57 protein-coding genes, 3 tRNA genes and 1 pseudogene (1 of these 61 running past the window's edge) are annotated in these 55198 nt (G+C 70.8%); 31 read left to right on the forward strand and 30 right to left on the reverse strand.

Annotated elements, in window-relative coordinates; genetic code table 11:
• The 8 genes from AB0G79_RS00555 to AB0G79_RS00590 form a co-directional block, all read right to left on the reverse strand.
• Positions 1–443, reverse strand: the 5' end (the start) of a protein-coding gene (locus AB0G79_RS00555; RefSeq protein ID WP_360798013.1) for a glycosyltransferase family 39 protein. It extends 1726 nt beyond the left edge of the window; the window shows 443 of its 2169 coding nt (coding positions 1–443); it begins with the start codon at positions 441–443; its stop codon lies beyond the left edge, outside the window.
• Complete coding sequence (locus AB0G79_RS00560) at positions 440–1813, reverse strand: bifunctional glycosyltransferase family 2/GtrA family protein (protein WP_360799116.1); 1374 nt, start codon at positions 1811–1813, stop codon at positions 440–442. Before AB0G79_RS00560 ends, AB0G79_RS00555 begins: the two co-directional genes overlap by 4 nt.
• 41 nt (positions 1814–1854) lie before the next feature.
• A complete protein-coding gene (locus AB0G79_RS00565; RefSeq protein WP_360799119.1) occupies positions 1855–3408 on the reverse strand; it encodes a HAMP domain-containing sensor histidine kinase in 1554 nt (517 codons plus the stop codon).
• An 11-nt stretch (positions 3409–3419) separates the two neighbouring features.
• Positions 3420–4163 carry a response regulator transcription factor gene (locus AB0G79_RS00570; protein ID WP_360798015.1) on the reverse strand — a complete coding sequence of 248 codons (744 nt, stop codon included), beginning with the start codon at positions 4161–4163 and terminating at the stop codon, positions 3420–3422.
• Between the two features lie 105 nt (positions 4164–4268).
• Complete coding sequence (locus AB0G79_RS00575; protein ID WP_360798017.1) at positions 4269–5162, reverse strand: amidohydrolase family protein; 894 nt, start codon at positions 5160–5162, stop codon at positions 4269–4271.
• The gene (locus tag AB0G79_RS00580; protein ID WP_360798019.1) at positions 5149–5484 is read right to left on the reverse strand and encodes an antibiotic biosynthesis monooxygenase; all 336 of its coding nucleotides are present in this window, start codon (positions 5482–5484) and stop codon (positions 5149–5151) included. Before AB0G79_RS00580 ends, AB0G79_RS00575 begins: the two co-directional genes overlap by 14 nt.
• Positions 5485–5558: 74 nt before the next feature.
• Positions 5559–6437 (reverse strand): DUF2797 domain-containing protein, encoded by an 879-nt coding sequence (locus AB0G79_RS00585; protein WP_360798021.1) that lies wholly within the window; start codon positions 6435–6437, stop codon positions 5559–5561.
• A 221-nt stretch (positions 6438–6658) separates the two neighbouring features.
• The gene (locus tag AB0G79_RS00590; RefSeq protein WP_360798023.1) at positions 6659–7546 is read right to left on the reverse strand and encodes a BRO family protein; all 888 of its coding nucleotides are present in this window, start codon (positions 7544–7546) and stop codon (positions 6659–6661) included.
• Between the two features lie 148 nt (positions 7547–7694).
• Between AB0G79_RS00590 and AB0G79_RS00595 the strand changes: the two genes are divergently transcribed.
• A complete protein-coding gene (locus AB0G79_RS00595; protein ID WP_360798025.1) occupies positions 7695–8639 on the forward strand; it encodes an RNA polymerase sigma-70 factor in 945 nt (314 codons plus the stop codon).
• Positions 8640–8754: 115 nt separating this feature from the next.
• Positions 8755–9957, forward strand: a complete 1203-nt coding sequence (locus AB0G79_RS00600; RefSeq protein WP_360798027.1) for an FAD-dependent oxidoreductase — start codon at positions 8755–8757, stop codon at positions 9955–9957.
• Positions 9958–10007: 50 nt separating this feature from the next.
• On the opposite strand, the gene AB0G79_RS00605 is transcribed toward AB0G79_RS00600, so the two are convergent.
• The 3 genes from AB0G79_RS00605 to AB0G79_RS00615 form a co-directional block, all read right to left on the reverse strand.
• Positions 10008–10412, reverse strand: coding sequence for a DUF6578 domain-containing protein (locus AB0G79_RS00605; RefSeq protein WP_360798029.1), 405 nt, complete (start codon positions 10410–10412; stop codon positions 10008–10010).
• A gap of 729 nt (positions 10413–11141) precedes the next feature.
• Complete coding sequence (locus AB0G79_RS00610; protein ID WP_360798031.1) at positions 11142–12086, reverse strand: restriction endonuclease; 945 nt, start codon at positions 12084–12086, stop codon at positions 11142–11144.
• Between the two features lie 300 nt (positions 12087–12386).
• The gene (locus tag AB0G79_RS00615; RefSeq protein ID WP_360798033.1) at positions 12387–14315 is read right to left on the reverse strand and encodes a hypothetical protein; all 1929 of its coding nucleotides are present in this window, start codon (positions 14313–14315) and stop codon (positions 12387–12389) included.
• A 303-nt stretch (positions 14316–14618) separates the two neighbouring features.
• Between AB0G79_RS00615 and AB0G79_RS00620 the strand changes: the two genes are divergently transcribed.
• Positions 14619–15152 carry an NUDIX hydrolase gene (locus AB0G79_RS00620; RefSeq protein ID WP_360798035.1) on the forward strand — a complete coding sequence of 178 codons (534 nt, stop codon included), beginning with the start codon at positions 14619–14621 and terminating at the stop codon, positions 15150–15152.
• Here AB0G79_RS00620 and AB0G79_RS00625 read toward each other — a convergent pair.
• Entirely contained in the window at positions 15130–16476 is a 1347-nt protein-coding gene (locus AB0G79_RS00625; protein ID WP_360798037.1) for a hypothetical protein, read from the reverse strand. The two genes, AB0G79_RS00620 and AB0G79_RS00625, sit on opposite strands and share 23 nt — an antisense overlap.
• A 123-nt stretch (positions 16477–16599) precedes the next feature.
• Here AB0G79_RS00625 and AB0G79_RS00630 point away from each other — a divergent pair, with 123 nt between their 5' ends.
• The 5 genes from AB0G79_RS00630 to AB0G79_RS00650 all read left to right on the forward strand — a co-directional run bounded on the left by AB0G79_RS00630 (position 16600) and on the right by AB0G79_RS00650 (position 19563).
• Positions 16600–16800 carry a hypothetical protein gene (locus tag AB0G79_RS00630; RefSeq protein ID WP_360798039.1) on the forward strand — a complete coding sequence of 67 codons (201 nt, stop codon included), beginning with the start codon at positions 16600–16602 and terminating at the stop codon, positions 16798–16800.
• Positions 16800–17129, forward strand: coding sequence for a hypothetical protein (locus AB0G79_RS00635; RefSeq protein WP_360798041.1), 330 nt, complete (start codon positions 16800–16802; stop codon positions 17127–17129). Before AB0G79_RS00630 ends, AB0G79_RS00635 begins: the two co-directional genes overlap by 1 nt.
• Before the next feature lie 193 nt (positions 17130–17322).
• Complete coding sequence (locus AB0G79_RS00640; RefSeq protein ID WP_360798043.1) at positions 17323–18447, forward strand: radical SAM protein; 1125 nt, start codon at positions 17323–17325, stop codon at positions 18445–18447.
• Positions 18444–18608 (forward strand): hypothetical protein, encoded by a 165-nt coding sequence (locus AB0G79_RS00645; RefSeq protein WP_164494953.1) that lies wholly within the window; start codon positions 18444–18446, stop codon positions 18606–18608. Before AB0G79_RS00640 ends, AB0G79_RS00645 begins: the two co-directional genes overlap by 4 nt.
• A gap of 88 nt (positions 18609–18696) precedes the next feature.
• Positions 18697–19563 carry a GNAT family N-acetyltransferase gene (locus AB0G79_RS00650; RefSeq protein ID WP_360798045.1) on the forward strand — a complete coding sequence of 289 codons (867 nt, stop codon included), beginning with the start codon at positions 18697–18699 and terminating at the stop codon, positions 19561–19563.
• A 1369-nt stretch (positions 19564–20932) separates the two neighbouring features.
• Here the strand turns inward: AB0G79_RS00650 and AB0G79_RS00655 are convergent.
• Positions 20933–21538 carry a GntR family transcriptional regulator gene (locus AB0G79_RS00655; protein ID WP_360798047.1) on the reverse strand — a complete coding sequence of 202 codons (606 nt, stop codon included), beginning with the start codon at positions 21536–21538 and terminating at the stop codon, positions 20933–20935.
• Between the two features lie 165 nt (positions 21539–21703).
• Between AB0G79_RS00655 and AB0G79_RS00660 the strand changes: the two genes are divergently transcribed.
• From AB0G79_RS00660 to AB0G79_RS00690, 7 genes are all read left to right on the forward strand, one after another.
• Complete coding sequence (locus tag AB0G79_RS00660) at positions 21704–22111, forward strand: hypothetical protein (RefSeq protein WP_360798049.1); 408 nt, start codon at positions 21704–21706, stop codon at positions 22109–22111.
• The gene (locus tag AB0G79_RS00665; RefSeq protein ID WP_360798051.1) at positions 22111–22356 is read left to right on the forward strand and encodes a hypothetical protein; all 246 of its coding nucleotides are present in this window, start codon (positions 22111–22113) and stop codon (positions 22354–22356) included. The genes AB0G79_RS00660 and AB0G79_RS00665 overlap by 1 nt, the downstream gene beginning before the upstream one ends.
• The gene (locus tag AB0G79_RS00670) at positions 22353–23759 is read left to right on the forward strand and encodes an FtsK/SpoIIIE domain-containing protein (RefSeq protein WP_360798053.1); all 1407 of its coding nucleotides are present in this window, start codon (positions 22353–22355) and stop codon (positions 23757–23759) included. The genes AB0G79_RS00665 and AB0G79_RS00670 overlap by 4 nt, the downstream gene beginning before the upstream one ends.
• Positions 23760–23810: 51 nt before the next feature.
• On the forward strand, positions 23811–24572 hold the full coding sequence (locus AB0G79_RS00675) for a DUF2637 domain-containing protein (RefSeq protein ID WP_360798055.1): 762 nt from the start codon (positions 23811–23813) through the stop codon (positions 24570–24572).
• Positions 24573–24709: 137 nt separating this feature from the next.
• Positions 24710–26167 carry a replication initiator gene (locus AB0G79_RS00680; RefSeq protein ID WP_360798057.1) on the forward strand — a complete coding sequence of 486 codons (1458 nt, stop codon included), beginning with the start codon at positions 24710–24712 and terminating at the stop codon, positions 26165–26167.
• Positions 26164–26346, forward strand: a complete 183-nt coding sequence (locus tag AB0G79_RS00685) for a helix-turn-helix domain-containing protein (RefSeq protein WP_360798059.1) — start codon at positions 26164–26166, stop codon at positions 26344–26346. Before AB0G79_RS00680 ends, AB0G79_RS00685 begins: the two co-directional genes overlap by 4 nt.
• Positions 26346–27605 (forward strand): tyrosine-type recombinase/integrase, encoded by a 1260-nt coding sequence (locus AB0G79_RS00690; RefSeq protein WP_360798061.1) that lies wholly within the window; start codon positions 26346–26348, stop codon positions 27603–27605. The genes AB0G79_RS00685 and AB0G79_RS00690 overlap by 1 nt, the downstream gene beginning before the upstream one ends.
• Before the next feature lie 67 nt (positions 27606–27672).
• Here AB0G79_RS00690 and AB0G79_RS00695 read toward each other — a convergent pair whose 3' ends face one another.
• The 4 genes from AB0G79_RS00695 to AB0G79_RS00710 form a co-directional block, all read right to left on the reverse strand.
• Positions 27673–27858 (reverse strand): hypothetical protein, encoded by a 186-nt coding sequence (locus AB0G79_RS00695; protein WP_360798063.1) that lies wholly within the window; start codon positions 27856–27858, stop codon positions 27673–27675.
• Entirely contained in the window at positions 27855–28196 is a 342-nt protein-coding gene (locus AB0G79_RS00700; RefSeq protein WP_360798065.1) for a DUF2188 domain-containing protein, read from the reverse strand. Before AB0G79_RS00700 ends, AB0G79_RS00695 begins: the two co-directional genes overlap by 4 nt.
• Before the next feature lie 415 nt (positions 28197–28611).
• Positions 28612–28684: transfer RNA gene (locus AB0G79_RS00705), tRNA-Arg, on the reverse strand.
• Positions 28685–28978: 294 nt separating this feature from the next.
• Positions 28979–29069 (reverse strand) — tRNA-Ser (locus AB0G79_RS00710).
• Between the two features lie 235 nt (positions 29070–29304).
• Here AB0G79_RS00710 and AB0G79_RS00715 point away from each other — a divergent pair.
• Together AB0G79_RS00715 and AB0G79_RS00720 are read left to right on the forward strand one after the other, a co-directional pair.
• Positions 29305–29757, forward strand: a complete 453-nt coding sequence (locus AB0G79_RS00715) for an SSI family serine proteinase inhibitor (RefSeq protein WP_360798066.1) — start codon at positions 29305–29307, stop codon at positions 29755–29757.
• Positions 29758–29885: 128 nt separating this feature from the next.
• A complete protein-coding gene (locus tag AB0G79_RS00720; protein ID WP_360798068.1) occupies positions 29886–33662 on the forward strand; it encodes a PAS domain-containing protein in 3777 nt (1258 codons plus the stop codon).
• A gap of 51 nt (positions 33663–33713) precedes the next feature.
• Here the strand turns inward: AB0G79_RS00720 and AB0G79_RS00725 are convergent, their stop codons facing one another.
• The 13 genes and pseudogenes from AB0G79_RS00725 to AB0G79_RS00785 form a co-directional block, all read right to left on the reverse strand.
• Positions 33714–35366 (reverse strand): long-chain fatty acid--CoA ligase, encoded by a 1653-nt coding sequence (locus tag AB0G79_RS00725; protein ID WP_360798070.1) that lies wholly within the window; start codon positions 35364–35366, stop codon positions 33714–33716.
• Between the two features lie 153 nt (positions 35367–35519).
• Positions 35520–36089 carry a SigE family RNA polymerase sigma factor gene (locus AB0G79_RS00730; protein ID WP_360798072.1) on the reverse strand — a complete coding sequence of 190 codons (570 nt, stop codon included), beginning with the start codon at positions 36087–36089 and terminating at the stop codon, positions 35520–35522.
• Between the two features lie 152 nt (positions 36090–36241).
• Positions 36242–37222 carry a DUF1906 domain-containing protein gene (locus tag AB0G79_RS00735; RefSeq protein WP_360798074.1) on the reverse strand — a complete coding sequence of 327 codons (981 nt, stop codon included), beginning with the start codon at positions 37220–37222 and terminating at the stop codon, positions 36242–36244.
• A gap of 52 nt (positions 37223–37274) precedes the next feature.
• The gene (locus tag AB0G79_RS00740) at positions 37275–38441 is read right to left on the reverse strand and encodes a lipid-transfer protein (RefSeq protein ID WP_360798076.1); all 1167 of its coding nucleotides are present in this window, start codon (positions 38439–38441) and stop codon (positions 37275–37277) included.
• On the reverse strand, positions 38438–38827 hold the full coding sequence (locus AB0G79_RS00745) for a MaoC family dehydratase (protein WP_360798078.1): 390 nt from the start codon (positions 38825–38827) through the stop codon (positions 38438–38440). The genes AB0G79_RS00740 and AB0G79_RS00745 overlap by 4 nt, the downstream gene beginning before the upstream one ends.
• Complete coding sequence (locus AB0G79_RS00750; RefSeq protein WP_360798080.1) at positions 38824–39852, reverse strand: acyl-CoA dehydrogenase family protein; 1029 nt, start codon at positions 39850–39852, stop codon at positions 38824–38826. Before AB0G79_RS00750 ends, AB0G79_RS00745 begins: the two co-directional genes overlap by 4 nt.
• A 7-nt stretch (positions 39853–39859) precedes the next feature.
• Positions 39860–40777 (reverse strand): bifunctional MaoC family dehydratase N-terminal/OB-fold nucleic acid binding domain-containing protein, encoded by a 918-nt coding sequence (locus AB0G79_RS00755; RefSeq protein WP_360798082.1) that lies wholly within the window; start codon positions 40775–40777, stop codon positions 39860–39862.
• The gene (locus tag AB0G79_RS00760; RefSeq protein WP_360798084.1) at positions 40774–41940 is read right to left on the reverse strand and encodes an acyl-CoA dehydrogenase family protein; all 1167 of its coding nucleotides are present in this window, start codon (positions 41938–41940) and stop codon (positions 40774–40776) included. Before AB0G79_RS00760 ends, AB0G79_RS00755 begins: the two co-directional genes overlap by 4 nt.
• A gap of 236 nt (positions 41941–42176) precedes the next feature.
• A complete protein-coding gene (locus AB0G79_RS00765) occupies positions 42177–42488 on the reverse strand; it encodes a hypothetical protein (RefSeq protein WP_360798086.1) in 312 nt (103 codons plus the stop codon).
• A 456-nt stretch (positions 42489–42944) separates the two neighbouring features.
• Positions 42945–43445, reverse strand: a pseudogene (locus AB0G79_RS00770) (O-acetyl-ADP-ribose deacetylase); the annotation flags it as partial.
• A 101-nt stretch (positions 43446–43546) separates the two neighbouring features.
• Positions 43547–43643, reverse strand: a tRNA-OTHER gene (locus tag AB0G79_RS00775).
• Between the two features lie 54 nt (positions 43644–43697).
• A complete protein-coding gene (locus tag AB0G79_RS00780; protein WP_360798088.1) occupies positions 43698–44522 on the reverse strand; it encodes a hypothetical protein in 825 nt (274 codons plus the stop codon).
• 2 nt (positions 44523–44524) lie between these two features.
• A complete protein-coding gene (locus AB0G79_RS00785; protein ID WP_360798089.1) occupies positions 44525–45370 on the reverse strand; it encodes a sigma factor-like helix-turn-helix DNA-binding protein in 846 nt (281 codons plus the stop codon).
• Between the two features lie 634 nt (positions 45371–46004).
• Here AB0G79_RS00785 and AB0G79_RS00790 point away from each other — a divergent pair.
• From AB0G79_RS00790 to AB0G79_RS00855, 14 genes are all read left to right on the forward strand, one after another.
• Positions 46005–46280, forward strand: a complete 276-nt coding sequence (locus tag AB0G79_RS00790; protein ID WP_360798091.1) for a DUF6284 family protein — start codon at positions 46005–46007, stop codon at positions 46278–46280.
• Positions 46277–46567, forward strand: a complete 291-nt coding sequence (locus AB0G79_RS00795; RefSeq protein WP_360798093.1) for a hypothetical protein — start codon at positions 46277–46279, stop codon at positions 46565–46567. The genes AB0G79_RS00790 and AB0G79_RS00795 overlap by 4 nt, the downstream gene beginning before the upstream one ends.
• Entirely contained in the window at positions 46564–47697 is a 1134-nt protein-coding gene (locus tag AB0G79_RS00800; protein WP_360798095.1) for a conjugal transfer protein, read from the forward strand. Before AB0G79_RS00795 ends, AB0G79_RS00800 begins: the two co-directional genes overlap by 4 nt.
• On the forward strand, positions 47694–48032 hold the full coding sequence (locus tag AB0G79_RS00805) for an RRQRL motif-containing zinc-binding protein (protein WP_360798097.1): 339 nt from the start codon (positions 47694–47696) through the stop codon (positions 48030–48032). The genes AB0G79_RS00800 and AB0G79_RS00805 overlap by 4 nt, the downstream gene beginning before the upstream one ends.
• Positions 48033–48054: 22 nt before the next feature.
• The gene (locus AB0G79_RS00810) at positions 48055–48297 is read left to right on the forward strand and encodes a hypothetical protein (protein ID WP_360798099.1); all 243 of its coding nucleotides are present in this window, start codon (positions 48055–48057) and stop codon (positions 48295–48297) included.
• 13 nt (positions 48298–48310) lie between these two features.
• Positions 48311–48703 (forward strand): DUF6251 family protein, encoded by a 393-nt coding sequence (locus AB0G79_RS00815; RefSeq protein ID WP_360798101.1) that lies wholly within the window; start codon positions 48311–48313, stop codon positions 48701–48703.
• Positions 48700–48897, forward strand: coding sequence for a hypothetical protein (locus AB0G79_RS00820; RefSeq protein ID WP_360798103.1), 198 nt, complete (start codon positions 48700–48702; stop codon positions 48895–48897). The genes AB0G79_RS00815 and AB0G79_RS00820 overlap by 4 nt, the downstream gene beginning before the upstream one ends.
• A 21-nt stretch (positions 48898–48918) precedes the next feature.
• Entirely contained in the window at positions 48919–49119 is a 201-nt protein-coding gene (locus tag AB0G79_RS00825) for a hypothetical protein (RefSeq protein WP_360798105.1), read from the forward strand.
• A gap of 80 nt (positions 49120–49199) precedes the next feature.
• The gene (locus AB0G79_RS00830) at positions 49200–49454 is read left to right on the forward strand and encodes a DUF6257 family protein (RefSeq protein WP_360798107.1); all 255 of its coding nucleotides are present in this window, start codon (positions 49200–49202) and stop codon (positions 49452–49454) included.
• A gap of 90 nt (positions 49455–49544) precedes the next feature.
• Positions 49545–51662 carry an ATP-binding protein gene (locus AB0G79_RS00835; RefSeq protein ID WP_360798109.1) on the forward strand — a complete coding sequence of 706 codons (2118 nt, stop codon included), beginning with the start codon at positions 49545–49547 and terminating at the stop codon, positions 51660–51662.
• 457 nt (positions 51663–52119) lie between these two features.
• Positions 52120–52308, forward strand: coding sequence for a hypothetical protein (locus AB0G79_RS00840; RefSeq protein WP_360798111.1), 189 nt, complete (start codon positions 52120–52122; stop codon positions 52306–52308).
• Positions 52308–52652, forward strand: coding sequence for a hypothetical protein (locus tag AB0G79_RS00845; protein WP_360798113.1), 345 nt, complete (start codon positions 52308–52310; stop codon positions 52650–52652). Before AB0G79_RS00840 ends, AB0G79_RS00845 begins: the two co-directional genes overlap by 1 nt.
• Before the next feature lie 147 nt (positions 52653–52799).
• Positions 52800–53633 (forward strand): DNA primase, encoded by an 834-nt coding sequence (locus AB0G79_RS00850; RefSeq protein WP_360798115.1) that lies wholly within the window; start codon positions 52800–52802, stop codon positions 53631–53633.
• A 2-nt stretch (positions 53634–53635) separates the two neighbouring features.
• Positions 53636–55111 carry an ATP-binding protein gene (locus tag AB0G79_RS00855; protein ID WP_360798117.1) on the forward strand — a complete coding sequence of 492 codons (1476 nt, stop codon included), beginning with the start codon at positions 53636–53638 and terminating at the stop codon, positions 55109–55111.
• Positions 55112–55198: the final 87 nt, after the last annotated feature.

The raw sequence follows: 55198 nt of genomic DNA on the forward strand, positions 1-55198 counted from the left end.
AGCGCGAGGACCGCGCCCGCGATCAGGCCCGCGCCCGCGCTGAACCGGCGCCGGACGGCCGCGTAGAGCACGGCGACCGTGCCGACGCCCATGAGGACCTCGGGCACGAGGATCTGCCAGGAGCCGAGGCCGAAGAGGCGGACGGAGAGCGCCATCGGCCAGAGGGCGGCCGGGGGCTTGTCCACGGTGATCGCGTTGGACGCATCGAGGGAGCCGAAGAAGAAGGCCTTCCAGCTCTCGCCGCCCGCCTGTACGGCGGCGGAGTAGAAGGAGTTGGCGTAGCCGGACGCGCTCAGGTTCCAGAGGTAGAGCGCGGTGGTCACGACGAGCAGGCCGAGGAAGGCGGGCCGGACCCAGGGGGCGTCCTCGGCGCGCCCGCGCCAGAACCGGGCGAGCCGGCCGGTACGCGGAGCCGCGGGGACGGCGGTGGACAGGGTGGTCATCGTTCGTTCCTTGCTGCCGGGGAGGCTGAAGCGCGGTTGTCGCCCTGGTCGCGGTCGTTGCCGCGGTCGCGGTCGTTGCCGCGGTCGTTGCCGCGGTCGCGGTCCGGGAAGACCCAGAGGCGGAAGAGGAGGAAGCGCAGGACGGTCGCCGCGAGGTTGGCGACGATCAGGACGGCGAGCTCGGTGGAGTGCGCCGGGTCGCCGGTCGCCGCGCCGAGGGCGGCGAGCGAGCCGCTCGTCAGGGCGAGGCCGATGGCGAAGACCACGAGCCCCTGCGCCTGGTGACGGACGGCCCGGTCCCTGCCCCGTACGCCGAAGGTGAGGCGCCGGTTCGCCGCCGTGTTGGCGACGGCCGAGACGAGGAGGGCGCCCGCGTTGGCGAGCTGCGGGCCCACGCCGAGCCGGAAGGCCGAGTACAGCGCGAGGTAGAAGAGCGTGGACAGCGCGCCGACCACGCAGAAGCCGACGAGCTGGCGCGCGAGCCCGCCCGGCACACCGCTGAGGTCGCGGTCGCGGGGGTCGTCGCCGAAGGGCCTGGCCAGCCGGTCGAGGGGCAGCGAGCCGGTCGCGAGGGCCCGGCCGACCCGCCAGACGCCCTTGAGGTCGTCGGTGGCGGTCCTGACGATGTGGACGGTCGTGTCGGGGTCGTCGACCCAGTCGACCGGCACCTCGTGGATGCGCAGCCCGGCCCGCTCGGCGAGGACCAGCATCTCCGTGTCGAAGAACCAGCCGGTGTCCTCGACCATCGGGAGCAGCAGTTCGGCGACGTCACGGCGTATGGCCTTGAAGCCGCACTGCGCGTCGGAGAACCGGGCGGCGAGCGAGCCGCGCAGGATCAGGTTGTACGCCCGCGAGATGAACTCCCGCTTCGGGCCCCGGACCACCCGCGAGGAGCGGGCGAGCCGGGAGCCGATCGCCAGGTCGGAGTGGCCGGAGATGAGCGGTGCGACCAGCGGGAGCAGCGCGTTCAGGTCGGTGGAGAGGTCGACGTCCATGTACGCGAGGACGGGGGCGTCCGAGCCGGACCAGACCGTCCGCAGCGCCCGGCCGCGGCCCTTCTCCTCAAGCCGTACGGAGCGCACCTCGGGCACCTCGGCGGCGAGGGCCGCGGCGACGGCGGGGGTCGTGTCGGTGGAGGCGTTGTCGGCGACCGTGATCCGGAAGCCGTACGGGAAGGTCCGGACGAGGTGGTCGTGGAGCCGGCGGACGCACGGCTCCAGGTCCTTCTCCTCGTTGTAGACGGGGATGACCACGTCCAGGACGGGCGTTCCCGGCGTTCCGGCGACGGCGACACTCACCGGCAGGTGTTCCCGGACGGGGAGGGCGCCGGGAGGCCTGGACGCGGGGCCCGTGACCGTGGGGGTTCGCATCGTGGGGGTTCGCATACCCACGACACTCGCGAGCCCCGCTGTCACGGCTGTGTGCTGAGCCTGTGCCCTGCCTGTGAGTCCCGCCGGGCGCCCGCGTCGAGGGGCAGGCGCACGGTGAACACCGTCCGGCCCGGGGCGCTTTCGACGCCGACGTCGCCGCCGTGGGCGTGGACGACCGCGCGCACGATGGCGAGCCCGAGGCCGGTGGACCCGGCGTTGCGGGAGCGGGACGCGTCCCCGCGCGCGAAGCGTTCGAAGACGGACGGCAGGAGCTCCGGCGGGATGCCGGGCCCGTCGTCCTGGACGTCGACGAGCGCGTCCGTACCCTCGGTGCGGACCCGCGCGGTGATCGTCGTCCCGGGCGGTGTGTGCGTACGGGCGTTGGCGAGGAGATTGACCAGCACCTGCTGGAGCCGGGCGCCGTCGGCCCGCACCACGGCGGGTTCCTCCGGCAGTGCGAGGCTCCACCGGTGCTCCGCCCCGGCGACGCGGGCGTCGCTCACCGCGTCCACGACGAGCGGGACGAGATCCGTCTCCTCGTAGTCGAGCGGGCGCCCGGCGTCGAGCCGGGCGAGCAGCAGCAGGTCCTCGACCAGCCCGGTCATCCGGGTGGCCTCGGACTCGATCCGGCCGAGGGCGTGCCGGGTGTCGGGCCCGCACTCCTCACGGCCCCGCCGGGTCAGCTCCGCGTACCCCCGGATCGAGGCGAGCGGGGTGCGGAGCTCGTGGCTGGCGTCCGCGACGAACTGGCGGACACGGGTCTCGCTCTGCTGCCGGGCGTCGAGGGCCGAGTGGACGTGGTCGAGCATCCGGTTGAGTGCCGCGCCGACCTGGCCGACCTCGGTGCGCGGGTCGGCCTCCGCCTCCGGAACGCGCTGACGGAGCGCCACCTCGCCGCTGTGCAGCGGAAGCCGGGCGACCTGACGGGCGGTGACGGCGACCCGCTGGAGCGGACGCAGCGCGACCCGGACCAGCACCGTTCCGGCGAGCGAGGCCGCGACGAGGCCGGCGGCGGTGACGCTCAGCTCGACGAGGACGAGGGTGGAGAGCGCGTCCTCGACCTCGGTGAGCGGGATGCCGACCAGATAGGCGCCTTCGCTTCCCTGGGCGTACTCGACCCGGTAGGAGCCGAGGCCGGGGAGGTCGACCGTGTGCGGCTCGCCGTCCAGGGGGACGGTGTCGAGCGCGGTCCGCTGGGCTGCCGTGAGCTCTTCCGTCGTGTAGGGCCGCACGCTCTCGCTGTTCGCGTCCGCCTCCGTCGAGTAGCCGGCGGCGGTGACGCCGGCGGCGGTGACGACGGCTCCCAGGGACCCGATCGGGGCGCCGGGGCCGACGAGGAAGTCGAGCGGAGGCCGCTGCCGGGTCGGGTCGAGCTTGCCCAGGGAGACCGGAGGCCCCGCCGCCCGGCTCGCCAGGACGTGGACCTGGTCGTCGGCCTGGTCGTAGAGGTACGAGCGGAACGCGATCGTCGTGACCGTGCCGATGACGGCCGCGACGACCGCGATGAGCGCGACGGCGGAGACGACGAGCCGGGTCCGCAGCGTCCAGGGCCGCCGGCTCCGGGGCCGCCCTCTCCAGGGCCGGCGGCCTCGTATGCGCACGGGGACTACTCCCCCGGCTTGATGAGGTACCCGGCCCCGCGACGGGTGTGGATCATGGGTGTCCGCCCCGCGTCGATCTTCCGGCGCAGGTACGAGATGTACAGCTCGACGACGTTGGCCTGACCGCCGAAGTCGTACGACCAGACGCGGTCCAGGATCTGCGCCTTGCTGAGCACCCTGCGCGGGTTGCGCATGAGGTAGCGGAGCAGCTCGAACTCGGTCGCGGTGAGGTGGATCGAATCGCCGCCCCGGGTGACCTCGTGGCTGTCCTCGTCGAGGGTCAGGTCGCCCACGACGAGCATCGACTCGCTGCGCGCCTGGGCCGCCCCCGACCGCCGGATGAGACCGCGCAGCCGGGCCACGACCTCCTCCAGACTGAACGGCTTGGTGACGTAGTCGTCGCCGCCCGCCGTGAGCCCCGCGATCCGGTCCTCGACGGCGTCCTTCGCCGTCAGGAAGAGGACGGGCACGTCGGGCTGCTCGCGCCGGATCCGGCCGAGCAGGCTGAGCCCGTCGACGTCCGGAAGCATGATGTCGAGGAGTACGGCATCGGGCCGGAACTCGCGGACGGCACGCAGGGCGGCGGCGCCGTCACCGGCGCTCTTCACCTGCCAGCCCTCGTAGCGGAGGGCCATGGAGAGCAGCTCGGCGAGCGAGTCCTCGTCGTCGACGACGAGGACTCGGACGGCGGTCCCGTCGGCACGGAGCATGTCGGCGCGGGTGCCGGGGCGGTGTGTGGTGACGGTCATGGAACCCAAGCTGGCCGTCGCCGCTGAGATCCCCCTTGCCCTTTCCTGTGAATTCCCTGAGAAACGGCTGAGGCGGAGGAGTGATGTTTCACGTGAAACAGCTCGTCAGGCGGCATGTTTCACGTGAAACAGCGCCGCTCCGTTCTCGTACAGGACCCGCCGGAGCCAGTCGTCGCCGAGCCCGAGGCGTTCGAGGGCGTGGAGCTGATGGCCGTACGGGTACGGGATGTTCGGGAAGTCGGAGCCGAGGAGGATCCGGTCGCGCAGCTCCACGAGTCGCCCGTACTCCCCGGCCGGGAAGGGGGCGAGACGCTCACTGAAGTCGGTGAACGACATGGTGGTGTCGAGGCGGACCTCGTCGTACCGCTCGGCGAGGTCCAGGAAGTCGCCGTACTCGGGCATCCCCATGTGCGCGACGATCACCCGCAGCCGTGGGTGACGGGCGAGCAGCCGCCCCATGGGCTCGGGACCGGTGTACTTACCCGGCGCGGGCCCTGAGCCGCAGTGGACGACGACCGGGGTGCCGCTGTCGGCGAGGGCGCCCCAGGCCGTGTCGAGCAGCGGGTCCGTCGGGTCGAATCCGCCGACCTGGAGGTGCACCTTGAAGACGCGGGCCCCGGCGTCGAGCGCCTGGCGGACGTACGCGTCGACGCCCGGCTCGGGGAAGAGGGTCGCGGTGTGCAGACAGTCGGGAGTGCGGGCGGCGAAGTCGGCCGCCCAGGCGTTCAGCCAGGCGGCCATGCCGGGCTTGTGCGGGTAGAGCATCGCCGTGAAGGCGACGGCCCCGAAGCCGCGCAGGATCTGGAGCCGGCGATCCTCCTCCTCGCGGTAGGTGATGGGCCACTCCAGTCCGGTCAGCGGCCCGGCGGAGTCGAAGTAGGCCCAGACCTTGTCGAGGACGTTCTGTGGCATGAAGTGCGTGTGGACGTCGACGACACCGGGGATGCGGAGCCGGTCGAGGAGCGCGCGGACCTCCTCGTCGGTCTCAGTGCCGGGCAAAGCCGTAGCTCCGTTCGACCTTGCCGATGTGGACGCTGTAGCTCTCGTACCAGTGCTCCCGGCCCTGCGCCTTCGCGGCCAGGTGCTCGGTGTCGAGCCGCCAGGAGTCGAGGGCATCGAGGTCGCGGAAGTAGGCGACGGTGATGGAGATGCCGCCGGGCGTGCGGGCGGCCTCGTAGCCGAGGAAGCCGGGGATCCCCTTGACCCGCTCCTCCATACGGGCGGCGGTCTCGGCGTAGCCCTCGGGCGCGTCAGGGCGGAGGGAGGTGAAGACAGCGGTGTAGTACGGCGGTTCCAGGCCCGCCACGAGCTTCTGGGTCATGTGATCACCCTCGCCGGGCCCGACGGGGACTGTCCACGGCACCAGGGCAAAGGGATCCAAGACTTTACGAACGGTCAGAAGAGCTCGCCCTGCGCGCTGCCGGCCTCCTCGGCGGCCGCGACCGGCGTCACCGGCACGGAGAACCCGGCGGCCTCCCCGCCCTCCGGCTTCCGCAGCGCCCAGCCCCCCATGAGCCGGGTGTCGAGGGCGAGACAGCGGCCGTCCGGCGAGAGAAGGTGCAGGTCGGGACCGGCGGCGGCGAGCAGCCGGCCCGTGACGACCCCGCCGTCGACGAGCTCGGTGACCGTCCCGGCGAGCGGCGGAAGGCCGTCGAGGTGGAAGGCCACGGCGTGGTCGCGCGGGGCGAACTCCAGCGGCTCCAGGGTCTCCGTCCACCCGCCGACGGCCCTGGCCTTCCGGTACAGCTCCTCGACCTCGCGGACACGGTCCCCGGCGGGCGGCAGGGCGTGCCGCACGGCGCGCTTCCGCTCGTACGCGATCCGGTCGGGCACGCCGAGGGCCTGCCGCAGGACCTCCTCGGTCCGGCGCGCGGCCATGAGCGGTCCCCGCCCGAGCCAGCTGAACGCGACGGCCCCCTGCTCCAGGAGCCGGGCCTCGCCCCGGGCCTCGCCGGTGATCCCGACCTTGGTCATGCCGGGCCCGAACCAGGCGAGGTAGACGCGGTACGGCCGCGGGTCGTCGAGGAGGGTGTCGGCGGCGACGGAGTGCGCCCGGTCGAGCCGCGCGCACTCGGCACACCGCCCGCCGGTGGCCCGCCCCGACACGACGGCCTCCAGGGGGCAGGGGTTGCCCCGGGCCCCGGGGCACCGCCGGTCACCGACGGCCCGGAAGGCGAGCACCTGCCCGTACGCGAGCGAACTGACCCGCCCGCCCCGCCACCGCAGCCCGGGCACCCCTCCGTCCCATCCGAGCCCCCGACTCGACCACTCCACGCGCTTCTCTCCCCGTTCCCGACCGTTCCGGACCGCCGGCCGCGTCCGCCCCCGGTGCCGTCCAGTCTCCCGCGCCGGAAGCCCCGGGGCCTCAACCCCGGGGAGGCAGACCGAGGGCCGGACCGAGGCGACGGCCCGACGCGACGGCCGGGTGCGGCAGACCGAGGCGACGGCCCGACGCGACGGCCGGGTGCGGCGGGCCGGGGCGACGAACCACGGACTCACGGCAGGACGTAGATGCGGGCTCCGTCCGGGTCCGGCTCTCCCACTTCCCGCATGCAGCCGCGCTCCAGGAGGATCCGTACGCAGTCCCGCACCCGCTCGCCCGAGAGGCCCGTGCGGCGGGTGACGTCCTGGGGCCGGTAGCGGACCCCGCCGCGGACGAGCGCGGGAGCGAGGCAGGAGGCGACCGTGCGGGTGTCACCGGTGATGGCCCAGGACTCGACGAGCTCCTGAGGGCTCAGCGTGACGACGGCGGACCCGGTCCTGACCCCGGCCTCCGCCTCGACCCCGGCCTCCGCCCCGGCCCCGGAGCGCTGGCGCGGCACCGCGAGGCGCGCAAGGGAGTCGGCGGCCCTTGCGAGGCTCTCGCGGGTCTCGCGGAGCAGCTCCGCACGGTCCGCGTACTCCTCGCACGCGGCGGCGTACACCGCGGCGTGCTCGTCGAACTGCCCCTCCAGCCGTACGAGCACGTCGACGAGCTCCGGCGGCAGGAGGTACCCGGGGCGGACCGGCGAGAGGTCGAGCCCGTACCCGCCCTCGCGCTGGACGGCCGTCACGACCTGGGCGACCCAGGCCTTGAAGGGCCCGGCCTCCGGCCTGCGGCAGGCTCCCACGAGCTGGACGAGCCCCGGGACGCCCACCATCCGCGCCGTGGCGCGGACGCCGGCGCGGGCGAGTATCGCGGCGCTCCCGGCGAGCTCACCCGCCCTAGCGAGGCTGCCGGCGGGCAGGTCCACGGTCCGCAGCGCCTCGCGCGCCCCGGCGTACCCCAGCCGCTTCGCCACGTCCACGACGGGGAACCAGTGGGTCCCGTCCGGGGCGGTGAGCCGCCGCAGGCGGGCCCCGGTGGCGGCGTACACCATGTCATCGATGTCGATCGCGTCCATCGATCATCACCTCCACGTCGCAAGCTAGGCCGAGGGCATATTCAACTGACATGCAAATCAGACAGGTTCACCCAAAAGAGGTGCGGGGCCGTCGATCGGTGAGCGCGCGGACATCGCCGCCGAACGGCCCCGAGACTAGGATCTGGTCATGGCCCTGACCATGATCGACGTCGACCGTTTCGAAGCCTCCCGGCCCCGCCTGGAGGCCATCGCCTACCGCATGCTCGGCTCCGCGAGCGAGGCCGAGGACGCCGTGCAGGAGACCTTCCTGCGCTGGCAGGCGGCGGACGTGGAGCGCGTCGAGGTCCCCGAGGCCTGGCTGACGAAGGTCCTCACCAACCTCTGCCTCAACCTGCTCACCTCCGCGCGCGCCCGGCGCGAGACGTACGTGGGCCAGTGGCTGCCCGAGCCGCTGCTCGCCGGCGACCCGATGCTGGGCCCCGCGGACACCGCCGAGCAGCGCGAATCCGTGTCGTACGCCGTCCTCACCCTCCTGGAGCGGCTCTCGCCGAACGAGCGCGCGGTGTACGTGCTGCGCGAGGCGTTCGCGTACACGCACCGGGAGATCGCGGAGATCCTCGACATCACCGAGACGTCGAGCCAGCAGATCTTCCACCGCGCGAAGAAGCACGTCACGGACGGCAGGGCCCGCACGGAGATCGACGAGGCCACGGCCCAGCGGATCGTCGAGGAGTTCCTCGCCGCGGCGACCAGCGGGCAGACCGACCTGCTCGTGCGGATGCTGACCGAGGACGCGATCTCGGTCGGCGACGGCGGCGGCAAGGTCCCGGCGCGCGCGAAGGCGTTCGAGGGCGCGAAGGCGGTCGCGACGTTCATGCGCGGCCTGTTCAAGCCGGGCAAGGCGAAGCGGGCCATCACCGGCGGCACGGCGGAGATCCACACCACGGACGTCAACGGTGCCCCCGGCGTCGTGGCGGTCGTCGACGGACGGGTCATCGGCGTCATCGCCCTGGAGATCGGAGCGGACGGGATCGTCGCGTTCCGCAACCAGGTGAACCCCGACAAGCTGGAGCGCGCGACCCGCCGGTGGGCGGCGGCGGACCACGGAAAGCCCCTCTTCGAGGCCTTCTGACACCCCTCCTCAGTGTGTGACGCAGGTCACATGTCACTCCTGTCAGGAACGGCCGGGCTGCCCGGTTCAAGAGGCGAGCCAAGAGGCGAACCCGCCGCACGACAGGAGTACGGACATGCAGCACCGCATCGTTGTCCTCGGAGCCGGCTACACCGGAGCCACCGCCGCCGGGCGCCTCGCCAAGCGGCTGCACAGCGAGGACGTCGCCATCACCCTCGTCAACGCCGACACCGACTTCGTCGAGCGCGTCCGGCTGCACCAGCTGGCGGCGGGTCAGGACCTCACGCCCCGGCCGCTCGCGGAGATGCTCGCGGGGACGGACGTGGCGCTGAAGCAGGCGAAGGTCACGGCGGTGGACGTGGACGCCAAGACGGTCACGGTCACGGCGCCGGGGACGGGCACCGAGGAACTCGCGTACGACAGCCTCGTCTACGCCCTCGGCAGCGGCTGGAACACCCAGGGCGTCCCCGGCACCGCCGAACACGCCCACGAGATCGCGAGCCGCCCCGGCGCGCTGCGGCTGCGCGAGCGGCTCGCGGGCATGACCGCCGGCGACTCCGTCGTCGTGGTCGGCGGCGGTCTGACGGGCCTGGAAGCGGCGACCGAGATCGCGGAGGCGCGTCCGGAGCTGTCCGTCGCCCTCGCGGTACGGGGCGAGCTGGGCGACTGGCTGTCGCCGAAGGGCCGGGCGTACCTGCGGAAGGCGGTGGACCGCCTGGGCATCGCGGTGCACGAGAACGCGTCCGTCGCCACGGTGGAGGCCGACCGCGTCACCACGGCCGCCGGCGACTCCCTCCCCGCCGCGGCCACGGTGTGGACGACCGGCTTCGCGGTCCACCCGATCGCGCGGGCGACGGCCCTGGAGGTCACGGAGACCGGCCAGATCGTGGTGGACGAGACGATGCGCTCGGTCTCGCACCCGGACGTGTACGCGGTCGGCGACGCGGCCATGGCGATGGGCCCGGGCGACAAGCCGCTCCGGATGTCCTGCGCCTCGGGCACCCCGATGGCCTGGCTGGCCGCCGACTCGCTGGCGGCCCGCCTGACGGGCGGCAAGCTGCCGAAGAACACGATCCACTACCTGAACCAGTGCATCTCGCTGGGCCGCAAGGACGGCCTGATCCAGTTCGTGACGGCCGACGACCGCGCGAAGGACAGCGCCCTGACGGGCCGCTTCGCCGCCCGCTACAAGGAACTGATCTGCAAGGCCGCGGCCTGGGGCGTCGCCAACCCGACCCTCGGCGTCCCGACCCGCCGCCACCGCACCCTCACCCGGCCGGCCCAGCCGGTCCGGACCGAGGCCGGGGCAACCGCCTGAACCCACCGCCCCACGAGCCCCCGGACCCCCCTCCCGTCCGGGGGCGCCCCCTACCCCTCCGACGGCGCCACGAGACCCCGCGCGGTCACGAGCCACCCCACGAACCGACTGCCCGGCCGCTCCTCCACCCACCGTTCCGCCCGACGGACCGGCACCAACACGTGCGAACCCCGGACGGGCTCGTACGTGCGGCCGCCACCGGGGCGGGGCGCGTACGCGCAGTGAGCCTCGACGATCGCCACGACCTCGACCGAGACGGCCTCACCCTCCTCGTGCCCGAGATGGTGCTCCTCGCGGAAACCGATCCCCCGGGCGGCCTCGGCACCGACGACATCCGCGTAGTCCTCCGGATCGGCCCGAAGCAGCGTCCAGGAGACGACACCCCCCACGGCGAAGGACTCCCCGCAGCACTCCATCTGCCAGCCGTCGACCCAGACCGTCAGCATCTCCGTCATGCCCGCATTGTCGAACAACCCAACGCAAGAGGCCCGGACTTTCGTCCGGGCCTCTTGTCTGTGTGCACTCGGCAGGATTCGAACCTGCAACCTTCTGATCCGTAGGATCGGGCAGTGTACAAGGAGAGGCCCCAAGAGCCTCCAGCCTTGGCTGCTCGCGGTAGTGGTCACCCGCGGCCGTGTGCCGTCGTTGCCGTCACCGCTGCCGTCACGCCGCACACCCCCAAATACATGACTCGCCGTTGCGAAGCGCAGGTTGGCGCTAGAGTGCTAACTGCCGGGCGGCAGCCCGGTGGCAGTGGGCACCCGCAAGGGTGTTGGAGGTGGGGCCCCAGTTGGGCCCACTCTGAGTTGTCCGGTGACGGCTCAGGAGTTTGCCGCGCCTCTTCTGTGGGAGAGCACCCACGGGCCTGTGAATCCACGTGTAAGGGAAGACCCCGGTTCTGCATCCGGGTGCACCACCCTGAGTCGCTGCGCCGGCGTGATCTCAGTTCGTCACCTGTTGGTGGCCGGACTGAGCACGCCTGTTCCGTCCGGCCTTTGTTAGAAGGACGAGACGTTGAACGAGCTCACTCTCGGAACCCTGGCGGTGTTTGGCCTGCTCAGCTTGGCCCTCGGCTTCGGCACAAAGCTCGGCCGCGAGGTAGACGAACTCTTCGATGCGTGGCGAAGGCCGGCCGCCCGCATCCGCCGATGGTGGCGTAACCGCCGAGATCGCCAGCGCCGCCCCTAGTCACCATCCGAGAAGATCTTTGAGACGGGAAGGAAGCAATGCCCCGTCTCACTCGCATGCCGCTTCTTCCGGCGAATCAGGTCATCCAGACGGATGCGCTGCTCTAGCACTGCCATGAAGTCGCTCCCGTCCATCGTGATGAACGGGGTGCCGAAGCTGTACACAGCCAGCGCGTCCGCGGTGAATCCGCTCATGCTGACGTACATACCAAGCGTGTTCTTGCCCTTGCGCTCGATGTTGGCCTTGAATACGTCCAACTCTCTGCGCCCAATGGCCTCTTTCCACCACTTTGCCTCAAGCACGTAGTGGTCGGTGTCGAAGAGGAACGCGCCGTCGATCTGCTCGTAGGCCAGGGTGTACGACGCCCGCGGCTCAAAATCGTACAGCCCGAACAGATCGTTTATGAAGCCCTCGAATTCTGTCCCTCTCCTGTGCGGATCTGAGGCTCCATGCATCGCAAAGAAGCGGCGCTTAAGAGCTTCATGGTCCTCGTTGAACAGCCTCGCCTGCTGCGACTTCTTGACGTCCTCCGCGATGGCAGCCTCATGCTCCTCTCGCTCCCGGATCGCCTCTCGCTGCCTCTCCGTCCACTCGCGCAGAACAGACACGGCGGCTTCGGCTCTCGGCACCATCTCGTCCCTGTCCACCTGCTGCTCCAGGTTGGGAAAACGCTTCATCTCGGCGATGTCCAACATGATGTGGACGGCCAGGTCGCGGTACCGGGCTTCGTTGGCACGCAACAGATCAACCAAGAGGCCGGAGGTCTCACGCTTGGTCGCACCGAAGTCCAATCGAGCCAGCAGCTCACTGTGATTTGTGAGCATGCCCCGCACATAGCGCTCGAAGGGTGGCTTGTTCCAAAAGATGACTGTCAAAGCGTCAGCCAGTGCGTTGTATGCGCTCGGGTTGATGGCCTTACTGCGGGCGCTGGGCTGCGGCACCGTCCCCTCCTCCATGCACACCGTCACCGAACCATCACGGTACCGCCGGTCAACTGTGAACGAGAGGGCCTGATCGAGTCTAGGGGTGCACCACTCCCCGAGGCCCCCGCGTCGACACGCGCCAGGCGATCCTCCGAGGAAGGGAGCCGGCCGACTCGAGCCAACCACCAGGCCACCTGGCTCGCACCGCTCGGCCACGCACCCCCGCCCAACAACTTCTCCTAGAACATCGCCCTGTTCACACCCTCAAGACAAGGGATAGCCGAAAAGTTCAGATAGGAAGCATCCGATACAAATGCCCTATTTGCGCAGTTCGCTGCGTGCAGCCCGCACCGCATTCGCCAACCGCAACAACCAAGACCGAGGCAATCCCCCCTGATGCGGATTGCCAAGTACTGCCTTAACTGCCGAGCTGTCACGTTTCACCGAATCCTCCGAGGCGATAAGCACCAAGAGGCTGCATGCGCGCAGCGCGAGGGCAGCAGTCTCGCGGCTCACGTCATCCATGAATCCATGAGCGACGAAATTTCGAACGTTCATCCCGTCCCCCAGAAGGAACGTCTTGAGGAACCTTGTCCAATCTGGGTCAAATCCAGCTTCAATCAAAGGGTCGAGCAGGGCACCGAGCCCCGGGAACTGGCCTTTACTATCACCGACTGACACCCGGTATACAGGTTCATTCAGCTCCAGAAGGAGAGCCCGAACGGCCGCCTCTACTTTCGGAACCGCCAGATGGACACATGCCTCATACTCGCCCACCCAGTAGAGCAAGAAGGATTTCGCAAGAGCTCGAGCCAGTATCGGATGGGGCCCGAACTCCCCCAAGGAATTAGAAAGATCCTCATGAGAGGGGATCCCAAATCTGAGCTTGATCAGATCTAGCGCATCGGCAAGAATCAATCCATGAAGATGGATACCCATCGTCTCCACGCGAACAAGCTCATTCTGAAACGCTTCGTCGTCATCACCAGACTGCACACTTCTTGGCAAGTCGCCGCGCCCAAAGAAAATGGTTGTAGCCAACCTGCTAACGACCGACTGGTTCAAAATATCGCGCGCCGTGGCCTCGTTCGTCGCACTACTCCCGGTGGGAGAGTCCATCTGGAACCAGAACCCTAGAGCCTGATCCCATGTGTCCGCCGTTTCGAACGGGCGAGAATAGCTCCGAAATAGGGAGTTGGGAATCCTCACCTCAGATTTTATGGTTTTCCACTCAACAGCCGGCGCTGATTGGAGTCGGGAGACTGCATCCTTTTCAAGATCCGGCAAGTTCAACTGACGTGCCCTCGATGCAGCATCGTTCAGATGCGCTCTAATTACGATGGAGTCGACTGCCTTCTCTGCATCGTTTAGGTGGGCCTTCACTTCGATCTCACTGGCACGCCGGATACGCTCCTCATCACCGACCGCCCTGCGCCTAACCAGCACAGCTATCTGGCTAACGATGTGCGTTTGAGAGTAGACCAAAAGTGCACGATCGAGGAGATCGTCCACCTTTGGATCCACCTGCAAAGCGTTCTTCCTGCGCTGGGGAGCCGTAAGCGCATCCAGTAGGGAAACTACGACATAAGGGTCTTCGCCGCGAGTCAAAGCGACCTCAATCAGCCCCAACATGGCTGACGAAATCTCTTGCACGAGTGCAGAAAGCCCCACAGAGCGAGCAAGCTCCCAAGCCCTGAGCAAACAGTCACTCTGCTCGCTCGACCTCAGGTCTCCGCCAACCAATTCCATGTAGCTTCGAACTGCCCGCTCTGCCGCATTCCGAGGATTCGCCAGTTTAAGCAAGAAGATAATGTCTGCGCAGCGCGCCTTCACCAAAGCATGGGTGGCCTCTGCCTCAAGATCAAGCCACAAGGCACGTACTTCTTCATCCGCGTCACGTAGCGCTCTCGGATAAGAAGGGCCCTCCAGTGGGCCAAGTTGAGCGCCAGGCTGCGCCGATCCGAATTGATTCGCAGACAGATGATAGGAGAAGGTTATAGTCAACTCGCGCACTGCCGCCAAATCAATTGGCGCATCAGGCTCCTGTGCGAGTTGTTTTACTCGAAGGCTGGCTTCGTAGTAGCTTTCAGCCTGATCGCATGCCCAATCCGCAACCTGCGCCAACGCCTGAATATTGGAAGAATCATGCCGGTATGGAGCGATTTTCGAGGAAGTGCCCTCATCGGCAGCAGGCGAGTTCCCTCCATTCGCCTCGCTTCCCCCAGAAACTTGATCCAATCGCTCCACGGCGGCCCTCCATATTCTGTCGTCTTCATTCGAAACCTGCGGGGCGCGGCCAGCAGTAACCCCAAATTCACTGCGATATGAAAGTATGAGCCCCTGGCCTTTTCGCGGCGGCCATGTTCGTCACGGGCCGTCTCAAGGCTACGCCGTAATGTCGTAGTTATCCGGAGATTCTCACGAACTCTAGGGGCCCCCTCTGGCACCAGGTCGGCAACGGACCTGTGCGAGGCCAGAGACCCAAGCAATGGCTGCTCAACGGCACCCACACTCTGCGATGCTGGAGGCCGATCGAGAGGGGCCGCAGCGATGCAGTGGAAGATCCACGGTGAACGTCCGATCTACGAGAACAGCTGGGTGAACCTGTGGCTCACCGACGTCGAGACGCCGGATGGGCACCGCTGGGAGCACCACGTCGTCAAGCTCCGGCACCTGGCTGTGGCCGCCGTGGTCAACGAGCGGCGCGAGGTACTGATGATGTGGCGGCACCGCTTCATCACGGACGCCTGGGCGTGGGAGCTGCCCATGGGCCTGGTGGAGGAGGGCGAGAGCCCGGCTGAAGCGGCGGCCCGTGAGGTGCTGGAGGAGACCGGCTGGCGTCCCGGCGCGATCAAGCCGCTGATCTATGCCGAGCCGGCGAACGGCATCACCGACTCGCAGCACCACGTCTTCCGGGCCGATGGGGCGACGTACGAGGGTCCGCCGACCGAGAAGAACGAGTCGGACCGGATCGAGTGGATCCCGCTGGCCGATGTGCGGGGCATGATCGACCGCCGTGAAATCGTCAGCAGTGGCTCCCTGGTCGGGCTGCTCTACGTCCTCATGGACGAGGCGATCCGCTGATCTGGCGGGGCAGCGCTTCCCGGAGCCGGGACTCGAACGCCACCGCGGCCGGTTCGCGGCGGAAGGGCTCAAGCTGTTCGTAGAACTCCCGGAGGTGGCCGGCGACTCGTTGCGAGCTGACGGCCGCTGCCGGGGCAAGGGCGTCCATGGCCGTATGGCATGCCTCGTCGAGTTTGCCGCGTTGGAGCTGCGTGCGGGCGAGCCAGAAGGCGTGGAAGGCCCGGCCTCGGTGGTTCGATGCGTGCTCGCGGCGTAGCGCGTCCGCGATGAGGGGTTCGGCGAGGGCGGCTTCGCCCAGGCGGCCGTGCGCAATCCCAGTGTCCACGATGAGCTTCGGCTCGTCGAAGTAGGCGACCCAGGCCGGGTCTGGATCGCCGGTGCTGATCCGGCCGAACTGGGTGTGGGCTTCCGAGATCGCGGTGTGAGTCGCGCCGTGGTTGCCGAGGGTGGCGTGGGCGAAGGCTTCGCGCATCGCAAGCATGGCCAGCACGCGCGGCGTCGTCCCCGCGGCCGTTCGGGCCTGGTCCTGGGCGGCCGTGACGAGTGCGAGAGCGTCGCCAGGCTTGTCCTGGTAGGTGGCCTGGAGGCTCATGCAGGCGAGCACGTTGGCCATGAACTGGCGGTCGTCGATGGCCTTGGCCAGACCGAGGGATTCGGTGAAGTAGGCGCGCGCCTGGTTGTACTGGCGGGCATCGAAGTAGGTCCATCCGGTGAGCCGGGCCAGCTCGGCCGCGATGCTGTGCAGGCCGTCCCGAAGAGGAGCGGGGCGCTGCTCCTTGAGGAGATCGACGACGTAGCGGAGCTGTCCGACGACCGCCGGCCGTAAGGTCTCGCCGCCGTGCTCGTCGTCCCGGCGCCAGTAGTCCGCGATCGACGAATGCAGCGCGTCTAGCGTCGACGCGCTGAGGTCCCGCTCGGCAGCAAGGGCAAGGATGCTGTCGACGTCCGCCCCCGGCAGTCCGGCGACAATCGGTTCGACAGCTGAGGTCGGCACCTCGACCGGTCGGCGGGGCGTGACCGTCAGGCTGGGCGGCGTCTCCCAGGAGCGTCGGGCAAGGCCGAGCATGTGCCCTGGGATGCGTAGGCCGTCCGAGATCCGTTCGATCACGTCCATGTGCAGCAGCTGCCGCCGTCCGGCGATCACTTCGCCCACTCGGCTCGGGGTCAGGTCGCAGCGGCGCGCGATCATCGACGGATAGATGCCTGCTCGTGCCTTGACCAGCTGAAAGATGCGGCCGAAGTCTCTGGCCTGGCATGCCTCGATCATCACTGGATCCGTGAGCAGGCTGACCGGGAGTTCCTTCGAGCGAGATGGCTCGGGCATCGGGCACGCTCCGGCATGAGGACTACGGATCGCTGCACTTGGTCAACCGAGGGTGATGTTACCCAAGTTGGGTAATCCGCTTGGCCTTTCTGGCCGGGCCCGCGGATCGCGATGCTCCTGGCCATGGCGAACGGACAGGACAACGTACGGATGACGTTGCGGGTCTCCCGCGACTCCGGCCAGACGTGGGGGCCTCGCGCAGAGGTCCGCGTGGGCGAGGACCCGGTGGTCCCGGAGAACCCGGGCCGCTACCCGCCGTGCGTCTGCCCCCGGTGCTCGCAGCAGGCCCGGAACGCCGTCGCATCCTTCCGGATGGTGTCGTGATGCGGTGCGCGCACTGGCGCCGGGTGCCCCTCGACCTGGCACGAGAAGCACGGGAGAAGTCGACCGCCCCGTACATCGACAGGGCAGTGCAGTGCCAACTGTCCGCACACGACGGAGATGAGCACTTCGGTCTCCTCACCGACGCCGGCGCGTACGGGACCGCACTGTGGCTCCGCTGGCGCGGGCCGGACGAGACGGAACTCGTCGTGCTGCCGGACTGCCCGGTGGCCGCCCCGGGTCCTGACGGCGAGGGCTGCTGTCTGTTCGCCGACCACGCCAAGCAGCACACCTGGGAAGACGCCCTGGAGGAGGTCTCGTGCACCAGTTGATCGCGAGCCCGCACAAGGCCCGGCGCCCTCGCTCGCTTCGCAACGAACAGTGCGGGGACTGCGGTGGCAGCGGCGCCAACTCGTCCGGCAAGACCTGCGGAACCTGCAACGGCCTTGGCGAGATCCACTGCCGCGCCGGCCGCCAGGGGCCCCGTGCGCTGTCCCGCTCCGTGATCCGGAAGGAGGGCCACCGATGGCCCACGCTCTGATCGCCTCCCCGTTCCTCGACGGGCACCTTCTCCTCAAACCGGGAGCACGGGCCGGCGCCCGCGTCTCCGCCGACCACTTCGAGGATCTGCGCCAGGCCGCCATCGACGGTGCGCCGCTTCCCGCCTGGGCGGTGCAGACCGCCTCCGACCTGTGGGGTCTGGACCTGGGTGGCCAGACTTCGCAGGGCACCGTGCTGGTGCGCGAGCCGTCTCCGTACGGCTACTGCCGGGCCTCGTGGGAGATCAACCTCGGCTGCAACTTCGGCTGCAAGCACTGCTACCTCGGCGAGCGGCCGTTCTCCGGCCTCGGCTGGGAGGACAAGGTGCGACTGCTCGACATCATGCGCGAGGCCGGTGTCCTCTGGCTGCAAATCACCGGCGGCGAGCCCACCATGGATCCTCACTTCCAGGGCGCCTACCGGTACGCCTGGCTGGCCGGGATGATGCTCACCATCTCCACCAACGGCTCGCTGCTCTGGCGTCCGGACCTCCTGAAGCTCTTCCGCGACTGCCCGCCCTACCGGCTGGTGGTCAGCATGTACGGGGCGAGCGAGGAGTCCTTCGACACGCTCACCCAGCGCCGTGGGGCGTGGAAGGCGTTCCGGCGCGGTATGGACGCGGCGCGAGAGGCGGGGCTTCCTCTGCGCATCAACGTCGTGGTGACCGAGGACAACGCCTCCGAGGCCGACGAGATGGCCGCCCTCGCCGACGAGTGGAACGTCGAGAACCACGCGTACACGAACATGACGCCCACGATCTACGGCGGCGGAGAGCCGCTGCTCGCCCAGTCCGCCGCCCACCTGCGGCAGCGCAAGCCGTTCGCCGGCTGCAACGCGGGACACACCTTCTTCCACGCCGACCCGCACGCCAAGGTCTCGATCTGCAAGGTCGGGCGCGACGAGCAGATCGACCTGATGGCCGAAGGCATCGACGGCCTCACCCGGCTCGGCGCCATCGCCGACCGCCTCATGCTTCGCACCGGAGGGTGCGAGGGCTGCGCCCTGTCCGGCACCTGCCGGGTCTGCCGCCCCCTGGCCAAGCATTACCAGGAGGCGAAGGCGCCGCTGCACAGCTACTGCCAGCACGGAGACAAGGAGAACGCCTCATGACCCCGCCCGTACCGGTGACCATCCTCCCCGGCCCGCCGACCTCGGCCCGCCGCGCGGCCCCGCCCGTCGCGACCGCGTCGATCACCGCCGTCCAGGACCTCGACGTGATCGTGGAGAGCGCGGAGTGCTCCTGCGACGCCGGTGACGACAACCCCCACTGACCGACACGATCCGGTCAACTCCGTTCAGGCCCCGGCGTACTCGCGTCGGGGCCTGAGCCCTGACCGGCTCACCGCTAGGGTGCCGGTCATGTTCTTCCGCTGGGACTGGCTCCGGCCCGTACTGACCGCGCCGATCGTGCCGACTCTCGGTCCCGTCCATCCCGACGCCCTGACCGTCGGCATGTTCGAGGACACCCTGCGAGCGGCCGATACCGGAGACTTCCTTCCGTACGACAAGGACCGGCGCTGGGGCGGCAAGAAGGACGAGAGAGTCCTATGCAGCGACGTGGTCCACCAACCTGAGCACACCCTCATCCCCACCCTGACCCAACGTGGACGCGGCACCGTGAAGGTCTTCGCCTACGGGCTTCGCGACAGCGTCACGGATGAGGCCGCCGAGCTGGCCGCCAAGCTCGCCGCCGCGCACGACGTGGCGGGCGCCCGGGTCGTACGCCCCCTCGATCCCGAGACCGCACACCCGCGCGGCACCCGCATCCAGCTGAAGGACTTCACCGCCGGCCCCTGCCCCGACCCGGGCGGTCCGGTCCGGTCCGTCACCGCCTGGCCGGCCGCCGTGCAGGAGACCTTCGCCCCGTTTGCCGAGGCCATGGCGGGCGATGGCCTGGCCTTCCTCCACACCCAGATGCAGGCAGGCCGGTGCGGCCCGGTGCTCGCCACAGTCGTCGAGGACCGCATCGTGGGCGCGATCGGCCCCATGGAGGTGCTCCCCGATGCCATCGGACGCCCCCAACTCATGCCCCAGTACTTCGCCGTCCTGCCCGAGGCCCGAGGCCAGGGCCTGGGACGCATCCTGTGGCGGGCGGCGATGCGCTGGGGCCAGTCCCACGGCGCCGCCTACCAGCTCCTCCAGACCGAGGTCGGTGGCCCCTCTGACCGGCTGTGCCAGGCCGAAGGACTGGCCTCCCTGGGCTTCACCCACACCACGTCCGCGTAGCTCCGGACCGCGCTGCCTTCTCTGATCAGCTGACCCGTGCCGTTGACGACCTCAGCCACAGAAAGTCAGCCACGACGGCGGGTGCGCCGACCGAGCACCCGCCACGTGTGTCTCCAGCAACCACCCACCGGCCCCGGCCACGCTTCCCGATTCCGTCACGGCCTTAGCCACGTTGCAGCCTGAGTGCTGTCGCCAGCCTCGCCTGACGAATGGGCAGGAGGTCGGCTGCCCGGGTTACGGCGAGTTGAATGGCAATCCGCGGTGACCGGTGCGGACTTGGCATGCGCCCCGCTCCTGCTGGCCGTGCTCGCCGTGGGGCGACTGTCGGGGTTCTCCACGGGTCCGGCTGCCCGCTTCTCGGGCTCTTGCGGCGCGAGCGGACGGGGGCCGTCGCGGGCGGTGGCGGAGACATGGAGCCAGCGGCGGCCTGGGGCCGCCGCGCCGCGCGGCCCGCGCCAGCGGGCCGCCTTGATCCAGTAAAGAAACTTTGGACAGCTCACCCCTTCGGCGGCTTCGGCTGGTAGGGAGTGGACCCTTTGTCATGTTTCACCCCGCTCACCTCGTGATCAGCCTGTTCTATACCGGTCTGTGCGCGAGATCGCCGGAAGATATCCACAGGCTGACCGTTGCATCGTTACGGCCTACGGAAAAGTCGACGGCTCGCTGGAGAAGCGAGACGCAGGTCACAAGCTGCGGTGTCACACCAGGGGGTCTTTCCGTACCCGCAGCAAGTGCAGGGGGATTCGTCGTGGCGGAGGTGTCCGCTTTCGGCGACCCGCTGGCGCGCACACCGGAGGGCCCGGAGGCGCCAGATATGGAAGGGGCGGGAAGTGATCGGCATCACATCTGGCCGGGGTAACACGCGACCCGAAAAACCGACCTCTACGGGCGATCCCTAAAAGCGGGGCGGCGAAACATAGCCGACGATCGCCGGTTACCCAAACCGGCGTTTCTCCAGACCCTTGATGCACTGCCCGGACGACTGGAAGGACGAGCGGCATGAGCGCACAGAAGAGGCGCAGGCCCCTACGGCGGGACGCGAAGGAAGGTTTCTGCCCGCCCGGCGGGAGCGCTGGGCCATGGCTCTCGTACCTGTCCGGTCCGGCCGGTAGACCCGACTCAACAACCGCGATGACGGCTTGCCGCACGACACGGGCAAGCCCTGATCCGCCGGTGGATCACCGCTGGGCAAGCCTTCGGGCAAGCCCCCGGCGGTTGGCTGATCTCGACACGCAACAAAGGCGCGACAACGAACGGGTGGAAATGAACGAGCGGGAACAGCAGGTACTGGCCGGATGCCTGGCTCAGTTGGGCGAGCGGGTAGAACGTTTGGCTCAGTTGGCGGAAGACGTGGCGAGCCTGCTGGGCACTATGACGGGTCCGGCTTCTGCAGTGCCTCAAGAACCTGCTGAAACAGCTGCTCAAGCTGGCCGACCTGCCGCGTGAGAACTTCCACCTGGCGGGCCAGGGCGTTGAACTCCGGGCTGGCGTCCGGCCGGGTCAGCGTTCCCGGCTCGCCAGTGGCAAGAGGTTCCCCACGGCCCTGCGTGGTCGATTCGGCCTCGCCGGAGGTCTGCGACCCTGAGTTCGGCTCGCGCCTGAATAGGTCGCGCAGTGAGGGCGGATTTCCGGGGCCGCCCCACACTTCTGTGCGGCCGATCTGCGTCGTGTACCAGGCGGGCGGGACGTAGTCGGGGGTCGGGTCGCCGGTGTGCTCGCCGCCGCCGGCGCCTTCGCCCTCGGGTGGGAGGACGTAGCTGCCCCGGCCCTGCACGGTGTGGATCAGCCCCTCGTCGCGCAGGACGCGCAGTGCGCTGCGGGCGGTCATGTTGGCGACCTCGAAGCGTTCTTGCAGCTCGCGATGCGAGGGGAGCTGCTGGCCGGGCTTCAGGTCACCCCGCAGGATCTCGTCGCGTAGCACGTCCGCCACCCGCCGATAGGGCGGTCGCGTATCGCTGGAGGGCCGTTTCGTCATGGTCCCAGGGTAGCGGCCCCTAGCCCAGCTATCCCGAGTTCAGCCAACCCACCTAGCCCGACATAGCTAAGTCACTCAATCCTTCTCTGTTGACCTAGCTAGCTGGGCGAGGTAGTTTCTTTCCTGTCGGGCCCACCAGGGGCCCCGAATCGCAGGAGTGAACGCATGGCTCGTATCCCGGTCCTCGTCAAGCCGACCGACACCTACATCACCGGCACCGGCGCGGCTCCGAAGATCAAGAACCCGGAGACGGGGGAGATCGCGACCGACCGCGACACGGGGGAATCCCTCTACACGGTCACGGTGATGCAGATGTCGGACGGCCGCGCCGAGATCCTCAAGATGACCGTGCCGGAGTCCGGTGTCCCGGCGGGTCTGGTGCCGGGCGTCATGGTCCGTCCGGTGGAGCTGATCGCCACCCCGTGGGCCCGCATCTTCAACGGCAGCCTCTCGGACGGCGTCGCCTACCGGGTCTCGCGCCTGGAGATGGTCCAGGCCCCGGCCATGGCCGCACCTGCCGCTCCGGCCGAGTCGGCCACCGAGCCGACCGCTGCGGTCAAGAAGGCCGCGTAATGGGTGCGACTGCCGGGCGGGGTTCTGTCACTCCGCCCGGCGGCGGCAAGTGGGCCTCGTCTCTGTCGGATGACGTGCTGGCCGTCTTCGCCGCCCATGGGATCGAGCTGGACTGGATCGCCCGGATGCACGTATCGCGCGCTGTTCATGAGGCCCGGATGTCGGTCTACGGCTACGGACCCTGCGCGGAAGTCAGGGTGTCCGTCGAGGACGTGAAGAAGAAGGGGATGGGGAGGGTTCGATGAACGTGGAACAGGTCTTCGGCTGGCTGCCGGTGGTGCTGGTCGCCTGCGCCGTGCTGCTGACGGCGTGGGCGGTGGTCAAGACGGTCCGCTACATGCAGGCGGACAAGGAGATGCGCCGGAGCATCCGGCAGGCCCTGAAGATCCGGATGACGTGGACGCGGCTGGCAAAGATGGCCGGGTTGTCGGTCACCGACCGCACCCCGCCCTGGCTGTCCTCCCTCAACACGGGCAAGGACGCCCCGGAGCCCAAGCCGCGCGAACTGGTCCCGGTGATCAAGACGCAGCCGGACCGGTACGGGGTGATCGTCCACGTCAAGCTGTTGCCGAAGGTCGGGATCAAGGAACTCCAGGACAAGGCCCGATTCCTGGCTGATGCCTGGGGCTGCGTCCGGGTCGCCGTCGAGGCGGGCAAGCCGGGCCTCGCGACCTTGCGGGCGATCCGTCGCGACCCGTTGGCAGGCCACATCCAGTACGTGCCGACCGGTGAGCCGCCCGCCGACCTGACGGTGTGGCCGGTCGGTCAGGACGAGTACGGCGCCCCGGTTCACATCGAGATCAAGAACAAGTCGGGGGTGGTGGTCGCGGGTGGTGTCGGCGGCGGCAAGTCCAACCTGCTCTCCGCACTGGTCTCCTACTTCGGGCCGTCCCCGGCCGTGCAGTTCGCGGTGATCGACGGCAAGGTGTCCGACGCCGCCCACGGTGACTACGCAGACGTGCTGCCCCGTGTGTTCGCGCACGCCGGTCATGACCTGCGGGAGGCCAACGCGCTGCTGCGGCGGCTGGTCAAGCTGCTGCACGACCGCGCCACGATGGCCCGGACGGTGCTGGGCACGTCGAACATGTGGAACGTCGGCCCCAGCGAACAGTGGCCGCTGGTGTTCGCCGTCATCGACGAGTCGCACACCTTCTTCCACGACCACAAGGGCAGCGACAAGGAGACCCGCGCGCTAGCCGCCCTCGCGGCGGAGAACGTCCGTCTGACGGGTCTGCTCGTCAAGGGCGGCCGGTCGGTCGGGATCTACACGGTGCCGGCCACCCAGAAGGCGACCGGCGACGCCATCCCCACCTCGATCCGGGACGTGTGCAGCGCCGCCCTGTCCTTCTACCAGCGCACCACCGAAGCATCCGTCGCCGCGCTCGGGGACGACATCCGCAACTGGCCGGACATGGACCCCATCAACCTCCAGGGCTCCCAGTACGTGGGGGTCGCCTCCATGGCCGCCGAGGGACGCCCCGGCTTCGTCCGCGTCCGCACCCCCTACCTCGAACCCGCCCATGCCGCCGCCGTCGCCAAGCTCACCGCCCACCTCACCCAGGACCCGACCGAACTGCTGGCGAACCTGACCCCGCCCAGCCTGCGCAAGGACGAGCCTCCGGAGGACGACGCCCCCGCCGCGGCCTGAACCCAGGGCTCCCAGTCGTTCCCAACTCACTCTGGAAGGAGGTGAATTACGTTGACGGAAGACCGGACGACGCAGCGCACCATCACCGTTGTGATGGTCCTGATCGCCGCCCTGGCGTTCGTGTTCTCCTTCGGGAACGTGTGGGCCCTGGCCCTGCGCCTGGGAGTCCCGGCCGAGATCGCTCCGCTGATCGCGCCCATGGTGGACCTGTCGGTGGTCGGGCTTCTGGTCGCACTGCGCTCCCTGTCCCTGCACGGAGTCCCGGCCGGCGAGCTGCGCTCGGCGACTCGCCTCATGCACCTGTCCGGCCTGCTGACCCTCGCCCTCAACACCGCGCACCCGATCCTGGCCGGACACTACGGACGGGCCGCCCTCGACAGCGTGGCCCCGCTTCTCCTGCTCGGCTGGGGCGCGGTGGGCCCCACCCTGCTCCGGCACTTCCACGCCGTCATCCCCGCCGCCCCGAGTCCCGCGCCGGTCCCGGTGTCCGATGCGGTCACGGCACCGGCCCCTGAGCCGGACGTCCAACCGGCCCCGGCCGAGGCGGAACCCGTCGTGGAACCCGTCGCCGAACCCCCGGCCCCCGTCGCCGCCCCGGCCCCGGTCGCCGCCGCTGCCTCACCGGCCCCCGTGGTGAAACCCGCACCGGCCCAGGCCCCTGCGGTACCGGAGCCGCTGATGAACGCGGCCCGCACCATCGCCGCATCCCACCTGGCCGCACACGGCGAGCCCATCACCGCGGTCCAGCTCCGCACCCGGCTCGGCATCGCCCTGCCGCTCGCCACCGCCGCGCACGCGGCCCTGTCGGCCTGACCCTCCCGCCGGCCTCCCGGCACCTTCCCCACCCCTGGCCCAATGGGCCTGACTCGTCATGCCCTCGGGCAGCACCACCGCCCCTCACCGGGTGCTGCCCGAGGGCCCTTCCACCAGCGGAAAGGATCCTCCTGCCAATGCCCCACGACCTCGACCTGCGGCACGTGATCAGCCCCGCTGTCCGGGACCTGATCGAACTGGCCAACCTCGGCGACTTCGACCGCACCCGCGAGCAGATCACCCGGCTGCGCGGCTGCGCCCGACCGATCAACCTCGTCGGCCACACCACCACCCGCGACCACACCACCGGCGAAACGATCCGCTCGTACTCCACCAGCGACGAGCCCACCGGACGGCTCCTGACCACCTGCGGCAACCGCCGCGCCTCCCGCTGCCCCGCCTGCTCCCGCACCTACGCCGCCGACACCTACCACCTCGTCCGCGCCGGACTCTGCGGCGGCAAGAACGTCCCCGAAACCGTCCGCACGCACCCCCGCGTGTTCCTCACCCTCACCGCCCCCTCCTTCGGCCCCATCCACAACCGCCCCACCAACAAGGACGGCAAGCCCCGCGCCTGCCGCTGCGGCGACCACCACCCCGAGGACGCTCCCGAACTCGGCACGCCCCTGGCCCCCGAGACGTACGACTACACCGGCGCCGTGCTGTGGAACGCCCACGCCGGAGCCCTGTGGGCACGCTTCACCCTCAACCTCCGCCGCGCCCTGGCCGCCCACTTCAACATCACCCAGAAGGACATGAAGCAGCTCCTGCGCGTGTCCTTCGCCAAGGTCGCCGAGTACCAGAAGCGCGGCCTGGTCCACTTCCATGCCGTCGTCCGCCTCGACGGCCCCGACGGCCACACCAGCGCCCCGCCGGCCTGGGCAGGCGTGGACGGCCTCACCTACGCCATCCGCGCCGCCGTCCGCCGCACCGCCCTGACCGCCCCCTCCGACACCGTCGGAGACCAGCAGATCCGCTGGGGCGCGATGCTCGACGTGCGGGAGATCACCGCACTCGGCGACGGCGAACTCACCGACGCCGCCGTAGCTGGATACGTTGCCAAGTACGCCACCAAGAGCGCCGAGGACTCCGGCACAGTCGACCGCTCGCTGGTCTGCGTGGCCTGCTCCGGCCGTGGCCACGTTCCCGGTGACGTCCTCGCAGAATGCCCCGACTGCGAGGGGACCGGCCACGCTGAGCCCTTCGAAGACCTCCGCGTGCAAGCACACGTCCGGCAGATGATCCGCACCGCCTGGACCCTCGGCGGCCTGCCTGAATTCGCGGACCTCAAGCTCTGCAAGTGGGCCCACATGCTCGGCTTCCGCGGCCACTTCTCCACCAAGTCCCGCGCCTACTCCACCACGCTCGGCGCCCTTCGCGACGTCCGCCGCGCCTGGCGCCTCGCCCAGGCCGACGCCGCACGCACCCGTGCCGGCCATCCTGTACCCGCCCCGGACAGCGCGCTCGTCACCGAGTCCTCCTGGGCCTACCTCGCCTCCGGCTACCGCCCCGGCGAAGAACTCCTCGCCGCTCAGGTCCGCCACGACATAGCCCACGCCGCACGCCTCAAGCACGAAGGGCTGATGCCTGAATGACGGCTGCCGTGCTCACCGTGGACCAGGTCGCCGAGCGTCTCGGCATCAGCCGCTGGAAGGTCCACGACCTGATCCGCTCGCGCGAACTCGCCTCTTTCAAGATCGGCCGCTGCCGCCGCATCAGCGAAGCCGCGCTGGACGCCTACGTATCCCTCCGCACCGAACAGGAAGCCGCCTGATGGCCAAGCCGAAGAAGAACGCCAACAACGAGGGCACCATCTACCAGCGCAAGGACGGCCGCTGGGAGGGCAGCGCGTACGTCCTGACGACGGACGGCACCTACAAGCGGCGCAGCGTCTACGGCAAGAGCTGGGACGAGGCGCACGAGAAGCTGACCAAGCTCAAGGCCGACTCGCTCAGCGGCCTTCCGGTGGCCACCAACAAGATGACGATCGCCGAGTACCTGGCGTACTGGCTGGCGAGCGTCGCCAAGACCAAGGTCCGCCCGACGACCTACGTCAACTACGAATCCCTCATCCGGAACTACGTCACCCCGGAGTTCGGCAAGAAGAAGCTGGTCCGGCTCGCCGCCCGTGACATCCGCGCCTTCCTCATGAAGACGGCGGCCACCTGCCAGTGCTGCGCGCAGGGGAAGGACAAGAAGCGGCCGGAGCACAAGCGACGCTGCTGCGCCCTCGGCAAGTGCTGCAAGAAGCTCCCCTCGGACCGGACCGTCCGCTTCCTGCTGGTGATCCTGCGCGCCGCTCTCCAGCACGCCGTACGGGAGGACGAGCTGCCCCGCAACGTGGCACGGAACGTGGAGCTGAGCATGGGTACCAAGCGCGAGATCGAACCGCTCACCGCTGCGGAAGGGCGTCGGCTCCTGACGGCAGCCCGGGAAAACCGGCTCTGGGCCGCGTACGAGCTGGCGGTCCGCATCGGGCTCCGGCGGGGCGAGCTGCTGGGGCTGCGCTGGTCGGACGTGGATCTCCACGAGGGGGTTCTGAGCGTCCGACAGGCTCTTCAGCGTGTGGGCGGCGAGCTGCTGATCGTCGCGCCGAAGACTCAGCGCTCGGCCCGGCGCGTAGCACTGCCGGCCGAATGCGTGACCGCACTCCGTGCCCAGCGCGCCCAGCAGATCGCCGACCACAAGGCCGCGGGCGCCAACTGGAAGGGGACGGGGCAGGGCCTCGTCTTCACGACGAAGAACGGGACACCCATAGAGCCCCGCAACCTGAACCGGTCCTTTGAGGCCCTGTCCGCCCGCGCCGGCGTCCGCAAGGTCCGCTTTCACGACCTGCGCCACACGTGCGCGTCCCTGCTCCACGAACAGGGTGCCGACGCCCGCATGATCATGGAGGTTCTGGGCCACAGCTCTATCCGCGTGACCATGGACATCTACACCTTCGTGCGGCTGGACTCCCAGCGCTCCGCCTTCGACCGCGTCGGGGACGCGCTGAGAGGTGACAACAATCAGGCTGACGACGACAGCCGATGACCTTCTCAGTAACAAGAACGGGCCCCACCAAGTCGGTGAGGGCCCGCTCTCTTGCTGTAGTAGTGGATCAACTGGCGAGCTGCTCGACCGTCTCCACTCTCGCGGCCCGGATCCGAAGTGTCACGATCTTGTCGCCCCTACCATCGATCCCGTAGAAGTCGATGTAGTCGCCGACGGTGGCGAACCCGGTCGCCTCGACTTCACGCTCGCTGTCGAAGCCTTTGTTGATCACGTACTTGTGCGTCGAGGTCATCCCTTCGACCGCCTCGGGTCGTGCCCCGGGGCGACGGTGTTCTGCTCCCGCACCTGGCCGTTCTTGCCGCGAACGCGAAGCTCTCCGCCGCCGTCGTTGGCAAGGATCTCTTTGGCACGAGCGACTGCCTCTGCCTGAGTCGGCAGGACCGCACTGGCTCTCTCGGCCCCGGGCTTCGTCACCGCCCAGCCATCGTCGCGCTTGGACACATCCCGGGTGTTAGGCCGGTCTGCCATGGCACATCCGTTTCCGGAGTCGGACGCGCAGGGCTGCCCATCTTGGAGGAACCAAGAGAGGGCGATAAGGTCCCAAGGCGCGACCAACGCATCAGGCCCCATTGCCGTGCGCCCAACCCCAAGTTGGGCCCCGGATGGGGCCTGTTTTGGTTTGGCGGATCAAGTGAAGCACCCCGGATGACCCGTCAGCAAGCAGGAAACCCCAACATGCACCATGGGGCGCGTCGACACACCACAACATCTTGTGTTTCTGGCAGAGTCCAACACCAGAGTACCGACGCCCACCGACAACCCGGATGGCTCAGCAGGGCCAGCCCAGACCCAACGATGCCGAGGGTCTCGCCGGGCAAGGTCGCCGTGGACGAGAGGGGCGATCCCCACCTGACGCCGGCGAGGTGAATCGCTCTTCGACTCCGCGAGGGAGACCGACGCGATCGGAGCGGTTGCCGTCAACCACCGCCGTCACGACATACGACAGAGGCCCTCAGGATCTCTCCTGAGGGCCTCTGGCCTGCTGTGCACTCGGCAGGATTCGAACCTGCAACCTTCTGATCCGTAGTCAGATGCTCTATCCGTTAAGCTACGAGTGCTTGTTTTTTGTTTTTCTGCCTTCGCTCCCCGGCCTTTCGGCCCGCTCGCGGCGACAGGAAGAACATTACATGACTGCCGCCGTCATGTGAAATCCATTAGCCGCACCCCTTCTGACCTGCGAAAACGTCGTACGCGTGGCGCGTCGGGGGGTGGGGGTGGAGAGGGGGTGCGGGGGGCTCGTGAGGGGAAAACGGAGGGAAAGAGACCGGGGTCACATGCGGGGAGGGCGGGGGTGTGGCGGTCGGGGAAAACGGCCGAAGCCCCGGCCTGTGGGGCCGGGGCTTCGGATGGGGCGGAGGCGGAGGGATTTGAACCCTCGATGGGCTTTAAGACCCAAACCGCATTAGCAGTGCGGCGCCATAGACCGGACTAGGCGACGCCTCCATGCACCTCACGCCTGCGCGAGTGGTGCGTGCAGATGATGACACAGGCGAACCGGGTGTCACCAATCGATTCTCACCGTACTAGTCCCACGGGGTCCAGGGCAAAGGCCCACGGCGCGCGGCGTCGCCGCCCGCCCGGCGCACCCCCGGTTGCGCAACGCCCCGGCGCCCGGAGCGTTAGAGGGGCATACGTGCCCGGTACGCGCCCCGCGTCCACGCGCCCCTGGAGAGTCCCGATGTTCCTGCGTCTTGCCGCCGTCAGTCTTGCCACCGTCGCCGCCGGGACCACCGTGCTCGCCGGTGCCGCCGGGGCCGCCGGTCTCGGGCCGCTCCCCCCGCTGCCGCTGCTCTCCGGTCCCGACACGCTGACCGTCAAGGTCGCCGACAGCGGCTACCCCGACGCCGACGGCACCTTCGAGCTCACCTGCGACGACCAGGCCGGCGGGAACCACCCGGCCCGGGACGACGCCTGCGCCCGGCTCGCGGAGCTCGCGAAGCAGGGCGTGAATCCGTTCAAGGCCGTTCCTGAGGGCGCCTCCTGCACCCAGGTGTACGGCGGCCCCGCCGTCGCCGACGTCACCGGCACCTGGCAGGGGCGGAAGATCGACGCCCACTTCTCTCGTGCGAACGGCTGCGAGATCGACCGGTGGCAGAACCTGGAGCCGCTGCTTCCCATCGTCCGGGGTTAGGAGCCGCCCCCGGGCCGCCCGGCGGCTCCCTTAGACTCCCTCAGTGACAGGCCGCGGCCCGAGGGGCAAGATGGGGCCCGCCTGCCGACAGGCATGCACGTGCAGTGGGTCAGGGAGGAACCGTCGTCGTGAGCAGCAGGCCATCCCGAGGCGCTGCTCGCCTCGCAGCCATACTCGACGCCCTCCCCGACGGCCTCGTGCTCGTCAATTGCAACGGCACGGTCGTCAACGCCAACACCATCGCCCTCGGCATGTTCGAGACCCCCGGCACCGCGCTGGTCGGGCGCGGGCTGCTCGACCTGCTGCCCACCTTCGACTCGCGCCTCATCCCGGGCTCCATGCGCCTGCCCGAGGGCGCCGACGAGCGGGGCCGTACCAAGCCCGCCCGCATGGTCGCGCGACGCACCGACGGCAGTGAGTTCCCCGTCGAGGTCACCAGCGCCAGCCTGGAGGACGGCCGGGAGGCCTACGACTCCTACAGCGGTTACACCGGCGACGAGCTCCTCATGCTCGTCGTCCGCGACCTCACCGGCACCCTCGACACCGAGGCCGAACTCGCCCGCTCGCAGCGCCAGACCGAGATGATCCTGCGCGCCGCCGCCGAGGGCGTCGTCGGCACGGACACGGACGGCCGGGTCGTCCTCGTGAACCCCGCCGCCGCGCAGATCCTCGGCTACCGCGCCGGCGAGCTCGGCGGCCAGGAGCTGCACCCCCTCGTCCTCGCCACCCGCGCCGACGGCGAGCCCTTCCCGTACGAGGAGTCCCCCCTCGCCGACACCCTCAAGTCCGGGCGCAAGCACCGGGTACGGGGGCAGGTGCTCTGGTCGAAGAAGGGCGAGCGCGTACCGGTCGACCTCACCACCGCGCCGGTCCGGGACGGGGACCAGCTCGTCGGCGCCGTGATGACCTTCACCGACCGCAGGCCGTACGAGGAGCTCGTCGAGCGCCACGCCGCCGAGCTCGCGGACCTGGCCGAGCGGCACGCCGCCGAGCGCGAGGCGCGCGCGGAGGAGTTCTCCTCGCTGGCCGCCCGCCACGAGCAGCTGACCGCCGTGCTCGCCGAGTCGCTGCGCGGGCCCCTCGAAGAGCTCCGTTCGCAGCTCGGCGCGCTCGCCGCCGACGACGCCGGCCAGCTCTGGCCCGAGGCCAACCAGGTCCTCCACCACCTCACCGCCGGCTACGCCCGGATGACCGCCCTCGTCGACAACGTCCTCGGCTACCAGCGGCTGGACGCGGGCCGAGAGGAGCTCGAGCGGGGGGTCGTGCTGCTCGACGGGGTCGTGACCGCCGGGATCGACGGGGCCGTCGAGCTCATCGGGCCGGGGCGCGCCCAGTTCGCCGTCCACGCCCCGCCGATCGAGGCCGAGGTCGACCCCGCACGCCTCGCCACCGCCCTCGCCCACCTCGTCGCGGACGTCGCCGGTGTCGACGCCACCGGCCGCAACCGCGCCGCCGCCCAGGGCGCGGGGCCCGTCGACTCCACCATCGTCGTCGCCGCCGCCCAGCGCGGTGACGTCGTCCGCATCGAGGTCCGCGGACCGTACGCGGGCGGCGACCCCGTCCACGGGCCCGTCGTCCGCGGCATCGTGGCCGCGCACGGCGGTGTCGTGCAGACCCACGAGGTGCCCGGGACGACCGGCGGCGCGTACGTCCTCGAAGTCCCGCTCGGCGCCGGCCGCGGGACCGTCCCCTCCTCCACCCCGGTCGTGGCCGCCGCGCCCGGGCGGGAGATGCCCGCGCTGCCCGCGCAGGCCACCGGCACCGACGGCGAGACCTCCGGCGGCGGGCGCCGCCGTGCCCGGCGGGCCTCCACCGACGCCTTCCTCGGCGAGGTGCCCGAGAGCGGTGGCGAGGCCGGTGGGCGGCGTCGGGCCGCCCGCGCGGGGGAGACCTCCTCCGGGGTCGGCGAGCTCATCCCCGCCCAGCAGAGCGGCGACCACGGTGACGTCGCCGGGGCCGTCGGTGCGGCCGGTGTTTCCGGGTCCGTGGGTGTGGCCGGTGTTTCCGGCGCCGTCGGTGTGGCCGGGGCCGTGGGTGTGGCCGGGACAGCCGGTGTCGTCGGGACAGCCGGTGTCGTCGAGCCCACCGGGCGGCGCCGTGGGCGGCCCGCCGAGGGAGCCGTCGTGACCGCGGCCGAGAGCGCGCAGGGCCGGGCCGCCCTGGGGGCCGCCGTGCCTCCGCAGGGAGTCGGCGCCGCCCCCGTCGACGCCCTGTCCTCCGTGCCCGTGCCCGTGTCCGCGCCGGTGCCCGCCGCGCTTCCCGAGGCCAAGCCCAGCGGGCGGCGCCGCCGGGCGCTCGCCGCCGCGCAGGAGCGCGCCGCGGCCGCCGAGGCCGGGCCGAGGACGCCGTTCGCGCTGGGGCCCGCCGAGGCCGACCGGCCGGAGGGCGAGTCCGAGGCCGTGCCCGTGCCCGCCGCAGGGCCCACGGCCGTACCCGCGGCCGTACCCATCGCCGTACCCGTGCCGTCCGACGAAGGGCAGCACGAGGCCGTACGAGGGGTGCCCGGCGGCGGTCACACGCCTCCGCCGCCCCACCCGCAGCCCATGCCCATGCCTCCCGCGACGCCGATGCCGTCGCCGCAGCCCGCGGTCGCGACGGCTCCTGCGACGGTGCCCGCCGCGGCGCCCTTGACGGCCACTCCCGCCGCCGGTACGAGCACGGGGAGCGGCACCGGTTCCGTACCGCTGCCTCCCGAGCTGCCCATGCCGGCGGTCGTGTCGAAGGACGCCTCGCAGGGGCGGGCCTTCAGCGTGCGGACGCTGGGGCAGGGCGTGCCCTTCGTGCCCCCGTCCGCGGTCGCCACCGCGGCACCCGCGCCCGTCCCCGCACCCGCGCCCGCACCCGTCCCCGCGCCCGCCAACGGCTCCGGGCGGCGGCGGAAGCTCGCCACCCCGCCCGCCGCGGACCCCGTCGCACCGGCCACCGTCGCGCCGAACCCCGTCGCTCCGGCCGGCGTCGCTCCGGCCGGCGCCGCCGCGGTCGCCGCCACCCCCGTCGTCGAGCCCGAGCCCGAGGCCAAGCCGCATCCGCAGGCCGCGTCCGACGTCATCCCCGTCGGTCGCGCGTACGCCATAGGGGCGCCCGCCGAGGGCTCCGCCGAAGGGCCCGAGCCGCTCGACGGCCCCGGTGGCGCCGTCGAGGTCGCCAACCGGCCCGTGCCGCTGCCCGTCGACGACGAGCTGCCCCCCGAGCCGCTCGACAACCCGCGCCGACTGCTCGTCTGGCCCGCCCCCGACGTCTCCACCCAGCAGGCGCTGAGCGACCGCGGCTACCGGCCGGTGATCGTGCACTCCCGCGAGGAGGTCGACGCGCAGATCGCCGCCTTCCCGGCCGCGCTCTTCGTCGACCCGCTGACCGGGCCCATCACCCGTACCGCGCTCCAGTCGCTCCGTCAGGCCGCCGTCGCCGCCGAGGTGCCGGTGCTCCTCGCGGCCGGGCTCGGGCAGGCGACCCGCGAGGCCGCGTACGGCGCCGACCCGGCCGTCCTCCTGAAGGCTCTCGCACCCCGCGACAGCGAGCAGCACCCCTCCCGGGTCCTGCTGATCGAGGAGCACGAGGCCATCGCGGGGGCGCTCGCCGCCACCCTGGAGCGGCGCGGGATGCAGGTCGTGCGGGCCGCCACGGACACCGAGGCGGTCGCCCTGGCCACCGAGACCCGGCCGAACCTCGTGGTGATGGACCTGATGCAGGTGCGCCGCCGCCGGGCCGGGATCATCGACTGGCTGCGCGCGAACGGGCAGTTGAACCGGACCCCGCTCGTCGTCTACACCTCGGCCGACATCCCCGAGGAGGAGCTGCCGAGGCTGTCGGCCGGCGAGACCGTCCTCTTCCTCGCCGAGCGCTCGAACAGCGCCGAGGTCCAGGCGCGGATCGTCGACCTGCTCGCGAAGATCGGCACCAACTAGCCGTACGGGGAAGGGGAGGGCCGTCGCGGCCCTCCCCTTCCCCACGCGCTCCTACAGCTCCGTCACGTCGAGCCCGCCCTCCGCGTACTGCCTGCGGATGACCTTCTTGTCGAACTTGCCGACGCTCGTCTTCGGCACCGCCGGCACGATCGCCCAGCGCTCCGGCAGCTGCCACTTCGCGATGCCGCCCTCGCCGCCGAGGAAGGCCCGCAGCTCCTCGTAGCCGGCCGTCGCCCCCTCCTTGAGGACGACGGTCGCGAGCGGCCGCTCGCCCCACTTCTCGTCGGGTACGGCGACGACGGCGGCCTCCGCGACCGCCGGGTGGCCCATGAGCGCGTTCTCCAGGTCGACGCTGGAGATCCACTCGCCGCCGGACTTGATGACGTCCTTCGCGCGGTCGGTGAGGGTGAGGTAGCCGTCGGGGCTGATCACGCCGACGTCACCGGTCTTCAGCCAGCCGTCCTCGCTGAACTTGTCGGCCGGGCGGAGCTCCTCGGCGCCGACGCCGCCGAAGTACGAGCCGGCGATCCAGGTGCCGCGCACCTCCAGCTCGCCGGCCGACTCGCCGTCCCAGGGGAGGTGGTCGCCGTTCGGCCCGACGAGCCGCGCCTCGACGCCGGCGGGGAAACGTCCCTGCGTGACGCGGTACGGCCACTCCTCCTCGGCGCTCAGGCCGGCCGGCGGGTGGGCCATCGTGCCCAGCGGGGAGGTCTCGGTCATGCCCCAGGCGTGGCAGAGCCGGACGCCGAGCCGGTCGTACGCCTCCATCAGCGAGGGCGGACAGGCCGCGCCGCCGATGGTGACCTGGGCCATCGAGGAGAGGTCCCGGGGGTTCGCGGTGACCTCGGCGAGCAGGCCCTGCCAGATGGTGGGGACGGCGGCGGCGTGCGTCGGGCGCTCGCGCTCGATCATGTCGGCGAGCGGGGCCGGCTGGAGGAAACGGTCCGGCATCAGCATGTTGATGCCGGTCATGAAGGTGGCGTGCGGGAGCCCCCACGCGTTGACGTGGAACTGGGGGACCACGACCAGGGTCGTGTCCTGGTCCGTCAGGGCCATCGACTCGGCCATGTTCACCTGCATCGAGTGCAGGTAGATCGAACGGTGCGAGTAGACGACGCCCTTCGGGTCGCCCGTGGTGCCGGAGGTGTAGCACATGGCGGCGGCCGAACGCTCGTCCAGCTCGGGCCAGTCGTACGTGGTCGGGCGTCCGGCGATCAGTTCCTCGTACTCGTGGACGCGCGGCGCGGCGCCGTCGAGGAGGGAGCGGTCGCCCGGTCCCGCGACCACGACGTGCTCGACCGTCGGAAGGTGCGGGAGCAGCGGCGCGAGGAGCGGCAGCAGGGAGCCGTTGACGAGGACGACCCGGTCGGCGGCGTGGTTGACGATCCAGACGAGCTGCTCGGGGGGAAGGCGGAGGTTGAGGGTGTGGAGGACCGCGCCCATGGAGGGGATCGCGAAGTACGCCTCGACGTGTTCGGCGTTGTTCCACATCAGCGTCGCCACGCGCTGGTCGCCGACGACACCGAGTTCGTCGCGCAGGGCGTTGGCCAGCTGGTGGGCGCGGGCGCCGGCCTCCGCGAAGCTGCGGCGGTGCGGCTCGGGCTCGCCCGTCCAGGTGGTGATGGTGGACTTTCCGTGGATGGTCATCCCGTGCTTGAGGATGCGGCTCACGGTCAGCTGTACGTCCTGCATGGTGCTGTACACGGGGCGTCCTCCCGGTGGGCGCTACGTGGCAGTAGGGGTGGGGAGATTCTGCGCACGTACCGCTCGGTATGTCACTACCCGGGAGTACGGAAATTGCCAGTGATCACTGGCAGACAGCCAGGAGGGTCCGCCGCGGGGGCTCACCGTGCGGGCTCACCGTACGGGGGTCAGCTCCGGGTCTTCCCTGAGTTTGCCGAGCGCCCGGGACACCGCGCTCTTCACCGTGCCGACGGAGACCCCGAGGACCTCGGCCGTCTGGACCTCGCTGAGGTCCTCGTAGTACCGCAGCACCACCATCTGCCGCTGCCGCTCGGGCAGTTTGAGGATCGCCCGCCACATCGCGTCGTGGAGCACCTGCCGGTCGGCCGGGTCGGGCTCCGGGAGGCCCGCCGGCTCCGGCAGCTCCTCGCACGAGAACTCGTCGACCTTGCGCTTGCGCCACTGGGACGTCCGCGTGTTGAGGAGCGCCCGGCGGACGTAGCCGTCCAGCGCGCGGTGGTCCTCGATTCGCTCCCAGGCCACGAAGGTCTTGGCCAGCGCCGTCTGGAGGAGGTCCTCGGCATCGCAGTGGTTGGACGTCAGGGAGCGTGCCGCACGGAGCAGCACGGGGCCGCGCGCCCGTACGTACGAGGAGAAGGACGGGTACGAGGCGTACGGCGCGGGACCGTGGACGGCGGCCGTCGAGGCGCGGGCGCAGACGGGGCCAGAAGGCGGCGGAGTCATGACTCCACGCTAGGAGCGGTCCCGGCGTCGGGGATCGGCCCCAGGTCCCGAACCGGGGTCCCCCTCAGGGTGGACCCCGGGGCCCGGACGCACCTCCTTGGGGTGGAGTCGGCGGGCACGCCGTCTCAGGGTCGGGGGCGCCGGGGGCTCCCCTACGGGGCCGTGACCCGGGCCACGGGGGCGTCCACCGCGTTGCGGTCGACCGACATCCGCCGCCCGCCGTACGACTCGGAGACGTTGCCCGCGTACTGGTGGATCCGGGCGTGCGGCATCCAGGCGTCCGGGTGCAGGACCGTCTCCGCGTACAGCGCGGGACTGCCGCGCCAGCGCGCGAACCACAGCACCGACGGGAGGTCCTCGGTGCCCGCCTTCCGGGCCGCCTCGATGTGCCGGATCCCGGTCTCGGCGCTGCTGTAGTAACCGGGTACGTAGCCGAGGCGACGGACCTCGCGGTTCCAGGCGCGGACGAAGGAGAGCGTGGTCGCCGCGCAGCGGGTGTCCGCCAGGGTGAACGCCTCGATGTCCAGGTAGAGGGGGCTCGCGGCCCCGATCCGCAGCGCCCGCGCCGCCCGGACCGCGTCGCCGGCCTCCCGGGTGCCCTGGGCCCAGGGCTCGGACCCGATCGCGTACCGCCGCTTCGCGGCCGCGTGGACGCACGGCGCCTGCGAGCCCACGAAGAGCGGCAGCAGCCGCCAGCCCAGGGCGTCGACGGAGGAGACCCAGGCGGGGGTGAGCTCCTTCTGCTCGGGGCAGCCACGCCCCCGGCCGCCGAAGTAGACCCCGACGGCGCGGTACGGGGACGAGGCCCGCCACGCCTTCATGACGGCGAGGGACGGGGCTTCGCAGGTGTCGAAGGCCTTGCCGGAGAAGCGGGGGGCGACGGGGGCGTCGGGGGCGGCAGAGGTCTGGGGAGCGGCGGGGCTTCCGGGTGCCGCCCCGGCGGGGGCCTCGGGAGCCGCGACGGTCGCCGGGGCCGTACGGGCCTCCGGGGTCGCCGGGGCCGTACGGGCCTCCGCGGCCGTCGCCGTCGTACGGGCCTCCGCGGCCGCCGGGCCCTGGAGGAGGGCGGCGGCCGCGAGTGCCGCCGTCAGGGCCGCGGCCGCCGACCGGGCGAGGGTGTGATGAGTGCTCATGGCGCGAGTGAAGAGCCGCTCGCCCCGCCCGGCCACCCGTGGAGCCGCAGGGTCAGCCGTCCGCGCCCAGGATCAACCCGGACGTGGGAACCCCCGTCCCCGCCGTGACCAACGTGCGGGCCGCGCCCGCTATCTGATTGACCGAGGTGCCGCGCACCTGCCGCACCGCCTCCGCGATGCCGTTCATGCCGTGCAGGTACGCCTCCCCGAGCTGCCCGCCGTGCGTGTTCAGCGGAAGGACCTCCTCCGCGACGAAGTCCGCCGCCTCCCCCGGCCCGCAGAAGCCGAACTCCTCCAGCTGCATGAGCACGAACGGGGTGAAGTGGTCGTAGACGATGCCGACGTCGATGTCCTCCGGCGCGAGCCCGGAGGTCCGCCAGAGCTGCCGGGCCACCACGCCCATCTCCGGAAGGCCCGTCAGGTCGTCCCGGTAGAAGCTCGTCATCGCCTCCTGCTTCCGGCCGGCGCCCTGCGCCGCAGCCAGGATCACGGCCGGCGGGTGCGGCAGGTCGCGGGCGCGTTCGACGGAGGTGACCACGATCGCCTGCCCGCCGTCGGTCTCCTGGCAGCAGTCGAGGAGCCGGAGCGGTTCGACGATCCAGCGCGAGGCCGCGTGGTCGGCGAGGGTGATCGGTTTCCCGTGAAACCATGCGGCCGGGTTGGTGGCCGCGTACTTCCGGTCGGTGACGGCGACGTGCCCGAAGGCGTCGGGGGTGAGCCCGTACGCGTGCAGGTACCGCTGCGCGGCCATCGCGACCCAGGAGGCCGGGGTCAGGAGACCGAAGGGCAGCTGCCAGCCGAGCGCGGTGCCCTCGGCCGAGGGCTCGCGCTGCTGGACGCCGGAGCCGAAGCGGCGGCCGGAGCGCTCGTTGAACGCCCGGTAGCAGACGACGACTTCCGCGACCCCGCTCGCGACGGCGAGCGCGGCCTGCTGGACGGTGGCGCAGGCGGCCCCGCCCCCGTAGTGGATCCGCGAGAAGAACGAGAGCTCGCCGATCCCGGCCGCCTGGGCGACGGTGATCTCGGGGTTGGTGTCCATCGTGAAGGTGACCATGCCGTCGACGTCGGCGGGGGTGAGTCCGGCGTCGTCGAGGGCCGCGCGGACCGCCTCGGCGGCGAGCGCGAGTTCGCTGCGGCCCGAGTCCTTGGAGAACTCCGTCGCCCCGATGCCGACCACGGCGGCGCGTCCGCCGAGGCTGTCCCTGGTGCGGACGCTCATGGGGTCGCCTCCACGGTGACCGTCACGCTGCCCGTGACGTGGTGCCCCAGGCCGTTGGCGCCGACGACCCGGACGGTCGCCGTGTTCCCCTCGACCTCGGTGACCTGCCCGGTCAGGGTCATGGTGTCCCCGGGGTAGTTGGGCGCGCCGAGTCGGATGGCGACCCTGCGGAGGACGGCCGTGGGGCCGAAGTGGTCGGTGACGTACCGTCCGACCAGCCCGTTCGTCGTCAGGATGTTCATGAAGATGTCCGGTGAGCCCTTCGCGCGGGCGAGTTCGGCGTCGTGGTGCACGTCCTGGTAGTCGCGGGAGGCCACGGCCCCGGCGACGATCAGGGTGCGGGTGATCGGGATCGCGAGCGGCGGCAGCGCCTCTCCTGGCGTCACGACACGTCTCCCTTCGCGAGCAGGTCGCCGAGTTCGGCGAGGAGTTCCGTCCCGGCGCCGAGGTACGCGTCGAGCTGCCGTCCCCACAGGAAGTGCCGGTGGACGGGGTGGTCGAGGTCGGCGCCCATGCCGCCGTGCAGGTGCTGGCCGGTGTGCACGACCCGCTTGCCCGCCTCGGACGCCCACCAGGCGGCCGTCAGCGCCGCCTCCCGCGCGTCGAGGCCCTCGTCGAGCCGCCAGGCCGCCTCGTACGCCGTGACACGGATCGCCTCCGTGTCCATGTACGCGTCGGCCGCCCGCAGCTGCACCGCCTGGCGGGTCGAGAGCGGGCGCCCGAACTGCTCCCGCACCGAGGTGTACTCGACGGCCCTGGCCAGCGAACCGGCGCACACGCCCGCCTGGAGTCCGGCGAAGGCCGTACGGGCGGCGGCGAGGACCGCTTCGTACGCCCCCGGTCCCCCGAGCCGCTCCCCCGGCGCCCCGTCGAGCACGAGCCGTCCGGCCGACCAGGGCGCGGTCAGCTCCACGGCCTCGACCGGTGCGGCGTCCTCGGTGCGGACCAGCCAGAGCCCGCGCGCCCCGTCCGGCACGAGGACGTGGGTGGCGTCGCGCAGCCACGGAACCCACTCCACGATCCCGCTGAGCCGCTCCCCTTCGGACACGACGGAACCACCCGCCGGGAAGGCGCCCGTCACCACCGTCGTGCCGTCGCGCAGGCCGGGCAGCAGCCGGGCGCGCTGCTCGTCCGTACCGTGCCGGACGACGGCGAGGATCCCGTACACACAGCTCGCCGCGAGCGGGACCTGTGCGGTCACCCGCCCCTGCTCCTCCAGGAGCAGGACGAGCCCGAGCAGGCCGGTCTCCTCGACGGCGCCGGGCAGCCCGGCCGCGCAGAGCGCCTTCCACAGCTCGGCGTCGCCGCCGGTGCCGGCCGCCGCGAGCCGCTCGTGGGTCGCGAGGTCGCCGAAGATCCGGGCGGCGAGCTCCCGGACGGCCTCCTGCTCCTCCGTGGGCGTGAAGTCCATGTGCTGCTCAGCCCTCCTCTTCGGCGCGGAAGACGGGGAGCTCCAGCTCGTCGTCGACCCGCAGGAACTCAAGGCGTACCGGCATCCCGATCCGGACCTTGTCGTACGGCACTCCCACCACGTTGCTGACGATCCGCACGCCCTCGGCGAGTTCGACGAGCCCGACCGCGTACGGAGGGTCGAAGGCGGGGAAGTGCGGGTGGTGCATCACGACGTACGAGAAGACGGTCCCGGTCCCGCCCGCCTCGACGGCCTCCCAGTCGGGCGAGCCGCAGTCGGCGCAGCCGGGGAGCCAGGGGAAGCGGGGGGTCGCGCAGGCGCGGCAGCGCTGGAAGAGCAGGCGGTGCCCGGCGACGCCCTCCCAGAACCCGGCGTTGTCGCGGTTGACGACGGGCCGGGGGCGGAGCGCGGCCCTCTTCGCCGGTTTCCCGGCCGTCGGCGCGTACTTGAGGATCCGGAAGCGGTGGGTGCCCGCGAGCTCGCCGTCCGCGTGGACGTCCATCCGGGTCGTGACGAAGTGGCCGGTGCCGAGCTTGGTCGTCTTGCGCGGGGAGACGGACTCGATGACGGCGTCGAAGGTGATCTCGTCGCCGGGCCGGAGCGGCCGCAGGTACTCCTGCTCGCAGTCGGTCGCGACGACCGAGGTGTACCCGGCCCCGTCGAGGAGGGCGAAGAGCTCGTCGTACGCCTCCGAACGCCCGGCGGCGCCCGTGTGGCCGGAGAGGCCGCCCATCGTCCACGCCTGGAGCATGGTGGGGGGCGCGACGGCGTCCGGGCCCTCGTACGCGGGGTGGGCGTCGCCCATGGCCTCGCACCAGTGGCGGATCATGGGGAGGTTGACGGGGTCCTTGCCGGTGGCGGCGGTGGCGGCGGCCCGACCCTGGAAGGCGGCGAGCCGCTCGTACGGAACGTCCTCGTGGGTCATCGCCGTCCCCTCGCCTTCATGCCGAGCCGCATCCGGGCGACGATCTCGCGCTGGACCTCGCTGACCCCGCCGCCGAAGGTGTTGATCTGGGCGGCCCGGTTCATGCGCTCCAGCTCGCCGTCGCCGAAGGCGCCCGGCGAGCCCGCGCGGACCGTGCCCGCGCCGCCCGCGATCTCCTGGCAGATGCGGTAGACCTCGACTGCCGACTCCGTCCCCGCGAACTTCACGCCACTGGCGTCTCCGGGGGCGAGCCGCCCGGCGCCGACGTCGCCGACCAGGCGCCAGTTGAGGAGCCGGGTCGCGGCGAGCCGGGCGTGCGCCTCGGCGGCCCTGATCCGTATCCACGGTTCGTCGACGCGGCGCCGGCCCGTCGCCGGGTCGGGGGTCCGGGCGCCGTCGAGCGCGGCGGCGAAGAAGTCCTCGGCCTGCATGCCGATGGCGGCGAGGGCGACCCGTTCGTGGTTGAGCTGCTCGGTGATGAGACCCCAGCCGCCGTGCTCGGGGCCGACGAGGTTCCCGGCGGGGACCCGGATGCCGTCGTAGTAGGTGGCGGTGGTCGTCAGACCGCCGACGGTCGCGATCGGCGTCCAGGAGAAGCCCGGGGCGTCGGTCGGGACGAGGATCATGGAGATGCCCCGGTGGGGGGCGGCCTCGGGGTCGGTGCGGCAGGCGAGCCAGATCCAGTCGGCGTTCTGGGCGTTGGAGGTGAAGATCTTCTGCCCGTCGATCAGCCAGTCGCCTCCCTCCCTGGTGGCGCGGGTGCGGAGGGAGGCGAGGTCGGTACCGGCCTCGGGCTCGCTGTAGCCGATGGCGAAGACGATGTCGCCGCTCAGGATCCGGGGCAGGAAGTACGCCTTCTGCTCATCGGTCCCGTACTTCATGAGGGTCGGGCCGACGGTGTTGAGGGTGACCATGGAGACGGGCGCGCCGGCCCGGTAGGCCTCGTCGAAGAAGACGAACTGCTCGTCGGAGCCGCGGCCCTGGCCTCCGTACTCCTCCGGCCAGCCCAGCCCGAGCAGGCCGTCGGCGCCGATGCGGCGCAGCAGCGCGCGCTGGGCGGCGGAATCCTCGGCGGGAGGCGGGCCCTCGGGCATCACCTCGCGGAAGTACGCGCGGAGTTCGGCGCGCAGCCGTAGCTGCCGCTCGGTCGGGGCGAGGTGCACGGCGACGGCCTCCCGGTGGGACGACTGAGGTTTCTGACTGTCCGTCAGATTCAGGAGCCCTGTCAAGGCAGACGGCCGAGCGGCTTGGCGGGAACGCGGGACGGCCCGCGCGCCGGTACCGAAGTACCGCCGCACGGGCCGTCGTTCACCTCGCGGTCGCGCCCCCCACCGGACCCGCTTCCGCGCGGTGACCCGCCACCGGGCGAACTACCACCAGGGGCCGCCATCGAGGGTGATTACCACCAGGGGTAGAAGTTCACCACCGCGTTCGTGTTCGACTGGTCGATGTGGGTGAAGGCGGAGCCGTTCACGCTCGCGGTGTTGTTCTGGTTGGAGGCACCTGAACCGGTCGCCACCTGCTGCGTGGTCGTCGAGTTGCCGTGGTTGTCGCCGCCCACGCCGCTGCCGATGATCGTGGCGACGCTCGTGTTCGATCCGTCGTCCGCGAACCCGCCGTTGTCGGCCTGGGCGACCCCCGTGAAGAGCGCGGCGGCGAGGGGGAGGGCGGCGGCGACGGCGACGATGCGGGCGGTACGGATGCTTGCCATGTCTGTTCCTCCGGGAACTCAAAACGTTTGCTGTGACGCGTGACACTGACGCTGCGATTGCTTCAACTCTGGCCATTGCCGGGGTGGTTGGCCGACCGCCCCGGTCGTTTTCTGCTCGACGTCGCGAATCCAGAGTTGCCCACCGAATCCCCGGCGAACCACCCCGGAGCGGGTTATTCCCTCGCAAGCGTGAGGACAGCGCGATAAACCCCGGCGAAGCGAGAACGGCGCAGCTCAGCCCCTTGGAGACGGCTCCGTGAGCTCAAACGGACCGGAGAATTCCGTGCGCGCCAAGGGAGGAAGCGTTCCGGCAGATTTTCCGCCAATCTTTCTCTAGGAAAGACGTCACGGCGTGTCGGACGGGCCCCCGTCGGCCTCGATCCGGTCCCCGACCGCCGCCTCCGCCGCGGCTTCCCCCGCAGACTCCACCGCGGCCTCGACCGCGGCCTCGACCGCGGCCTCGAAGGCCGCGTACGCCGTCGCGTCGAAGAGCACGAACCGCACCTCATCGACGGACGCGGTGGGGGTGGCCCTGGCGGTCCCCACCGCGATGCGGGCCCCGTCGTCCATCGGCCAGCCGTAGATCCCGGTCGAGATCGCCGGGAAGGCAACCGTACGGGCGCCCAGTTCCTCCGCCACGCGCAGCGATTCGCGGTAGCAGGAGGCGAGCAGCGCGGACCGGTCCTCGTCCGGCCGCCAGACGGGCCCGACGGTGTGGACCACCCAGCGGGCCGGCAGCCGGCCCGCCGTGGTCGCCACGGCCCGACCGGTCGGCAGACCCTTGCCGTAGTGCGACCTCCGCAGGTCCCGGCAGGCCTCGAGGATCTCCGGACCGCCCTTCCGGTGGATGGCCCCGTCGACGCCACCGCCCCCGTACAACGACGAGTTGGCCGCGTTGACCACCGCGTCCACCGCCTGCTCGGTGATGTCCCCCCGCACGAGCACGATCCGCACCATGCCGACCCCCTCTCCTCCGCCACCCGTGCCGGACGCGCGGAAGGGGCGTCCCGACGGCGGGACGCCCCTTCCGGTCAGCGCGCGGCGCCGATCTGCTGCGGTGGGTGTGGGATTTGAACCCACGGTGACATCGCTGCCACGACGGTTTTCAAGACCGACAGGACTAGAGCAGTCACCCTTCGGCTGACCTGCACTCCCTTCGCGAAGTGGCCGACGGCGGGAGGCCTTGGCCCGCGTGTGGCCCGCAGACGCTCAATGAGGCCCGCTCGACGCCCACTCGCAGAAGGCGACGGAGGCGTCGTCTCCCGACTTGTAGCGCGGCCATCGGATGCCCGTCGGGTCGGTGGCTTCGACCTCTCGTACCCGGTGGATCAGCGCGCGCGGCCCACCCTCGCGCAGCGTCCCGAAGACCTCGGGCCACGTCGCCATGTCGTACTCCGTGACGAGACGCGAGACACCGTCGGACAACACCGCTGCCGACCGGACGTCCTGAGCCGCAGTGCTGCCGACGATCGCATGGGCGGCTGCCGTGGGACTGCCAGCCGCCACCCAGTAGCCGTTCGGCGTATTTCGCGTCTGGCGCTGCGCCGTCACGAAGCGCTGTAGAGCCTCCCGGTGCTCTTGGGTGTGGGTCTCGTACTGCTCGACCTCCTCCCGGAGCTCCGGGAGTACGTCGTCCACCCGCAGGTCTGTGATCACGGTGAAGCCCTGGTCACCTTCCAGGACGATCGGCGAGTCCGCCAGCACGAGGTGATCGAGGAGCGCATCCCTTTGCCGCAGGACGGCGACGGTTGCCGAAGGGGTCCCGGGGTTGGCGAGGTCGCATTCGGGGTGCAGCGCCGCCACTTCCTCCAGAGCAGTGGCCAGACCCTCCACCAGCGACTCGTTCGAATCGGCCAACGCCTTGACCAGTCGGCTTCCAAGCCGAGCCACGTACCACGGGACGCCATGGCGACATCCAGTCGCGAGGCCCGCTGTGCTCACCCCGTCCAGCACGATGGCCAAGGAGGACGTGGCGGCCACCCAGTCCTCGTTGGGAGTCGTTCCGCCTGGTTCGGTGTCGATGGCGACGCGCATGATCAGCCTTCGTGTCGGTACAGCGGAGTGACGCGGCGACTCTCAAGGACTTCGAGCGTCTTCGGGTCGTAGCGGCAGGAGATCAGGGTAGAGAACCGGCGGGTGCGGACCTCTCGGTAGAGCTCCGCAAGGTTGTTCTCCAGGAAGTGGATGACCCCGTTCGCCCCGATGGAGTGGATACCGGCGACGTAGAGGAACGTCCCCTTGCCGTCCAGGCGTGGGAGGCGCCCGAGGTATCCGACATCGCCAGCCGATCCGTCCTCGTCCTGGGGGGATCGAAATTCCTTGCCTGCGGTTTTGTCCAGCAGGTGCCACGCGGTGTCCTTGGCGAACCGAAGGTTGTCGTCCCCTTCGAGCACCTGCGCGATGAGCGGGGACAGGCGGGGACCGCAGATGACGACGTGGTTCTCCCGGTTGAGGTTCACCATCCCCGAGGGCGGGATCACTTCGTACTGGGCGTCCAGCTTCATCCCCGACAACAGCGCCCTCAGGTGCTCGAAGTTGCCGAGGTCCTCCCGCGTGATCACCTCGCTGGGGAACTCGTCCGGCGTCTTCCCCGCCTCGTACTTGCCGCCGAGCGAGACCGTCACCAGGTCGGTGCCGAAGAAGGCGCGCTCAGGCGGGGGCCCGGCCGACGCGAGCTGACCGACCCTTCCGCGGCTGACTCCGAGACGCTTGGCGATCTCCGCTTGCGTCATGCCGGCGGCCTGAGCCTCCTCGATGGCCTCCCGCCGGATGCGGGACAGCTCGTTGACATGGCTCTGGTACCGGGCCATCAGATCGATTGCGGCTTTGGCGCGGTCGACGGGGTCGGCGACCCGAGCGACTTCCTCCATCTCGTGCTGCACGATTCTCCTTCGCTTAGGGGGGCTATCAGATTCTAGCGCGAGAGGGGGTTGCACGCAGTCCCGAGTTTGCCTACCGTACCTATCAAGCGAGACGGCAAGCCCCCCTAAGCAACACGGGGTGGTGAACGTCTACGTGGCTTGACCTGCACTAATGCGACTTCAGAGCTGCACCTAGATCAGGGCGGGGACGCTGCAATCCCGCTAAAGGCCAGGTAGGACGCAATGGGCTTCGGCCCGACTGGCGAGGTGGCCCGGCGACCGCGAGCAACGGCCGGAGAGTGGGGACTGGGTCCCCCTTGCAGTGCTCAATCCCGTTGCTCGCGCCGAGGAGGTCCTGATGTTCCAACGAAGAGTCTGGGCGCCGATCGTGCTTGACCGGCACGGTGGCCACGCCCGTCACGAGTCCCCCTGATCCGCCGCTACGGCGCACCGGGCTATCCGGTGATTCGCGGACGTCAGGTCACCTGCGCAGCGGAGCTGCGGCCGGTTGCCTCCTCCGCCTGTCCGGGCCCCGTTCGCGGGGCTCGTACGGGCGGGGCCGAGGGGAGCCGGAAGGTTCCAAACGGCAAGAGGCCCCGGAGCGGCTACTCCGGGGCCTCGTTCGGGCCGTTCCTGAGTGAGAGGAACACACCCAATGAAGTCCATCATCACACTCCCCGAGACCAGCGGGGCCCTGGCGTTCGACGGTGAGCCGTCGAACGCCGAGCTGGACGCGATCCAGCTGGAGATGCCGCTGATCCTGGCGGAGGTCGACCTGCTCGACGCGGAGATCATGACCATCGACCGCCCGGCCACGGAGCTGGACGAGCGGCGGATCCGCCGGGCCCGCAATCGGGTCATGGCGGCCCGCCGGGACCTGACCAACCGCGCCGGCCTGGCCCACGCACCGATGCCCGGGACGGTGGCATGATGGCCCGCCGGTTCAGGGACATGCCGACGCCTGAGCAGCTTTATGCGGCGCGTCAGGCGCCGAGGCTGCGCGCGATGGCGTACGCCGCCGAGCAGGAAGCCGAGCGGCAGCAGATGACTGCTGATGTCTACGGGCGGCGTGGACGCGATTACAGCGACCCCGTGAGGGCGGCCCGTGCTCAGCGTGAGGCTGAGCGCCTCCGCGATCGCGGCAAGGGCCTGCGGTCTACGGCGAATCGCGCCGAGGCCGAGGTCCCGCCGCAGAAGAAGCGGGGGTGGTTTTGGTGAGCGCCACGGGCAAGGAGCTGAGCAAGCTCCAGAGGATCGTACTGGGGGCCGCGTTCGTGCCGATGCTGGCCACGGGCGGCGCCGGCGGGTACGGCACCTACACCAACATCAAGGCCGCCTTCGGCTCCGGCACCGCCGTCGGTGCGGTCGCGGCCGGTGAGGGTGCGACCGCCGTGCTGGCGATCGTGCTGCTCGGCCTGACGCTGCTCGGGCAGGCGTCGCCGAAGGTGATCCGGGCGGGGCTGTGGGCTCTTCCCGCCGCCGCGTCCGCGATGTCCGTCACCGCCGCGAAGTCCCCGGGCGAGATGGTCATCTACGCCCTGACCCCGATGGGGATGACGGCGTCCGCCGAGGGCGCCGCGTTCCTCGCCCGCCGGATCGTCGTCTACCGCGACGGCCGCGACGCCGAAGCCGAAGCGCACGCCGCCGCGATCGTGCAGGCCCTCGCCTACCACCGGGCCCGCGCTGCGAACCACCCCGACGAGAACGTACGGAAGCGGTCCGAGCGGACCTCGTGGAAGCTTGCCCGGAAGGTCGGCGCCGGCGACATCGCCCTCGGCGACCGGCTCCTCGACGTCCAGCGTCAGCGGGTCACCGCCGGGGCGGATGCCGCCCTCGCCGACATGTTCGGCGCCACCATCGTCGCCCCGAACATCGCTAGCGCCTTGGAGGCGCCGGGCGAGATGGCCGTCGAGCTGGAGGTGGACCGGTCGACTCGATCGATCGACTCCGTGAATGCGGAGGAATCTACCCAGTCCATTACAGAACGGTCTATCTCTGACCTGCCCGTTCCCGCCCTCGAACCGGCCCCGGTCGACCCTGGACCGGTCGAGCAGGAAGAGCCCACCGCGCCGCCGGTCCGGAAGTCGACCGGTCGGGCTGTGGTCCGGGCGGTCGCCGCCGAGCAGTTGACCCCGCGCCGGGCGACCGGTCGGGTACCTGCCGTCGCCCGCTCGGCTCAACCGCGCCGCACGCGCGACGAACTCCTCGCCGATGCACGGCAGTTGACTGAGTCATGGCCGGTTGAGCAGTTGACGGCCGACGGGATCCGCAAGGCTCTGCGGACATCCCCGGAAAAGGGTCGATGGCTGCGCGACACCCTCAAGACGGAGCGCGGTGAAGCCGCGTGAGCGCCATCCCCGTCTATCCCTGGCGCCTGGCACCCGAGGGCCTGGCGACCGTCCGGCAGCTCCGTGCCCTCGGGCTCCGGCCCGGCGGTCAGGACGTCGTCGCTCAGCTCGAACGCCCTCGCCGCCGACGCGGAGCCCTGATCGCCTTCCTGTACCGGATCGACCGGGCCGTGCCGGTCCGGCCGATGACTTCCGCGAAGTGGGAGGCCCTGGCCAAGGCGAACGCGGCCCGGCAGGTCTGCCCGGAGTGCGGGCGGGACGCCGGGTACCGGATCCCGCCTTCGCTCGGCATGTGCACCCCCTGCGCCTACCCCGACACGACCACGGCCGCGTGAGCGGCAGCAAGGAGAACCGGTCATGACGACCACCACGAACACGACCGCCTCAGCGCAGCAGTCCACGCCGGTCCCGCACCACTTCATCCTCACGATCCAGACCGACGACGGCCGCATGGTCACGCAGGACGGCACGATCCCGGTCGTCCCCGGGGTCCACACCCGCATGCAGACCTACACGACCCTGCGAGAGCAGGTCGGCGAGCACTGGGGCCTGACCCGGTTCACCGTCCTGTTCTTCGCCCTGGAGCCCAACCAGCTCTGAAAGGAGCCGCGCCATGAGCAACCTCCCCGAACCCATCCGGGTCGTGCAGCTCCCGGACGGCACCTACACCTACGTCGACCATCTCCCCGCCCCGCTCCAGTCGGGTGGCGTGCCGCAGGTGGTTCACCAGCACATCCACCAGGCCCCGCCCGACCGCACGATTCAGCGGGTCGCGCTCGGCGCCGGGGTCGGCGCCGGCGCGGTCGTCGCCGGGGTCTACTTCGGCCCGCTCCTCATCGCCGCCCTGACCTCGATCACGGCGAACCTCGCCTTTCTCGCGTTCCTCGCCCTCGTCCTGGCCTGGGGCGTCCACACGGTCGTGAAGTCGATCGGCGGACCCGACGGGCAGCAGGCCGCCAAGACCATCACCGGGGCCCGCCGGGCCCGGATCCGGAAGGGGAAGTGACCGTGTTCCGTGGCGGACAGAAGGTCCTGATCATCGCGTGCGAGGACGACCCCCGCGCGGTCGGCAAGACCGGCCGCGTCCTCGACGAGGTCCCCCCGGGCCCCCTCACCGACGGGCGGTGGACCGTCGACCGGATCAGCATCTGGATCGCCCCGGTCCTGTGTCACGCCCACGAGCTCAAGCCGATCGACTGACACCTCGAAAGGACCCCTGACATGGGCCTGTTCAGCCGCAAGAGCTCCGCTCCGGCCGAGTCCCGTCTCCCCGCTCCGGAGGAGACCGCCGCCGCCGGCCGCGCGCTCGCCCGGGGCAACCAGAAGCCCGCCGACCGGCTCGTCACCGAGGCCGGGGAGTACGGCCAGTCCGTGGCCATGCAGATCCTCGCCGACTCCCTCGACTACACCCCGCAGGACTGACGCCTGCCTGCCCGCCCCCGACCCCGGTCGGGGGCGGGTGGGGAGTCGGGACAGCCCCGGCCTCAGAAGGGGAAACCGTCGTGGCCTGGATCAAGAAGACCACCGAGTTCGACGAGACCAACCCCCAGCTCAGCATCCGCGAGGGGCTGCAGGCCGGTTGGTACGTGGCCCGCATGGCCAAGCGCGGGCTCGCCGGAGAGGGCGTCTATCAGGGCGACCTGGAGAAGAAGGTCGACCGCGTCATCGACAAGGCCCGCCGGCGGATCGAGAAGAACGCCGAGGAAGCGGCGAAGGCCGAGCGCGACGCGAAGAAGCAGCAGGGCAAGCGCAAGTAGCTGTGCCCCGGGGCGGCCGACAGCCGCCAAGCATCCCGACCGCCCCGGGCCTCTTCCCTCCACCCTTTCGAGCGGCAGGAGACATCCAGCATGACCGACAACGTGGTCCCCCTGTTCAAGGAACCACCTACACAAGAACCCACCACCCCGCTCGCGGTCGTGCCGGAGCCGTCCGGGAAACCGCGTCCGGCCCGGGTATTCGTGCGCACGCGGCGGGCCGTGGCCGGTGTGGTCCGCCACGAGCGGACCCGTCACGCCGCCCGCCTCACCGTCCGACACGGCTCCTACCTGGTCGGCGGTACGCGGGTGGTGACCCGCCGGGCGTGGGACGGCCGTACCGGTGCCCGCTACGAGCGGCTGCTGCGGGCGGCGGAAGCCGCGGGGAACTACGAGGCCGCCGGAGAGTGGGAGGAGCGGCTGCACCGCTTCCGCACCGAGCGGCACAAGCGGCGCATGGACCTCATCTCCGCCCCGCAGGACCTGGCGAAGAGCGCGGCCGTCGGCGCGGCCACCGGCATAGGCGGCCTCCTCGCGGTCGGCGTCGCGCTCGCGATCGCCACGAAGGACCCCGGCGACGTGATCACGCCGCTGATGGCGCTGATCGAGCTGATCCGGCTGCTCGTCGTCATCGTGCAGATGGTGTGGGGGCCGCTCGTCGCCATCGGGCCGTGGCTCGCGCTCGCCGGGCTGTGGGCGGTCGGACGCCAGCGCGCCACCGCCCCGCAGTGGGCTCTTCCCGAGGGCAAGCGGTCCGACGACGCCGGGGCGCCGATCACCCCGTCGATCGTGGTCACCGCCCTGCGGGACCTCGGCATCGCCCCGCTCCGCAACGCCATCAAGGAGATGGGCGACGCCGGCGCCGCGATGCTCGGGCCGATCCGGATCGCTGGATGCGGCGTCGAGGTCGACGTCACCCTCCCCTCCGGTGTCTCCACGGAGGAGGTGCAGACCCGGCGCAAGAAGCTCGCGGAGAACCTCGCCCGCCACGAGCACGAGGTGTTCATCTCGATCCCCGAGGCCGCCCGCACGGTGCGGCTGTGGATCGCGGACTCCGGCGCGCTCGACGAGCCGATCGGCCCCTCGCCGCTGGTCACCGACGAGACGATGACCGCCGACTACACCAAGGGTCGCGCCCCCTGGGGGCAGGACCTGCGCGGGGACGCCGCCACCATCAGCCTCTACCAGCGGCACATGCTCATCACGGGCCTGTCCAACCAGGGCAGGACCGCATCCCTCCGCGCGCTCGCCCTGTGGCTGGCGCTGGACCGCCGGGTGGAGATGCGGATCGCCGACCTCAAGGGCGTCGGTGACTGGGCCATGTTCGACGGCATCGCGACCGTCCTGATCCAGGGCCCGACCGACGATCACGTCATCGACGCCACCGAAATGGTCGAGGGCCTGGTGGAGGAGATGGAGCGCCGGATTCAGGCGCCGCCCGGCACGAAGTTCGACCCGCTGATCGGCATCGTGGACGAGGCGCAGGTCGCGTTCATGTGCCCCGCCGTCGGCGAGGACAAGCGCCCCTACGGCGGGTCGAAGGCCACGTCCCGGTACTTCATGGCCGTCCGCAAGATTCACAACCAGGGCCGTGCTGTGGACGTGCTGCTGTGGGAAGGCACGCAGGACCCGACCGACCAGAACCTCCCCAAGCTCGTCCGCGAGGGCGCCCACACCCGGGCCTCCCTCGTCCTGGGTACCGAGTCGCAGGCCCGCATGGCACTGGGCGACAAGGCCATCGACGGCGGCGCCGCCCCGCACCTGCTCCGACAGGGCCTCGACAAGGGCACCGTGGTTGTCGCGTCCGACGGCATCAAGATCCCGGCCGGACAGCCGTCCATCACCGTCCGGACGCACTTCATCGACGACGACGACGCCAAGACCATCGCCCAGCGGGCCAAGAGCCTCCGCGACGGCGTCACCACCCTGACCGCCGTCGAACCCACCGAGACGGCCGTCGACGCGCTCGCCGACATCGACCGCGTCCTAGGCGGCGAGCCGAGGCTCCTCACACAGGAAGTCCTCCACCGCCTCGCCGCACTCAACCCGGGCGAGTACCGCGAGTGGACATTCTCCGACCTCCGCCAGGTCCTCGAAGTGGCCGGCGCCCCGCCCCGCAAGTCCGACGGCCGCATGGTCGTCGACGGCCTCAGGGTCGCCGACGCCCTCGCCCGACGGGCCGCCGAGACCCCCGAATCCGATGCCGAATAGCAGGGAGACGGGCAGGGAGGCAGGGAGAACTCCCTGACCGCCTCCCTGACCCGCCTCCCTGCCCCTGATCAGCACAAACACCCCTCCAGGGAGGCAGGGAGGCACCCCAGCTCAGGGGCCCGAAACCCCCTCCAGACGCCCTCTGCGGGCGCCCTGTGCCTCCCTCCCTGACCACTCCACGCGAGCAAGGAGACGACCCCGCCATGCTCCGTCGCATCCACCCCACGGCTGCCCGCGAACCGCGCCGAGGGGAACCGATGAGTGCCCCCATCGACAGCGACCCGGAACGGGAGCGGGAGTCCGCGCTCTGGGACGGTCGCGGACTCATCAACACCCCCGCTGGCCCCGCGATCGCCACCACCGAGGACTGGTGAACCTCCCGCCCACCACGGCACGAAGCGCGACACCCTCGCGCACCCCAAGACGCCCTGCTCACTCTCCAAAGGAGCTACGCCCCATGGTCGTGACCATCTCGCTCATCGTCCTGTTCGGGCTCATCCTGTTCTTCCTCGTGCGCTCCAGGGAACTCGGCGCCGGCTCCGCGTTCACCGCCGTCATGTTCGGGTTCCTCCTCGCCTCCACCGGCGCGGCCGAACCCATCAACGAGGTCACCGCATCCCTCGCCGATGCCCTGTCCAAGCTCTGATGGACCCGCTCCTCGACTGGGGCGAGGCCCGGCACTTCGACCACGGCGGGGACCGGCCGTGCTGCCTGTGCGGCAGGCCGACCCCGCTGCGGTCCCACGCGGGCGAGGCCGTCCACAAGGTGTGCGCCGAGGACTGGAACGCCGCCCATCCGGGCGAGCCCCGCCGCTACACCCTGCCGTCCAAGGACAAGCCGCAGCACGACGTCGGCACCTGGCGCTTCCACAACGACGGCCCCGTCACCGACAAGCGCGCCCCCGCCCTCGCACCGGTCCCTACCGACTCCCCGCCCGCCGTCGTCACCCTCGACGTCGAGCCGGGGCAACGCGGCCTGTTCGCCGCGTGACAGCGCAAAGGGCGGCCCCCGTCTCGCCAAAGTCCGGGGCCGCCCTCACCTGCCAGTGCTTCTCACAGAACTGGAGACCCCCAGCATGACCCATTCGACCCCTCTCCGGCGAGAGCTCCTCACCCGGACCACGGCGGAGGTGGCCGCGTGAACAGCATCCTCACCATCGCCCTCGGCCTCGCCGAGCACGGCCTGCCCGTGCTGCCCCTGCGGGCCGACAAGCGCCCGTTCGGGAACTGCCGGGCCTGCGAGGACCTCGCCTGCGGCGGGCGGCCGAACATGGCCACCCCCGGGCCGTGCGTCTGCCCGTGGCCGTGCCACGGGTGGGCCGCCGCCACCACCGACCCCGGCGTCATCGCCTCCCCCCAGTGGACGGCCGCATGGCGCCGCGCCCGGACCATCGGCTACCACCCCGGCGGCGCCGGCGTCACCGTCGTCGACCTCGACAACGAGGCCGCCGTTGACTGGGCCCGCGCTACGCTCCCGCCCACCACGACCGTGCCCACCACGCGCGGCGAGCACTGGATCTACCGGGGCACGATGCGGTCGGTCAACGCCGTCCGGCCCGGTGTCGACCTCAAGTCCACGATGTCCTACGCCCGCTGGCTCGGCCCCGGCACCGGCACCCTGACGGAGCTGCCGGACGTCGTACGTGCCCTCGCCGACAAGCAGCCGCCCGCCGTCCGGCCGGCGGCGCCGACGGTGTCCGTGCCCGCTGGGGGTGGGGAGTGCCGTCACCGCTCGCCCGCCTACCTGGAACGCGGGATCGCCATGGCCGAGCAGCGCATCAACGACGCCCCGAGCGCGGTCCACACGACGGTGTACCGGACGTTCCTCGCGGTGCTCTCCGTGCACGGCCGGTGCGGCTGCCTCACCGAGACGCACATCAGCCGCCTGTTCGCCGCCGCTCAGGCCAAGGGCGAGTCCCTCCGGCACTGCACCACCGCCTGGTCCAACGCCACGACCGCACTGGGGATGTAGCGATGTCCGAGGACGAGAAGAACCCGGCCCGCGAGGTCATCGGCACCTACGCCCGGGACCACTTCCGGTACTTCCGCACCGCCGACGGCACCGTCTACGCCCAGCGCATCGGCCACCCCGTCGCCCGCCCAATCCGCTCCCAGGGCACGACCGGGAGCCACCGTCAGGAACTCATCGTCGGGCTGTTCAAGGACGGATACGGCGTCTTCAACGGAACCGCTCTCAAGGAGGCATTGGACTTGATCGAGGCACTGGCCATGGACGAGAAGGTGCAGCCCGTCCACATCCGCGTCGCCCCCGGCTTCAACGGAGCCACCTGGCTCGACCTGGGCCGCAACGACGGCCTGTCCGTCCGCATCCACCCCACCGGCTGGGACCTCGTCACCCCCGACCCCGAAGAGGTGTGCTGGCGGCGCACCCAGCTCACCGGCGAGCTGCCCCTGCCGGCCAAGGACACCAACGGCAAGGGCCTCGACCTCCTCCTGCGACTGTGCAACTTCGCCAACGCCGAGGTCGAGAGCATGGTCATCGCCTGGCTGATCGGCTGCCTCGGCCCGACCGTGCCCGTCCCCGCGCCGTTCCTCACCGGCCCCCAGGGCGCCGGCAAGTCCACCGGCGCCCGGATGCTCCTGCGGATCATCGAGGGCATGAGCAGCGACCTGCGCCGCGCCCCGAAGGACGAGGAGAACCTCATCACGGCCGTCGCCGCCGGATGGGTCACCGCCCTCGACAACCTCTCCCACCTGACCCCGGACATGTCCGACGCCATGTGCTGCATCGTCACCGGCGCCGAGAACGTCAAGCGCGCCCTGTTCACCGACGGCGACGTCGTCCGCTCCCGCTACCGCAAACCCCTCCTGCTCACCGGCATCGACGTCGGCGTCATCCGCCCCGACCTCGCCGAACGCCTCCTCCCGCTCCGCCTCGAACGGCCCAAGGTCCGGCGCACCGAAGCAGAGCTGTGGGCGGAGTTCGAGGAGATCCTGCCGCTCATCCTCGGCTCGCTCCTCGACCTCACCGTCCAGGTCCGCGCTGCCGAGGCCGACGTCCCCACCGACCTGCGCATGGCCGACTTCGCCCACTTGTGCGCGCAGGTCGACAAGGCCACCGGGTTCGGCGCCCTCCCCGCCTACCGCGCGAGCCTGGACGACCTCAACGACGACGTCATCGAGGGTGATCTCCTCGCTCAGACCGTCCTCAAGCACGCCGCCGGCATCGACCCTGGCCGAGAGATCCGCATGACCTCCTCCGAGTGGCTGCAGTGCCTCACTCAGCTCTACACCGGCGAGGAATGCCGTCCCCTGCCCAAGGGCTGGCCCACCACCGGCAAGGTCCTCTCCGACCGCCTCAAGCGCATCCAGCCCGTCCTGGCCGCGCGCGGCGTCCTCGTCGACTGGGGCCGCACCAGGGACGCCCGCTACATCGAAGTCGTCCGGCCCACCCCGGCGGCCCAGGACGAGCACGGAAACGCGTCCTAGCCCCCGCCACGCGGCCCCCGCACAAGCAAGAGGAGCACGGCCCCGCAGCGCGCCGGTGCTCCTCTTGCTCTTCGGCGGCTCGCCGCC

Source organism: Streptomyces sp. NPDC020807 (genome assembly GCF_040641575.1).
Classification (GTDB): Bacteria; Actinomycetota; Actinomycetes; order Streptomycetales; family Streptomycetaceae; genus Streptomyces.

Bases quoted from the DNA above. Each gene is read 5' to 3' on its own strand.
- AB0G79_RS00635 (WP_360798041.1), top strand. From the start codon at position 16,800: ATGCGGTGCGCGCACTGGCGCCGGGTGCCCCTCGACCTGGCACGAGAA.
- AB0G79_RS00605 (WP_360798029.1), bottom strand. From the start codon at position 10,412: ATGACGGAGATGCTGACGGTCTGGGTCGACGGCTGGCAGATGGAGTGC.
- AB0G79_RS00650 (WP_360798045.1), top strand. From the start codon at position 18,697: ATGTTCTTCCGCTGGGACTGGCTCCGGCCCGTACTGACCGCGCCGATC.
- AB0G79_RS00655 (WP_360798047.1), bottom strand. From the start codon at position 21,538: ATGACGAAACGGCCCTCCAGCGATACGCGACCGCCCTATCGGCGGGTG.
- AB0G79_RS00715 (WP_360798066.1), top strand. From the start codon at position 29,305: ATGTTCCTGCGTCTTGCCGCCGTCAGTCTTGCCACCGTCGCCGCCGGG.
- AB0G79_RS00735 (WP_360798074.1), bottom strand. From the start codon at position 37,222: ATGAGCACTCATCACACCCTCGCCCGGTCGGCGGCCGCGGCCCTGACG.
- AB0G79_RS00780 (WP_360798088.1), bottom strand. From the start codon at position 44,522: ATGCGCGTCGCCATCGACACCGAACCAGGCGGAACGACTCCCAACGAG.
- AB0G79_RS00790 (WP_360798091.1), top strand. From the start codon at position 46,005: ATGAAGTCCATCATCACACTCCCCGAGACCAGCGGGGCCCTGGCGTTC.
- AB0G79_RS00755 (WP_360798082.1), bottom strand. From the start codon at position 40,777: ATGACCCACGAGGACGTTCCGTACGAGCGGCTCGCCGCCTTCCAGGGT.
- AB0G79_RS00815 (WP_360798101.1), top strand. From the start codon at position 48,311: ATGAGCAACCTCCCCGAACCCATCCGGGTCGTGCAGCTCCCGGACGGC.
- AB0G79_RS00665 (WP_360798051.1), top strand. From the start codon at position 22,111: ATGGGTGCGACTGCCGGGCGGGGTTCTGTCACTCCGCCCGGCGGCGGC.
- AB0G79_RS00560 (WP_360799116.1), bottom strand. From the start codon at position 1,813: ATGCGAACCCCCACGGTCACGGGCCCCGCGTCCAGGCCTCCCGGCGCC.
- AB0G79_RS00740 (WP_360798076.1), bottom strand. From the start codon at position 38,441: ATGAGCGTCCGCACCAGGGACAGCCTCGGCGGACGCGCCGCCGTGGTC.
- AB0G79_RS00855 (WP_360798117.1), top strand. From the start codon at position 53,636: ATGTCCGAGGACGAGAAGAACCCGGCCCGCGAGGTCATCGGCACCTAC.
- AB0G79_RS00630 (WP_360798039.1), top strand. From the start codon at position 16,600: ATGGCGAACGGACAGGACAACGTACGGATGACGTTGCGGGTCTCCCGC.
- AB0G79_RS00600 (WP_360798027.1), top strand. From the start codon at position 8,755: ATGCAGCACCGCATCGTTGTCCTCGGAGCCGGCTACACCGGAGCCACC.
- AB0G79_RS00765 (WP_360798086.1), bottom strand. From the start codon at position 42,488: ATGGCAAGCATCCGTACCGCCCGCATCGTCGCCGTCGCCGCCGCCCTC.
- AB0G79_RS00680 (WP_360798057.1), top strand. From the start codon at position 24,710: ATGCCCCACGACCTCGACCTGCGGCACGTGATCAGCCCCGCTGTCCGG.
- AB0G79_RS00695 (WP_360798063.1), bottom strand. From the start codon at position 27,858: ATGACCTCGACGCACAAGTACGTGATCAACAAAGGCTTCGACAGCGAG.
- AB0G79_RS00640 (WP_360798043.1), top strand. From the start codon at position 17,323: ATGGCCCACGCTCTGATCGCCTCCCCGTTCCTCGACGGGCACCTTCTC.
- AB0G79_RS00660 (WP_360798049.1), top strand. From the start codon at position 21,704: ATGGCTCGTATCCCGGTCCTCGTCAAGCCGACCGACACCTACATCACC.
- AB0G79_RS00580 (WP_360798019.1), bottom strand. From the start codon at position 5,484: ATGACCCAGAAGCTCGTGGCGGGCCTGGAACCGCCGTACTACACCGCT.
- AB0G79_RS00645 (WP_164494953.1), top strand. From the start codon at position 18,444: ATGACCCCGCCCGTACCGGTGACCATCCTCCCCGGCCCGCCGACCTCG.
- AB0G79_RS00730 (WP_360798072.1), bottom strand. From the start codon at position 36,089: ATGACTCCGCCGCCTTCTGGCCCCGTCTGCGCCCGCGCCTCGACGGCC.
- AB0G79_RS00690 (WP_360798061.1), top strand. From the start codon at position 26,346: ATGGCCAAGCCGAAGAAGAACGCCAACAACGAGGGCACCATCTACCAG.
- AB0G79_RS00670 (WP_360798053.1), top strand. From the start codon at position 22,353: ATGAACGTGGAACAGGTCTTCGGCTGGCTGCCGGTGGTGCTGGTCGCC.
- AB0G79_RS00810 (WP_360798099.1), top strand. From the start codon at position 48,055: ATGACGACCACCACGAACACGACCGCCTCAGCGCAGCAGTCCACGCCG.
- AB0G79_RS00795 (WP_360798093.1), top strand. From the start codon at position 46,277: ATGATGGCCCGCCGGTTCAGGGACATGCCGACGCCTGAGCAGCTTTAT.
- AB0G79_RS00685 (WP_360798059.1), top strand. From the start codon at position 26,164: ATGACGGCTGCCGTGCTCACCGTGGACCAGGTCGCCGAGCGTCTCGGC.
- AB0G79_RS00825 (WP_360798105.1), top strand. From the start codon at position 48,919: ATGGGCCTGTTCAGCCGCAAGAGCTCCGCTCCGGCCGAGTCCCGTCTC.
- AB0G79_RS00570 (WP_360798015.1), bottom strand. From the start codon at position 4,163: ATGACCGTCACCACACACCGCCCCGGCACCCGCGCCGACATGCTCCGT.
- AB0G79_RS00595 (WP_360798025.1), top strand. From the start codon at position 7,695: ATGGCCCTGACCATGATCGACGTCGACCGTTTCGAAGCCTCCCGGCCC.
- AB0G79_RS00845 (WP_360798113.1), top strand. From the start codon at position 52,308: ATGGACCCGCTCCTCGACTGGGGCGAGGCCCGGCACTTCGACCACGGC.
- AB0G79_RS00700 (WP_360798065.1), bottom strand. From the start codon at position 28,196: ATGGGGCCTGATGCGTTGGTCGCGCCTTGGGACCTTATCGCCCTCTCT.
- AB0G79_RS00750 (WP_360798080.1), bottom strand. From the start codon at position 39,852: ATGGACTTCACGCCCACGGAGGAGCAGGAGGCCGTCCGGGAGCTCGCC.
- AB0G79_RS00840 (WP_360798111.1), top strand. From the start codon at position 52,120: ATGGTCGTGACCATCTCGCTCATCGTCCTGTTCGGGCTCATCCTGTTC.
- AB0G79_RS00835 (WP_360798109.1), top strand. From the start codon at position 49,545: ATGACCGACAACGTGGTCCCCCTGTTCAAGGAACCACCTACACAAGAA.
- AB0G79_RS00620 (WP_360798035.1), top strand. From the start codon at position 14,619: ATGCAGTGGAAGATCCACGGTGAACGTCCGATCTACGAGAACAGCTGG.
- AB0G79_RS00590 (WP_360798023.1), bottom strand. From the start codon at position 7,546: ATGGACGCGATCGACATCGATGACATGGTGTACGCCGCCACCGGGGCC.
- AB0G79_RS00625 (WP_360798037.1), bottom strand. From the start codon at position 16,476: ATGCCCGAGCCATCTCGCTCGAAGGAACTCCCGGTCAGCCTGCTCACG.